The following is a 55,221-nucleotide window of genomic DNA, read 5'->3' on the forward strand; positions in this document are numbered from 1 at the left end:
TGTTCGCTGACACCGTCGGCGGCGCCAACGCGAGCGCCAACCTCTACTCGTTGATCGAGACGGCCAAGGCCAACAACATCGAGCCCTACCGGTACCTCGTCGCCCTGTTCAAGAAGCTGCCCCTGGCGCAGACGGCTGACGACTACGAGGCGCTGCTGCCCTGGAACATCGAGCTCGGCGCGCTGTAGACCGCCCTGCGCACATCGGTTCCGACACCACGCGCAAGGGCGTGGTTCATTGACGGCTTACTACGTACATGTAGCCGACGTTCGAATATTGCCAACCGACTCCAGGCCCATAGCGCAGCCTCGTGGCATCGAGGCGTTGCAGCATTTCATCCGCCGGCCAGGGCGCTTCGCCGCGAGCAACGGCAGCGTGGTATTCGGCAAGCTCACCATAGTCCGCCAGCCCGGCCTCATGTCTCAGCAGCTGACGCGGCGTGAACGGGCCTTCAAGGACCGTGTCATCGAGCCGGACCAACCCGTCACGCTCGAGGCCAATCCTCTGAGCCAACGGAGGCCCGGTCTTGGGTTGCGAACGAACGTGCAGCACAGCACGACGCCCACGACACGCTTCGGGTTTGCCGCGGCCAACGAGATGGCGGGTGAACTGAGCGACGCTGCCCAACAGCCGCTTCTGGCCGGTCGCTGCCTCCGGAGCTTTGGGCCCTAAGCCGTTGTCCAGACCTTCAAAGTTCTCGCGTGAACTTGCCGCAACAGCATGTGGCTTCGCACGCGCGCTTCGCCGCGGCTCAGGCGGCCTGCCGCTTTCGCCGTACGGACCTTGGCGCTTCGCTTCGCGCCAGCCACAGTCCGCTCGCAACGATCAGCGCTCCGCCGCCCAGCGTCCATGCATCGGGCGCGGCCTGCCAGAACAACCAGTCCAGCACAAGCGCCCAGGCGAGGGCGCTGTATTCGAAAGGGGCGATGGCGGCGGCTTGGCCGTGGCGGAAGGCCTCGGCGATGGCCATCTGGCCCAGAAAGCCGCTGATGGCCAAACCCGCAAGCACCCACGTGTGCTGGGCCTGGATTGGCACCCATTGCGGCGCCGATAACAGGCTACCGCCCACAGCCATGCCGGCCGTAGTCCAGAAGACCAGCGCGGCGCTCGATTCGGTGCGGCTGATAAGTCGGCCCAGCATGTTCGACAGCGCATAGCAGACCGCGGCCATCAGCACCGCCAGAGCGCCCATCGAGAGGAAGGCACCTTGCTCGGGCCGCAGTGCGATCACGACACCGACGAAGCCCAGCCCGATGGCGATCCAGTGCCGCGGCTGGACCGACTCGCCCAGCATCGGCACGGCGATGAGCACCATCAGCAGCGGAGCGATAAAACTGAGTGTGTAGGCCTCGGCCAAGCCCAGGGTCTTCAGGCCATAGACGAAGAGCACGAGCATCGTCATGTTCAGCGTGGTGCGCAGCAGGTGCAGGCGCCAGCGCAGCCGGCGGTTGAAAACGCCGGCGGCCTCGCGCCGCCAGGCGATGTACAGACACACCAAGGGCAGGGCGGTGAGACCGCGCAGTGCCATCACCTGCACCGGCGGGTAGTGCCCGGCCAGGTTCTTGAGCAGCGCGTCCATGCAGGCGAAGAAGGCGCAAGCCAACAGCATCGCGGCGATGCCGCGCAGGGTTCCGGTCGAGTGCATGGGCGGGTTGTCTCGCGGCAGTGGCCGGGGGAAGGGCATTGTTCTTGACCGCCTAGCATAGGCGTTACGAACGTCTGGTCTGGGGCCGACTGTAGCCGGTCGCTCCCGGCGACGCCGACGGCTGGAATGAATCCGCGCTGCGGGCTGTCCACAGTCTCAAACCGCAGCAGGTCTAAACTGCCGGGCGCCACACTCCGCGGTGCGCGAACAAGAAGGATTGACGAATGAAAACCCTTGTCCCTCTTATCCTGGTTGCCGCTTGCGGCGGCTTTTCCATGACGGCCGGTGCGCAGTTCGCCAAGACCGAAGATGCCATCAAGTACCGCCAGAGCGCGATGTTCATCCAGAGCCAGCACGTCGCCCGCCTGGGTGCCATGGCCAGCAGCAGGGCGCCCTACGACGCGACGGCCGCGGTGGCCAACGCGGAAGTTGTCGCCGAGATATCGAAGCTTCCCTGGGCCGGATTCGGGCCCGGCACGGAAGGCGGCAAGGCCAAGCCGGAGATCTGGCAGGAGCAGGCCAAATTCAAGGAGCTGAACGAGAGGTTGATGTCCGACACCCAGAAGCTCTTGGTCGCCGCGAAAGCCGGCAATCTCGACGCACTGAAAGCCGCCATGGGCCCGTTGGGCGAGACCTGCAAGACCTGCCACGACACCTTCAGGAAGAAGTAGCTCGCCCCCAGGTTGCCCGCACTTCGTGTCGGGCGCCCACCCCCTACCGGGGGCAACGCGCGGTGCGGGTGAACGAATGCAGCGTGACGCGCGGCCAGGCACCGCCGGGCTTGAACGCCTGTCCGAAGGAATAGCCGGTACCCTCGGCCACATAACGCAGGCTCTTGGCGTTTGCAGCGCCCAGCAACCGCAGCTGCGCCCAGGCGCTCCAGACTCTTGGCGAAATTCCGGCCGAACATCCTTGCGGTCTTGATGTCTCCTGGCGCAAAGGAATCCGCAGGTGCCGAGTGCCCCGCCTGCGCCATGAGGCCCGACCATGAGCCCAGGCGATTGGCCGCTTCCTCGTACGCAACACCCGCGTGTTGCTCCGGCAGGATGGGATTTCCGACCCACAGCATCCCGTGCTGCATGCTGAACGTGAACATCGCGCCCAAGGTCGATTGCTTGTCGCCGGCCGGAAGCGACGAGACGGTGAAGCCGGCAGCAAGCCTGCCCTTGAGTTGCTGGGTCCGCCACAGGCGTCCCGTCGCGTCCATGAAGGTCTTAAAGGGACCCGACACACCGCCCAGGTAGGTGGGCGAACCGAAGATGTAGCCGTCGAACTCCAAAAGCTCGTCCGGCACGCGCGCCAGGTCCTCGGCCTTCAGGAGGCGCGCTTCGGTGTTGTCGACGGTTGTGGCCCCGCCCAGCACGTGCTTGGCGATGTGCTCGGTGTGCCCATGGACACTGTGATAGATGACGGCAAGCTTGTTCATTGCGTTGTCCTGTTTGATGGAGTGGGTGTCGATGGATGGAATGCCCTGCTATCGCGAAAACCGGGCGAACGCAGTGGCAGAAAGGAAGAGGCCAGCGCCGAACACGGTGTGGTTGGCGAGGCTTCGCAGGCAGTTGATGGCCGGCGTCGGCGTCTTGGACGCCGCGAAGCCGGCTCCCATGGCGGGCTGCATCACAAACAGCGGAGCAAGGACCGTTGCGATGCCGAAGATCACTGCGGGGAGCAGAGTCGGCCGATCCAGCCATGGCATGCCGACGATGGCCACCAGCAAGCAGGCGTACGCGAGGCCGGTCGCGTAGTGCGTCAGCCACCCCAGCGCAAGCTCGCCCGGGATTGGCTGGGCCTTGCCGATCGCCTTGTGCGTGAACTGGCCGCGCCTGAAGTGACCCACCCACCGGCCAATGAGCGCAAAGCTTCCGGTGGGCACGCCGATGCGCTTCAGCATCCAGAGCCAGAGGTCCATGACGGCGGTGGCGCCGATTCCGAGTGCCACGGTGGTGGCGGCCATTTCTACGGTTCGCATGGGTTGGCTTCCTTCCGATTGATTTGCTTGTGCCGTGGGCGCACTATGCAAGTTCAAGTTAAGTTGAAGTCAAGTAACCAATGGATATTTCTGAAGTTGCCAAGCGCTCGGGGGTTCCGGCGTCCACCCTGCGCTATTACGGGGATAAGGGACTCATTGCCCCGCTCGGTGAACAGGGCACGCGTCGGCGCTACGCCCCGGAAGTGCTGAACCAGCTCGCGCTGATCGCCTTGGGCCAGTCCGCCGGCTTCACCCTCGATGACATTCGATTGATGTTTCTGCCCAGCGGCGAAGCGAACATCGACCGGCAGATGCTGGCGAGCAAGGCCGATGAGATTGACCGCACGGTGGTTCGGCTCCGAGCCATGAGTCGCAGCCTGCGCCACGCTGCGGTTTGCCCTGCACCCAAGCACGCCGAGTGCCCGTCTTTTCAAAAGCTGCTCAAGGCGGCAGCGTCGGGAGCGAAAGAGACGCGGCGAAACGCGCTGTCGCGCAGCTAGGTACGCGCCCTGTCCAGGGCTCCAACTTCAGCAGGCGACCCAGTCTGCGTTCGTGCCGAAGGTCCAGAACCCCATGTGATTTTCCCTTTTCTGCGCCTGTACTGGAACGACGAACGTCTGCACAATCATCAGAAGCAGGACGAGGCGCAGCACATTCATCAAGCTCTCCACATCTTGAATGTTCCACCGAATGCAGCCACGCACGGCACTTGCTCTATGTCCCATAAATCGGGAAATTGAGCCGACGACGCGAAGGTCTGGTTCTGGCCCGATTTGCGTCAGTCGCGTTCGGTCCGACTCTATTGCCATTTGTCTCTCGAATAATCGTGGCGCAGCAGTGAGAGTTGCACGAGATCGCGATGCTCGCCGTGCCAGAAGCCCGCCTGGCGCAGAAGTCCTTCCTCAACGACTTGTGGCTGCGTCTGCAGCAGACCATCCGCCTCTATTGCAAGATCCGGCAGGTGCCAAATTCGCAGCGAATGGCCAGCACTTCTCCGCCGTTGCAAGCGACCTTGTACGCCTCGAAACCTGCGCCCTTTTCCACCAATGAGGCGCTGGGCGTGGTGCACGCTTGCGACTTGGCAGTGAGCTCCGCGTTGTATGTGTCGACACCCGCGGCCTTCGGTGTGGATGCCCGCTCAGACGGCGAAGTCGTCGAGGCGCCGGACGGAGGCATTTCGCCTGCAGCGTTGGCTGGCTGGTGATTCGACCCAGCCGTGGCTCGTCCAAGCGCAATTGAAACAACCGGCGGATAGTCATATGCGGCGCCGGTAGCCACGTCCACACCGACGCCGATGACGCCGCCGAACAGGATGTTGCCGAATGCCATGGCCTTTGTGGTCGACTTGATCGCAACGGTACGCTCCTCATGCTCCTGCTTCGTGCAAGTGACTCCGAGGTCCTCGAAGCTGCGTTGGACAGTGGTCGATCCCGGTGTGGTCACGTACCACGTTCCCTTGTTGTTGGTTAGTCTGCAGGAAGCCCCGACCACCGATCCACCATCATTTTTTGTTTCTACGGAGATGCTCTGATTGGAGCCACTGACGATCGAGGCGCAGCCGACAATCTGGGTCAAGGCGGCAACGACGATGAGAACGCGAAGATTCATGGCTAAGAGATCGAGCATGGCAAGAACGCCGATTCGAGCGTAATGTAATAGAACGTTACTTTTCATAGGGGTCTGCACGGAAAGCAAGAAACCTCATCAAAACTGTGGAGGTGGCGGCTCAAGTTCGGGCTGCGATGCACCAATGGGCAGTTCCGCCGCATTCGGTTTTCGTTTAGCTTGGTGGCATTTCAAACAACAAGAATGCGCTGAGTCCGGGCGACCGGGTTGCCCGGCTGCCAGCACGGCCGTTGAGGTGGAAGAGGTGAGCCAGGCCACTGTATTCGTCGTTGACGACGACGCTGCTTGTCGCGACTCCGTCCGCGAACTCGTCAGCGCAGCCGGACTCGCGGTCGCGGTCTTCGGTTCGGCGTTCGAGTTCCTGACTGCCTTCGACCCTGCTTGGCAGGGTTGCCTGGTCCTCGACCTGCGCATGCCCCGCATGGATGGGCGCGCGCTGCAGGAGCGCCTGCTCGAGTTGGGCATCCACATGCCGATTGTGTTCATCAGCGGTAGCGTCGACATTCCGACAGCTGTCCAGGCCATCAGAGACGGTGCCGTGGACTTCTTGCAGAAGCCCTATCCCCAGAACAAGTTGCTCGACGCCATCTATAAGGCGCTAGGCCAGAACGCCTCCTGAAGGCCGAGCCATCGGCTCAAGTTGATTCACGGCGAGGGCGCAGAAAGAAGCGTCGCTGTGACGTGTTCGTCAGTCGGTTTCGCAAAACCGGGAGGCGGGGTCGAACGTCCGGTCCTGAGGGTTTTTCCGAAAAGGTAACGAAACGAAAAAGAACTTATGATCGATATTCAAAATAGCGAGGAGAAAAAATCTTGTCGGCTTTCGTTCGTTTCGCGCCGATMCTGCGGCGCGTGTCCATCTCGGCGCTTGCGGGGTTGACCATCGCGCTCACCGGTTGCGCGACTCACTATGTCGACGGAGTGACCAAGGAAATCGCTGCGAGCAGCTTCCGCAAACCTAGCGCCGCACAACCGGTCCAGGTGCTTTTCGAGTTCCAGACAAAGGGCGTGGCGAACACGGCCGCCACTTCTGCGCTGAAGAACCAGGTGGTGCAGAAGGTGAAGGACAGCGGACTGTTCTCCGATGTGGAAGAGGGCCCAGTCAAGGGCGGTGGGCTCTTGAGCGTGAAGCTGAACAACGTGCCGATCGGCGATGACGCGTTCAGCAAGGGATTCGTCACCGGCCTGACCTTTGGGCTGGCGGGCTCACAGGTTTCCGATGGCTATATCTGCACCGTGAGTTACCTTGCCGACGGGCAGTCGACCCCGGTCACGAAGAGTGCACGCCATGCGATTCACACCACAATCGGCGCTGCCCCCAGTCCTGGGGCAGCCAAGAAAGCGAACTCGATCACCGACGCTGTGACCCAGATGACCAGCCAGATCCTGAGCACCGCACTCAACGATCTTTCGCAGGATTCCGCGTTCGCGGTCCGCTGACTTTCGACGGGAACTTGAGCATGAACTTGAAGAACGTGCGCTGTCTGGCGGTTTGGCTGATGTGTCTGGGTGCCGCGCTACTGGTGGGTTGTGCGAATGTGAAACTGGCGGAGCCGTCCGCCGCTGTCGAGAACGTGCAGAAGGCCAAGACAGCTGGCATAGCGCCGGTTGCGGTCGGCACCTTCAAGCTGGCGCCCGGCAAGGATGCCTCGCTGGATCAGGTCGTCAGCATCCGGAGTAACAGGTTCTATTCGCCCTACGACAGCTCTTTCTCGAAGTACCTCGCGCAAACGCTGACTGTCGACTTGCGCGCCGCCGGGCTCCTCGCGACGGATTCGCGCAGGTCGATTCACGGCGAACTCACGCAAAGCACCGTCGATGCGTCCATCGGACAGGGTAAGGGCAGCCTTGCGGGTCGGTTCTCAGTGCTGGACGATGGCAGGAAAACTTACGACAAGGAGTTGAAGGTCGAAGCGACGTGGGATTCGCCTTTCGTTGGTGCGGTTGCGGTTCCTGCAGCAATCAATGAGTACATGGCGCTGTACCACAAGATCATCGCCCAGTTGCTCGACGATCCGGAGTTCCGCAAGGCAGTCTCTCCCTGACCGTCGTCATCGTTGAAGTGGCATCAGGGCACCCGCTGGCGGAAAACCGAAGGGGAGTGCAGAACTTCCGGTCTTGGCCGACTGTAGCCTGTCGCTGGCACGGAGCCTTGGGCCCGTTCCAGTCCTTCCGACTTTCCCGCCAGGCCGCAAGCCACTCTCAGGAGGAAGCCGTGTCCAGAATATCCCGCATCGACCTGCCTATTCCGCAGGTTCTGCGGGATACCTTACGTTAGGGTTCGCAATTCGTTTCATCCATCTATGCATATCGAAGAACGCATCCACATCGCAGTCCCGCCCACGGTCATCGACCACGTTTGGAGCGAGGTCGACCGATGGCATCTTTGGGACCCAGACACAAAGCAAGCCCGACTCAATGGGCCATTCGCAGTTGGAACAAGGGGCCGGATTTCTCCCAGCAGGGGCATGGGCGTGCCGATGGCTGTCACAGAGCGTACCGAGGGCCGATCGTTCACCGTAGAGGCTTACATCCCTCTATTTCGCATGCACTTCGAGCACACGGTGTCTCCAGTAGCCGGCGGGTCCGAAGTGGCTCACCGCGTGTGGTTTACTGGTGCCCTTGCCTTTCTGTTCGGGCCAGGCGTTGCCAAGCAGGTTCGCGAGGGGCTTCCTCGAACCATGCAGTCACTGAAAGCATATGCCGAGCAACGCCACAAGCCTCTCGACAGCGACGTCTAACCCCTCGCTCTCTGGCCGAGTTCAGGTTTGGCTTGCCATGAAGGCGTCGGGCACTATTGCAGGACGAAGTCGGAAATAGCTTGAACCGCCGGGGCATCCAGTCCGCCGAAGCCATGCGTTCCTTGGTGCGCACACAGATCGCCGGTAGGCTTCCCTCCGGTCAGTTCGACCGCTTTCTTCCGTGAGGGGCCGGTCAATCGATCCACTACGAGTGGCAGATCTTTGGGCGCTGTCACCGAGCAGCCGTCTTCATGCTGGGCCAGCACGAGCACCGGCAGTTGCAGCTTCTCCAAGTCGAAATGAGGCACAGCGTGCCCCTTAGCAAATGCCGATTCGCTGGATCTAAGCCCCGCAAGGCCCGAGCGTCTGTCGGATGGTGCATCGATGATGACGACCGCGATGCCTTGCTGAGCCAAGAGCCCTCGATTGCGAACGAGAAAGCCTTGGTCTCCCCAGTGTCCAGGGCGGCGGTCAGTCTCTGGAACTCCTGCAGGTGCGCAGAAAACGTGCAAGACTCGGAGGCGAGGTGGCAGAAGGGAGACCGGAGCGTGTAGCATGCATGCAATGGAAGACCCTCTGTGGCCTGCCAGCTTGGCCAGGAGCAACGCAATGGAAAATGCATTCGGTCTCACCATCCCGCGCACGCTCGACGATGTCTGCAATCCCAGGGACATGGCGCTGCTCGTGTACGACATGCAAGTCGGGATCGTCAGCCAGGTGTCGGATGGCGCCGCTCTCACTGCGCGCGTGCATGACGTGTTGACCATCGCGCGCGAAGCCGGGATGCGCGTGTGCTTCACGCGGCACCTGTCCTTGCCGCGCGAGTTTATGGGTTCGTTCCAGTATCGGATGGCGATGAGCTGGCAACGTCTCGACAGCCCCGATGACGTGCAGCCATGGTTCCTGCGCGACTCGCCAGGGTTCCAGATCGTCCCTGAGCTCGCGCCGCTTCAAAGCGAGCCCATCTTCGACAAGATTGCGATGTCCGCGTTCGAAGGAACGCCGTTGTCCTTTGCGCTGCGTGACTGTGGCATCCGCGCGATCGCGATCGTCGGCCTTGCCATGGAAATCGGCATCGAGCCTACCGCCCGACACGCTGCAGATCTCGGCTTCATTCCCGTGATCGTCACCGATGCGTGCGGGCACGGGAACGAGGACGCCGCGCGTGGCTCTGTCAAGCTGTTGGAGTTCGCCGGGGACGCGATCCTCACCGAGGCGAATATCTTGCGACGCTCCCTCGCTCTACGCCGCTGATCGTGCGCTTCTGTGAGTGACACCGAAGAGCACATCAGCCGGGCCGAATAGCAGCCGTTCGCGGTGAGCAGCTTGTGGCCCGAATCAGGTCTCAGGAAACGACTCTGAAAGGCTCTTCTGCGAACTCGGGTCGATGTTTCGATTTCGTTTTATGGCGCGATGGGTGGAGAATGCGAGATGACTCCCCCATCCTCTGCTCTCCTCACCCCGGACCATCTCGCCGTTCTGCGCGCAGTTGCCCGCATGGACCTCTCTCTCGGCATCGCCATCGGCCAGAGCCTGGGCCGACCGGTTGCCGAAGAATTGGCGGCACTGCGTACACAGGGCTACGTCCGGGAAGTTTCCAGCCCCCGACACGACGGGACTCCAAGCCTTCTACACACGATCACGGTCAAGGGGAGCGAGGCGCTGCAAGGGCAAGACGAGCAGCGCATATCCGCTGCGGTGCCAACGATCGGACCCAGGCCCCCCATGCACCGCGAAACGTACAACGGCAGCGAGATGCGCCCTTACACGGGACGAGCAGGATCGATGGACGCGCTGAGGTACCCGAGCCGAGTCGGCAACCAACTGCGCTATCGCGACGATGGCAGCGAACCTGCCCGCAAGGACGCGCGGCCGCCGCGCAAGACGTAACCCAAGTCCGAGCGACCGGTTGTGGCCGCTCTCTGCCTCTAAGGCCGAGCGACCTCTTCCGAGCACAGTCCGCACGCGGACAAGCCACAATCCGCCCGCATGAAAATCCCACGCCACTCTCCGTTGTCTCTGGCTCTTCTGATCGCCGTATCCGCTGTCCCCGCCCACGCCGCAAAGCAGGTCGCGCTGCGATCGCCAGCGCCGCGCGTCCTCTGCGACCGCTACGTGTGTGCCGATGGCAAAGGAATTTCGCTCGAGCTCACCCAAAAGTACCTCGGCAAAAAGGCCGCGACCAAGCTGGCCTCACAGGGGGACTTCGACCGAACCGAGTTCACCTTTGCCAACGGCGTGTTCTGCGACGTCAAAGAGCGCCTATGCCGCGCAGATCGGTACTACGGTGCCGATGGCAAACGCCGCGCGGCCGTGAACAAGAAGTACACCGAGTTGCTGTTTGGGACCTTTTGACTTGACGCAGACCCCGGTCTTGCCAATCGGCATGGCCTCGCTGCTGTCATCGAACTCGGTGAGCGCAAATTGCAAGGATGTCGCGATGCGCCTGGCGGCCGTCGCGACCGGCGACCCCCACCCCCTTCTCTGGGGCAGGGCCGCACGCACCTCGCTCGCGCGCAGCGCCCGACCGGCGCAATCCGCGCGCTGGCGCCGCGTGCGAGCGCTACATCGACGGACTACAGCCCGTCGACAATTAGGCTCTCTGTAGGAAAGTGACGAGCCGAGCTGAAGGTCGGCTGGGCTGATAGCCGCAGATGGCGCCAGAGGCGGCGTTCGACTATTCCATATATGCGATCTGACGCTAATTGATGAACCGCGCCACGATGTCCTCGAAGGACGGCAGGTCCATCTGCGTGTGGCCGCCCGGATACGCCATGACGCTCAGCTGCAGTTCTTTGTAGTTGCGCGTTGCGATCTGGGCGTACATCGCCGAGATCTCCGGTCCGCCTCCGTTGTTTGAGCCATAGCCCAGCAGCAAGGTCACTGGAATGGCTCGTGTGCTGCTGCTCGCGTACATCTGGCTTTCGAGTAGATTGATCTGGGCGCGCGCTGGTCCATTGAAAGGTGTTTCAGAAGAGAAGAAATACTGAAAGGTGAACTGGCTCGCACCTTCAATGAWGAAGGCACACGCAACAAAGACCCCGCCGTTCGAGAGGCCCGAAAGCATGCGCTTGCCCGGATCAACCCGATAGTTTGACTCCACATAGGGCAACAGTTCACGAGTGAGGAAGTCGTGATATGCTGGCGCCCGGCGGCAGGTAGTCTGTGTTGCGGCGCGCTGTGCCGCCAACGCCGACAACGATCGCCTTCTTACCGGCTTTCTCAAAAATGTCCGTGAAGTTCTTGAAACGCGTGACGCCCAGGTTGTAAACGGCGTCCCCGTCAGTGATGTAAATCGTTGGATAGGTCGATGCGCCGTCGTCGTAGCCAGGCGGCAGATAGAACTGGATGGGATAGGTCGCACCTGTGGCTTTTGAATTCTGCGCCGTGCTGACCACCCGACTGCCAGATGTGGCCGCAGCTGGAGGCGCGCCTGCACCGGTGGGAGCCACGGGCAATATTGCAGTGCCGCCACCTGCGCCTCCGCCTCCGCAGCCTGAAAGCCCAAACAGAAGGGCGGCACAGGCGGCGGCAAACACGAATCTGCGAACAACTACCTTCGTCTGCATACGGAATTCCTTGATTTTGTGAATGCCGGGCTGATCAACCGTGGTCACCAAATGAGCTTTACTTGCTTGCAAACAGGTTGAATCGCGCCACGGGCTCGTCCGTCCGCTCCTGGCCGCCGAGTACGGTCATCTTCACGCGTTAGTTCGCAATGTGGCCCTGCATCTGCGTTTTCAGTCCAAGATTGTTTTGAATGCTCACGCTCACCGAGTTGCCCTCGAAGCGCAGGGTGTACGCCGCGTCCTCTCCCTCGCTGATTGACCGCGAATTGATTCGGAAGGTCTGCGGGTCAATCCAAGCGCCTTTAAGCCCCACGGGCTTGTCAGCAACCTGCGCTGTAACAAGGAAATAGCCGTCCAGACTCAGGAGTCCAACGATCGGCTTGCTCGGCGCCTCTGGGCGTCCGTTGTCATAGAGGACCTCGTAGGTGGAAGGCGAGGCTGTGAGGTTGAGCACCAAGCGCTTCACGCCAAGGGTGTTTCGTTCGAATTCCCAAGCCTTCCCCGAAATGGTTGCGGCGAGTGGAGGTGCGGTCGCCACGGGGCTTGCTTTCTCAACGGCGACCTGACGGATGCTCTCGGCCAACTGCTGCTGCCCCGCGCTGTCAGAAGGCAGAGGCTCGACCGAACGAGCTGACGCGGTGATCATGTCAACGAGCGTGGCGATTGGATAGTGGCGTCGTCCGGTCACCACGGCGACCACGTCCACGTCGGGCAAAACGATGATGAGTTGGCGATTGAAGCCAGCCGTCATGTAGGCGTGCTTGGACGGAATGGTCCACCATCCATTCGCGTAGTGATAAGCAGGGTTGCTGCCAAGCCCCATGACAACGGATGCATTGAACACCTGCTCAACCCACGCAACGGGCAGCAACTGCTGACCGTCCCACCGACCCTTGCGCAAGTAGAGATATCCGATCTTGGCCATGTCTCGGGGGTGGAGGTAGATTCCCCAGCCTCCGATCTCGACGCCCTGCGGATCCTTGCTCCAGCGCACGTCCTTGATGCCAAGGGGTGCGAAAAGTCGTCTTTGTGCATAGGCCGCGGTGCTGCCACCTGTCCTCTTCGCAAGGATGGAGGACATGAGGTGCGCGTTGCCGCTGTTGTAGTTGAAGGTCTGGCCAGGTGCCGCCGCCATGGGGCGATCGAGAACGAAGCCCTGCCAATCACGGCTACGACCCATCTGCAGCATCGTCTCTGGTACAGAGCCGTCCAGTCGTTCCTTCCAATCGAGGCCTGAAGTCATGTCGACCAGATTGCCTATCGTCATCGACTTCTTTGATGCATCGAGATTCGCTGTGCTGTGATCCGGGAAGAAATCGAGAACAGGCACATCGCGTGAAGCAAGCAGCCCATCCTGGATCGCCATGCCGGTGAGCGTGCCTATGACGCCCTTGGTGGTCGAATTCACCGCGTGCTTGAGGCCTGCCCGAAAGGGCGCGTAGTAGGCCTCAGCAACCAATCTTCCGTGTCGCGTGATGAGAACGCTGTCCATCGCATTCACACCGCCAAAGTCGACGATGCTGGCGATGGCCGCAGAACTCATGCCTTGCGCTTCCGGGCTGCTCTCCGCCCAGGCTGCGGTCGGCCAGACGGTGGGCTCATTGGCCAGCGCGCTTTCCATCAAGAGGGCTGCGAACACGAGCGCACTCGCAAATCGCGGCATCCAAAATGCGTGAAATCGCAAGCGCATCGCCAACCTCAGAGTTTCTGACCGGCAGATGGTAGCCGCGAAGGGTCGGCGCGCGCCTCAGCGCATTCCCGCCTTCTCGTACTCGCTCGGCACGACCGCGAGTGGGACGGCATGCGCCGCGAGACCAAGCCCACGAAGAGAATCCTGAACTGAGCGGGCTGTCTTTGGCCCCATCCTGTCACTGCATCCGCCGTGACCCCACTTGGCCCACACCCGTCTCACATTGCCGCGGCTGAAATCTCCTCAAAGTTGTGGAGGCGGCCGATTTTCTCTTCATCGCTGAGGGTCGGCCATCGGGCGAATTGGGCCCGGCAGCCGAATGATCGGTTGAATTCGCAGCCGACTGTAGCCGGTCGCGCCTGGGTGCGCTTCGGCACAGCGGTCCTAGGCCACACGAGATTGAGCGCCGGAAACCTGACGGTCGTGCTGTCGAGCCGCTGTCGGCAAGTTTTGACTCCGTAGCCGTAGCCGCCCTTCGCCTCTCTACATTCGACGCTGGAGAACCCGTCGCCCAGGGTTCCCCGCTCGATGATTCGAACATCGTGTCGTTCGCACAGCGGCTCACTCGCGCCGTGCGCCGATCCTCATCAGCCCATCTTGGCTATGCCAGTGCGTGAACGGGCGACAAAGTCGGATATCTCGATGATGTCCGGATCGCCCGGAAATTCTGTGGCCAGTGAGTCTAGGGCGTCCTGCAGTTGCGCTTGGCGCCTTGAACAGGTGCCGGATCACGTCCTTGATATGACGGATTCGCTCGGGTGCGAAACCTTTGCGCTCAAGGCCGATGGTATTGACGACCCTGATGCTAGACGGGTTGCCCTCGGCGATCATGAAGGGCAGGATGTCCTTTGTGACCTTGGTGGTCGCGCCGATGAATGAGTACCTGCCCAGTCGGACGAATTGGATGATGCCAGTCATGCCGTTGACAGTCGCGTAGTCACCGATCTCAACATGCCCAGCGAGCTTGGAGCCGCAGCCGAGCACGATGTTGCTCCCGATAATGCAGTCGTGGCCGACGTGGCTGTCTGACAGGAAAACACTGCCGTCGGCGATCCTAGTGGTCGCGCCGTCTGCCGCTCGCGAGCGGCAGGTAGTGGCCGAACTCGGAAGTTTGTCTACCGTCCAAGATTGGAACCGCAGTGTGGACAGAACTTGATTTTGATGCCTCCGCCGCCAGCGCTCGGAGCAAGTGGAATGAACCAGGCCTTCTGCTTCGGCCACCATTCGTATCGCAGGTCAAAGTAGCACGTCTTCGTGTGCTGGTCGAAGCTGTCGCAGCAAGACACGAAAGGGCGCGGCACGTTCCTTGTGCCTTCCGGGCAGGTCGAGCCGTCTTCGTGCGTCGTTCTTTTAGTCATAGTGGGTTCAAAAGGTCAACGACCGCTTCTGGCCGTTCTCAGGCTTTGGCCGCATTCTGCCTTGAGCCGGGCGTGCTCGTCAGTCGTTTGAGGCGCCGTCCCTCGCCACAATGGCCGGCGCCCGAACGTAGTAGTTGTCCCACTCAGTCTCTTCGACCAGCTCAAAACCATGTCGCGCATAGAAGCGATTGGAGTCGCTCTCCCGCAACGCGCCGACCCGAACGGACATCCCTTGCGCATCTGCATCGGCGAACACGACTGCRAGGGCTGCGGCACCGATGCCCTGGCCTTGATGCGCGGGGGCCACGTAGAGATGGTCAAGAAGMAAATGCCCAGCTTCGGGGCGAACAACAACGAAGCCCACCCTCCGCGCYCCGACTACCAGGTGCCGGGTACACGCTGGCGTGAAGCTGGCCAAAAATCGGTCCCTCGCGCGTCGCAGGTCAAAGCGGCCGAGCCGCTCAAGGCTTGGGCGCATGGCGACGATTCGGAGGGCGACAAGGTCCTCGGCGTCTTCCGACGAGGCAGGTTCAAAGTTGACGGATTTGCCGTTCACAGGGTCGATGGGTCGAATGTCGGGTTCTGGCCCGCATTCTGCCGCGTATGACGGTATTCGCCCGCGTTGGGACGTTCTGGACAACCGTCATCATCTTTGGTGGGGATGACCGGTGAAGCTATCGAACCTAGGCTGGCCAACGAACCTAGCGGGGTTGGAAATGGCCAATCAACCAAGGAAACCTCTTCGTGTGGCTATCGCTGTCATCTCTGGAGCTTTACTTGCTCATGCGGAAGACCTCGATCCCCTCGCGCCGCCCGTCCCTTGGGCGCCCAAGAGTACTAGCCTCTAGCCAGGACGGGTCGGTGCGTGCTCCCGGGATGGTCTGGGTGTCACGTCTAGTGCTGGCACGCACAAGGAGAAGAAGATGAAGAAGTCCTTAGCAATCATCCTCCCCGTGATCCTTTGCCTACCGCTTGCGGCGGCTGCAGACCCTCCAAAAAGATGCAGTGTTGCCACGCTGAAGGGCCTGTACGTCTTCAGTGCCACGGGCTTTCAGCGGCCGCAAGACAGTCCGCCTGGCACTCCCTGGGTTCCGAAGGCGATTGTGTCAACCAATCAGTTCAACGGAGATGGCTCGGTGTCCACGCCCATGATCGCCATTGCGAATCCTCCCTTCCCCCCCTTCGATTCCGGCGGCATATTTTCTCCGCCAGCAGGCTCCGACGGAACGTACACGGTCAACGATGACTGCAGCGGAACGCTCCAGACCGGCAATGGCGTGGCATTCAAATTCTTTGTCGATCCCGGCGGTGACACGACCTGGTCGATTCAAATCAGCCCGCCCGGCAACGTGTTCCAGGGTAAATCCGAGCGCGTGAGTCGATAAGGCCGGACACATGGGAGCCGTTGCACGCTGGTAGCCACGGTAAACGTCTCAACCGATGGCATCGTCGCGCCCTTTTGGGTGGAGCGCCCCGAAGCAGACGCTGACCAATGTCGGGTGATAGCCCGCATTGTGACTTGGCCAGGCCAGCACGCGCAGCACCCTGAGAGCTTCCTCGCACCCCAACGAGACAAAAGCGGGCAAGCCTCTGCGGGAGCTTCCGGCGGCGCCGCGGCTGCTCGGGGCTTCGCGCCGGTGCGCAGCCGAAGCCCTTGTATGGCGAAATGAGCCGCTGGTATCCGTCAATGGCAGCTAGCGCAAAGGTCTTCATGTGCCTCGTTGGACGTCCGTGCTGAATGCATGGTCCTGGCCCGCATGCTGCCCTAGCTCGCCCGGCAAGATGTGGGGCAGGACTGCGTATGCGATGCGCCACCGAAGGTCAGACGCGCCGCCTTGGGAAAACTTGGTCGCCAACAGGGGCGTTCGCCGGTCTATGCTTCCATCCATGTCCATCCGCTCTGCCACCCCCGCTCTCGCTGCCGCTCTACTCTTTGGCGCCAGCACGCCACTGGCCAAGCTTCTCGTGGGCGACATTCAGCCGCTCCTGCTCGCGGGGCTCCTGTACCTTGGTAGCGGGCTCGGACTCAGTGCCCTCTTGATGCTACGGCGGTTGAAGCAGCGGACGGGCGACCAGCCGGCCACTTCCTTGCGCATTCCGCGCAAGGAACTACCATGGCTTTTCGGCGCCATCTTCTTCGGCGGGATGCTTGGACCGGCGCTGCTCATGCTGGGGCTGACGCAGGCCAGCGGAGCGTCGGCTTCGCTCCTCCTGAACGTCGAGGGTGTCCTGACCGCCGTCATCGCCTGGCTGGTGTTCAAGGAGAATGCCGACCGTCAAATCGTTCTGGGAATGGTCGCCATCGTCGCCGGCCGCGTGCTGCTGTCGTGGGAGCCGGGCGGTGCGGCGTTTTCGCCAGGCGCATTGCTCATCGTCGGCGCCTGCCTGTGTTGGTCCATCGACAACAACCTTACCCGGAAGGTCTCGACCAATGACGCCATGCTCGTCGCGTGCCTCAAGGGATTGCTGGCGGGTGCCGGCAACACCGCTTTGGCGTGGGTCAACGGCAATGCGCTGCCGACTCTGCCGGCGATGGGCTACAGCTTGCTGGTGGGATTCTTTGGCTACGGTCTCAGCCTGACGCTCTTCGTGGTTGGGCTTCGGACGCTTGGCACTGCAAGAACCGGCGCCTACTTCTCGGTCGCACCGCTCTTTGGCGTCGTCATTTCGCTGGCGCTATGGCCCGGGTTGCCGGGCCCCTTCTTCTGGGCCGCCGCTGCACTGATGGCCATTGGGGTATGGCTACACGTGCGGGAACGACACGAGCACGAACACACCCACCTTCCGCAGGTACACGCTCATAGTCACAGGCATGACGAGCACCACCAGCACGAGCACGCTTTCGGATGGGACGGGACAGAACCTCACACGCATCCGCACCAGCATGAGGTGCAGACCCATCGACATCCCCACTATCCCGACATCCATCACCGCCACGTGCATTCGCACCCGCACTGAAGGCCGAATCCTGCCTGTTGCGATGGGGCGTCGTCCCGAAGAACCTTGTACGTTGTATAAACTTGGACGACGTTCATATTCGGATTCCACCTTGCCAGCCTCCAATCCTCCTGGCCGCCGCGAGCGGCGGCGCGCGCAGATTCTCGACCAGATCGCGACGACCGCAATGCAGCTCTTCGAGGCGCACGGCTACGACGCGACCACCATGGAGCAGATCGCGCTGCAGGCCGATGTGGCGAAGGGCACCCTCTACAACCACTTCGAAGCCAAGGAGGCGGTCCTTGCGCACTGGGTGCAAATGGAACTGGCGGCCGACACGGAGCGCCTGCGCGGCGTGATCGAGAGGCCTGGAGATTTCGAGTCGCGGCTTGGCCGTTTGCTCGAAGCGTCGGTCGAATGGTCGGAGCGCTACCGAGCCTACCTGCTCGCCTATTTCCGATTTCGATTTCTCAACATCGAGAGCGAACTCGAGGGCTGCAATGCCGAAGGGCGGCCGCGCGATCTGGCCGGGCTCTTCGCTCTGCTGATTGAACGCGCACAGCGCGACGGCACGCTGCGCACCGACGTGCCAGCCGAGCACCTGGCATCGCTTCTGCACCACTTGTACTTTGGTGCGCTGATGCGCTGGCTGACCCTGCCCGGATTGGTGCTGGCCGACGAGATCAGGGTGATCGTCCAGATCTTTGTCGACGGTGCCCGCGCCGCCGGCAAACCGCAGGGGAGCAAGCGCGCATGAGGATCGCAGTGGTGACCTACGGCACCGAGGGCGACGCACGTCCGCTCGCCGCGCTTTGCCGTGCACTCGATGATGCAGGCCATTCTTCGGTGTTTCTGGCGGACGCGTCGACGCTCGGCACCGCTCGGAAGCTCGGCGTGCGCTCGCAGGCGCTCGACGGCGACATCCGCGGCGCAGTGGGAACGGGTGGGGCGATCGCCAACGTGGTGGCGAGCAACCGGCCAGGCGCGGCCGCCCAGGCCCTCGCCGACATCGCCAACGCCAGCGCCACGGCATGGCTGCGCCAGATCGTCGAGACGGCGCGCGGTTGCGATGCCATCGTGTGTTCCGGATTGGCCGCCTTCGTGGGGCTTTCGGCCGCCGAAGCGCTCCGGGTGCCGGTCATCGGCGCGGGGATGTTTCCGCTCACGCCAACCCGCTGCTTTGCGTCGCCGTTCCTGCCGCCTGCGCAGGTACCGCGCTTGCTGCGCCGCGTGAGCCATCACCTCGTCAATGCGATGCTGTGGCGCGCGTTCCGGGCGGCGGTGAACGCGGCGCGCGCCGAGGTGTGCGGCCTGCCGCCGCGTCGGCGGATGTGGACCACGCACCCGATGGTCTATGGTTTCTCGCCGAGCCTGGTGCCGAGGCCGCTCGACTGGCCCGCGAATGCCATGGTCTGCGGTCAATGGATTCCGCCTGCGCCCGACTGGCAGCCACCGCCCGCATTGAGCGCATTTCTGGCAGCAGGCGAGCCACCGCTCTACATCGGCTTCGGCAGCATGACCGGCTTCGACGCCGGTCGCCTGCGCCAGACGGTGATCGATGGCGTGGCGGGCCGGCGCGCGGTGCTCCAACCTGGCTGGAGCGAGATCGACGTGCAGGGGTTGCCGGCCAACTTCCATGTGCTGGGTGATGCGCCGCACGACTGGCTGTTTCCCCGCATGGCGCTGGTGGTGCATCACGGCGGATCGGGAACCACGCATTCGGCGGCGCGTTCGGGGGTGCCCTCGGTGGTGGTGCCGTTCGCGGGCGACCAGTTCTTCTGGGCGCACCGATTGGCGCAGGCTGGCGTGGCGCCAGATGCGGTGGCGGGCAATCGCCTCCGCGCGGACGATCTGGCGCGCGGGATCGCGTTTGCCGGGCGTTCGGCGGTTCGGACGACAGCGCAGGCGCTGGGCGAGCAGATGCGCGCGGAAGACGGCTTGGCGCAGGGCGTGAAAGCGATCGACCGGATTCTGAGGGCGGGCGCAGCTTGACTGCGGCGTCAACCATCCGTTCAAACACCATCATTGATCGCAGCTTGTTCACGACACTTCGAAGCGGAACGGAAACTGGCCCAGGATCTTGCGAGCAATGCCCACAGTGGCGCTACGCGTCACCGTGGCCTCGACCTGAACGCCGAGGCGCGGGTCATTGATGACCTCGAGCCGAGAAGTCGGTGCGCCCGCCTCGTCCAGCGCCGTTCGCAGCGCGCCCATGATCTCGCGCTGCCTGAGCTCAGGCTTGAAGATCTTGCCGACGCCGGTCAGCGGCATGGACGTCACCAACCTGATCGCCTTCGGCATTGCTGCGCGTTCGGTGATCTGGTCCCTGGCGAAGGACAGCAGCTCTTCCTCGGTCGTTCGAAAGCCGGGCCTGAGTTGCACGTAGGCGACCGGCAGCTCGCCCGCGTGCACGTCGGGGCGGCCGATCGCAGCGACGAGTTGCACGGACGGATGTCGGTGCAGCGGCTCCTCGATGCTCGCGGGGTCTATGTTGTGGCCGCCGCGGATGATGAGCTCCTTCTTTCGTCCGGTCAGGTAGAAGTAGCCTTCAGCGTCCTGTCGGCCCAGGTCGCCGGTGTTCATCCATCGCCGGCCGTCGCCCAGATCCAGCCAGAGCCCTTTGGCCTGATCGGGGTCGCGATAGCCGGCAAATGCATTGGGACCGCTGATCGCGAGCACGCCTGCCTCGCCGACCGCGCAGTCGCGCACGTAAACCCCCGCGTCGTCCAGCATGACGGCTTTCATGGCCTGCAAGGGCACGCGCAGGCCGATCGACCCGGCGCGCCGCTCGCCCAGCGGAGGATTGCAGGTGCTGACGCAGGTTCCCTCGGTCAGGCCGTAACCCTCGAGGATCTTCAGCCCCGTGAATTCCTGGAAGGCGCGCATCAGTTCCACCGGCATCGGTGCGGCCCCGCAGAGCCCGTATTCCAGCGAACTGAGGTCGCGATCCTGCGTCGGCTGCTGCATCAGTGCCGCATAGACCGTCGGAACACCACTGAAGAAGTTGATCTGGTGGTGCTCGACCAGCTCCCAGAAGTGCTTGATGACGCCGTCGCCGCGATAGCCCGAGGGTGTGCCGATGATCACGTGTGCGCCGCGTGAGAAGGGCAGCAAGCCAGTGACCAGGACACCATTGACATGGAAGAGGGGCAGGCCACAGAAAAGGGTTTTCCCCGCCGAGATGCCATCGCCGAGGAACTGGCCGGTGCTCCACGCGTTGGCGACCTCGTTCCCGTGGGTGCGCATCGCGATCTTGGGCGCGCCGGTGGTGCCGCCGGTGCAGAAATAGGACGACCGGTCGCCGGGGCGGATCACACGCCCGCTGACGAGGCGGTCCACCGGCTGTGAGCGCAGCCCTTGCGCGAAGTCGCGCACGCTGAAGCGACCCCTTGTCTCGCTCGGAGCCACGCCCGCGACCTCGGGGACCTGACCGGCCAGGTCGACCAGCACGACGTGTTCGAGGCTGCTGACACGGCCGAGCAGCGGCTGCAGCCTCGACCACAGGTCCATGCCGGCAACGGGTGCCAGCGTGATCAGCACCTTCGCTTGGCCAGCGGCGAGCAGCTCGACGATGGCCGCGGGCTCCAGCATGGGATTGATGGCGAACGCAATGCCGGCCGCCTGGCCGCCCCAGATCGCAAGATGGGTCTGCGGCAGATTGGGCAACGCGAAGGCGACCACATCGTCGGCACCGACGCCCAGTTCGTGGAGGAAGTTGGCCGTGGCCGTGATGCGAGAGAACAGCGTCTCGTAGTTCCAGACTTCTGGCCGCGCATGATCTTCGACGCGCGGGAAGAACGACAGCGCCGGCGCGTCGGGGTGGGCGCGCGCTGCGGCGCCGATCATCTCGTAGGTGCTGTTCGGCAGCAGGCCGTCGTGCTCGCTTTCGAGAGCGAGCAGGTCTGCGATGGAGGCGATTCCGTTCATGCTTTTCACCAAATTGACATTGGCGTCACGGCAGGAGAACCGCTCGGCCGGGAAGGCCTGCCGACACGTGGTCGAACGCGGCGCTGGCGTTGTCGAAGGGCACGGCGATGCCGATCGGCAGCGCGATCCTTCGGGCTCGAACGCCCTTGGCGAGCGCCTCGAGGGCATCGCGGTCGGGCTTGAAGATGGTCCAGGCGTAGCTGGCTTTTGGCGCGCGTGAAGCGACGATAGCGCGGACCTGGTTCCTGTCGCGGCGACTCGCCCACGCCCCGCCCAGCCATCCCAGCCGGTCGAAGTTCGCAAGCAAGGGGTGCACCGTGGTCGCCTGGCCCATGGCCCCCGCGCCGAGCCGGGACGCGAGGCGAGCATCGTCGTCCCAGTTCGCGAAGTTCAGCACCACGTCGAAATCCGAGGGCAGCGACTCGATGCAAGCCGGGCCATGCTCGACGGCCACCTGGGCACCGAGGTCCAGGCCGGCCTGGCTTTGGCCTCTCCCGCAGATCGCTGTGATCTCGCTACCCCAGTGGCGAAGTACCTGAATGGCCAGCCGTCCGAGGCCACCGCTGGCGCCGTTGATCAGCACGCGGGCTCCGCGCGCGTTGCCAGCGCTGATCCCGCTCGAGCGCAGCGCGAGCCACATTGTCGTGAACGAATAGGGCAGCACCGCGAGCGCGGTCGGATCCGCGTCGTGCGGCGCGGGCAGCAAGAGGTCCTGCGGCACCGCGACGTGTGATGCATGCGCGCCGCCCGCCCGGCCGGTGGCGAGCAGACCGAACACGCGTTGCCCGCGGGCGAAGCGCGTCACACCGGTGCCCACGGCTTCGATGATGCCGGCGACGTCGTTGCCCAGCACGAGCGGAAAGCGCGAAGCGCCCTTGAGCCCCAGCAGGCGGCTGCCATAGCCGGCCGCGCGCTTGACATCGATCGGGTTTACCGAGGTGGCGTGAACTCGCACCAGAACGTCACCAGCGCCGGGATGGGGCGGTTCGACACTGCGCACGGCCAGGTGCGGTGGCGAAGCCGCCACTGTGCATACCAGTTCACGCCGCATGGTGGGCGCCCTCCATGTCATGGGCCGGAGTTGGCGATGTCGCCCCAGGCGGCGCGACGAGCTCAAGCGCTCGCCGCAGCATTGCCTCGCAGTCGGCTACCGGGCCTTCCGCCAGCACGCAGCGGTCAGGCCTGACGATCGCGACCCAGCCAAGTGGTACCCGGCGTGGTAGAAGGGCCTCATCGAGCGCCTCCAGCCGCTGCGCAGGCGGTGCGAGATGCTGCGCCTGCGATCGCTGGCACCACTGCCACACCCGTCCGCCTGAAGCTTGCCAGCGCTGCAGCAACTCGGCCGGAATCTTGGCTGAGGCATCTACGCCAAAGCCGATCAGCGCCCATTGCAGTCCCAGAGCGTCGTCGCTGAGGATCGGCACGCCATTGACGGCTGGCCGAACCCAGCCTTGCGGCAGCATGGCCCCGGCACGCAGCCGCTCGCTGCCGCGCACGCGCCAGAACAAGCCTCGGGCGAAGGTGTTTTGCGGCTTGATCTTCATGTCCTCGAATATCGCGCGGCCGGCCGGCAGCAGGCGCAGCAGGCTCATCAGACCGTGCACAGCGAACGCGGCAGCGCGGTGTTGCGGCATCACGATCGCGCCGAGCATGCGCGCCAGGCGGATGATCTTCATGGCATGGGGCCTTCGCTCGGTGTCGTAGCTGTCGAGCACCCGCTCGTTCGCCCGTCCCTGCACGACCCAGGCGAGCTTCCAGGCCAGATTGGCCGCGTCGCGCAATCCGGCGACCAGGCCCTGGCCGGCGAAAGGCGGTGTGATGTGCGCAGCATCGCCCACGAGGAAGGCCCGGCCCTTGGAGAAGCGCTTCGCCGCGCGCGCATGGAAGCGATAGACCGCCGTGCGCTCGATACGGATGCGCTCGCTGTCGCACCATGGCGCGAGCAATCGCCGCACCGACTCCGGTCTCTCCATCTCTTCTGGCCGCTCGCCGCGACGAAGCATGAACTCCCACCGCTGCCGACCGCCGGGAGCCGCCATGCGCGGGGTGGGGCGCCGCGGGTCGCAGATGAACTCGACGTGGTCGATCGGGGCCGGCACATCGAGCGCATCGACGATCAGCCAGTCCTGGTAGAAACTGCGGCCTTCGAAGTCCAGATCCAGCGTGCGCCGTACCAGCGAGCCTGCGCCGTCGGCCCCGATGAGGTACCGCGCGCGCACATAGGTCTCATGGCCGACGGCGTCCTCCAGCCGCGCACGGATGAACCGGCCATCGTCCACGAAGGCGGCGAGCTCGCTGCCGAGCCGCACCTCGATGCCCGGATACTGCGCAAGCTTCTCGCGCAGCAGCCGTTCGAGCTCCGGCTGGTAGAAGGTGACGAGCGCAGGGTGCCCGTCGATGATGCCGGCGCTGTTGATGCAGGCGAAGCGGCCGAACAGCGGGGAGTGGTACTGCACTTGCGGGATGGCGACGGTCTCGAACTCGCCATCGCGCACGCCGGCCATTTGAAGTATGCGCAGCGCCTCGTTGTCCAGCGCGATCGCGCGCGGCTTTTCGAAGATGGCGGTCGCCTTGTCGATGGCGATCACGCGCACGCCGTAGCGGCCGAGCAGATTGGCCAGCGCGGCGCCGACTGGACCGAGTCCGACCAGCAGGATGTCAGTGTCGAGCCGCGGCACAGTGAGCTTGGGGAGTGGCGCGTTCATGGTGGGGTGATCGAAGTCGTCTGTTCTCCGAGGTCGATAGCACCGTCGTCGGTGCGAATCGACGCGCTGATGCAGTCGCCCGGCCGCAGGTAGGCCGGACTGGTGCGCCCCTTGCTCACGAACATACGCCACTTGCCGGCGTCGCTGAGCAGGTGTTTGGCGATGAACATCGCGGCCTTTCCCGGCGCGCGCGCGGCGCAGCCCGCGGGCGTTCCGGTGGCAATCAGGTCGCCGGGATGAAGATCGTGCAGCGCCGAGAGTTCGGTGAGCGTGGCCGCGGGGCCATGGATCATCTCAGCGCAGTAGGCGTCCTGCCGCGTCTGGCCATTGACGCCCAGGCGCAGATGCAACTCGGGCCAGCGTGCCCACTCCGGCGGCGTGAGCAGAACCAGGACGGGACCGACCGGGCCGAAGCCCCTGTAGCTCTTGCCCTTGTAGAACTGGCCTTGCGGCAACTGGACGTCGCGTGCGGACAGGTCATTGACGATCGTCACCCCGGCCAGCCACTGCGGCAGCCCGTCGCTGGTCACCTGCGTGCCGGCGGGCAACTGCCTACGCAACACGATGCCGAGCTCGATCTCATAGTCGAGCAGGTGAACATGAGCGGGGCGGGTCACCGGCGCATCCGCCGCCGTGATGCACGAAGGCGCCTTGGTGAAGATCGTGTTGAAGGGGAAGTCCTCGGCGCGCAGGCCCGATTCGGCGATGTGGCTGCGGTAATTCACGCCTTGGCAGATGAACTGCTGATGATGTGTCACCGGCGGCAGAAGCTGGACGTTTTCGATCGGCACCACGGCCTGCGCCGCCTGGGTGGCCCAGAGCAGACTCCAGTGGCCGGAAAGAAGCTCGCCGGTGCTGGACGCATTGACTTGCAAGGGGGCAATAAGGCGCCCGAATTTGACGCCCCATCGAGGCATGCCGTCTTCGGCGTATCGAATGATCGTGCAGGACATGGTGTGTGTTGAGGGAGAGTTAGAGCCAAGGGCGAGCGGGCGCACCGAGTGCCGCGCTCATGAGCTTGAGACGCTGCGGCGTGATGTCCCCGCGGAGAACGAGCTTCAGCACCTGCAGGAGGGTGCGCAGGTTCTTTTTGGGCTTCATCGATGCGGGCGCGTCGGCGCCCCAGGACCAGATGCCGCCGAATTCGAGTGGTGAGTAGACAGTCTCCACATCTGCGGTGAAGACGTCGCCGTCCGTGTAGTGCTCGTACTCGAAGCCGTCGGGATCGAACCAGTAGTCGAAGAGCTGACTGCCGAGCAAGTGTCGGCCAATGCCCCACATGTGCCGGTGACCCTGGGCGCGAAGCACCTGCTGTCCCTGTCCAAGCGCATCCAGATCGATGACCTCGTAGGCGCTGTGCTCGATCTTTTCCTCGATGCCGCCGACGATCACCAGTGTGTGGTGATCAGCGGGTTGAGCACCGAGATCGAGCCGGCAGAACGCGAGACTAGGGCTGCCGTCGGAAAGGTACTGCACATCCGTGGGAATCAGCCCGAGTGCATGCATGTACCACTCAGCCATGCGCGCGAAGTCCACCGTCTGCAGGACCAAATGCCCGAGTCGGACGACGCGCGCCGGTTCGATGGGCGTGCGCACGGCGCGATTGACGCGGGGGGTGTGCTGAGCTGTGTTGGTGGCCGGCGGGACGGCCTCGCGCATCGGCAGTGACGCGACCCGCCGTTGATCCTGCAGCAGCCATACGCTACGACCGCCTGGGTCAAGCAGCTCAACGCCGCGCCCGCCCGCCGGCAGGATTTCGAGGGGCAGCCAATGCGCCCCCATCTGCTCCACGTAGCGGTGCAGATCGGTTTCGTCCGACATGACAAACGCGGGGCCGACGAAGCGATCCTGAAGTGCGGCTTCGGCGATTGCAATACACGGCGCAGTCCCGGTTCCTCGCGCCACAAGACGCTGAGGCGTGGAGCTGACGATACGAAAGCCGAAGTCGCGCCAGAAGCGCTCAGTGGGCGCCAGCCGGCGTTTTTGCCAGCGCAGGAAGGCCAACTCGACCGCGCGACCAAGGGCTGGTGGTCGTGGCAGTCGCTGGACATCAGTGGGGAGCCGGCCTTCGGGGTACGACTCGGGCTGCCGAAGTACTGCGGTGGAGCCTCTCACAGGTGGGCCTCGCTTCAAAAAATGTAATGAAAGCCGAGCCGGAACCATTGAACCTTTGCTCGACGAAGAAGTGCCGCCGCTGCCCGCAGGTGGCGTCGACACATTCATAATAACAACATTGTCATCATGACAAACTTGTCGTTTATACTTAGTCGTCCACTAGGCACAATTCACCCATGCAAACGCAAGACCACCGCCAGCGCGTCGCGGCCGAGCGACGAGAACGCATGAGGGCCCGACTGCTCGCAAGTGCGATGAGGCTCGTCGCGGAGAAGGGGCCGACGGCGACATCGATCGACGATGTGATTTCCGCCGCCGAGGTGTCGCGCGGCACGTTCTACAAGTACTTTCCGTCGCCAGACGCATTGGTCCGGGAACTGGCCATCGAGATCGCCAACGAGCTGATCGGGATGGCCGAGCCCGTGGTACGCAGCTACGACGATCCGGCTGAACGGGTGTCGAGTGGTATTCGACTCGTGGCCAGGTTGGCTATCGACCACCCGCTGGCCGCCGCATTCCTGGTCCGCCTCGGATGGCCGGACGCGCGAGGCCCCAACATGCTGCTCGACTTCGTGCGGAGGGATCTGACCGAAGGCATTCGGCAGGGTCGCTTCTTGCGCATGCCGATCGCGCTGGCCCTCAACATCGTGGCGGGTGCAGTCCTCGGCGCGACGCATCGCATGCTCGAGCCAGGTTGCGAGAGCGACTTTGCGGAACTGAGTGCCGCGGCCGCGTTGCGCGGGCTGGGTCTGGACCCGGAGAGCGCACAGGAAATTGCGAACAGCCCGTTGAAGCCGGTGGAAATCCTTGCAGCGGGTTTGCTCACCGAGACCTCGGACATCCCGGCGCCAGCGGTTGCCAAGCCGATTCGGCAAGTCGTCGAGCGTCGTGAAGTCGTTTGAGGCTGGCTGCCGCTGCCGCACCGACATGACTTGATTCCCAGGTGCGCCGATAATTCGTGGCTGTCCTCTCACAAGTCGCGCGCGTGACGCACTCGCAGTCCAACTCGCCTCCCGTTCGGATCAGCTTTGAGGAGTTCGATCTCGACGAGGCGAACGCCTGCCTGCTGCGCAACGGAAAGGCCGTCGCGCTCGCGCCCACACCCTTCAATTTGTTGTGTGCGCTCGCACGCCAGCCCGGCTCGCTGCTGACCAAGGATGCGCTGCTCGATTCGGTATGGGGCCACCAGTTCGTCAGCGAATCGGTGCTCAAGACGGCGATCAGCGATCTGCGCACGGTGCTCGGCGACAACCCGCGCGAGCCGCGCGTGATAGAGACGGTGTCGCGCCGCGGCTATCGCTTCATCGCGGTGCCGGCCGCCGCGCACCTGGCACCGCCTCTCGCTGCGACGGTGGCGGCGGACCTGTGGCCTTCGCAGCCGTTCGTCGGCCGCGCGGACGCTATCGCCCGGCTGCAGCAGGGGTGGGAGCAGGCCTGCGGCGGGAAGCGTGCGGTGGTCTGGGTCGCCGGCGAACCGGGTATCGGCAAGACCACGCTGATCGAACACTTCGTCGCCGGCCTCGGCGACATCGCCTGCGCGCGAGGGCAGTGCGTGGAGCACTACGGCACGGCCGAGCCATACTTGCCGGTGCTGGAAGCGCTGGCCGAGCTGTGTCGCGGCGACCGCTCGCTGCCGGCCCTGCTGCGCACCGTGGCGCCGACCTGGCTGCTGCAGCTCCCGTGGCTGAGCACGACGGAGGAACGCGACGCGCTGCGCCGAGAACTCGCCGGTGTCGGCCCGGACCGCATGTTGCGCGAGATGGCCGAGCTTTTGGATCGCTACACCGAGCAGCGTCCGCTGCTGCTGGTCACGGAGGACCTGCACTGGAGCGACCGGGCGACCATCCAGCTGATCGACTACGTCGCGCGGCGGCGCGGGCGCGCGCGTCTGATGTGGCTGTCCAGCTTTCGCCTTGCCGAAGTGATCGCGCTGGACCACCCGCTCAACCCGCTGCGGCGCGAGCTGCGTCCACACCGCCTATGCGACGAAGTCGTGCTGGACCCGTTCTCGGAAACCGAGGTCGCAGACTACATCGCGCAACGCTCGGCCTCGCTGGCGCGCGACGAGGCATTCGTGCGCGCGCTGCACGAGCGCACGGACGGTGTGCCTCTTTTTGTCTCTTCGGTCATTACCGAGGTGATGGATCGCACGACGGACGACGCGGCGGTGGAGGCGCGGCTCGCGGCTGCAGTGGTACCGGAGAATCTGGCAGCCATCATCGACCACTACATCGCCAAGTTGAGTAGCGAGCCGCGGGCCCTGCTTGCGGCGGCGGGCGTGTGTGGGGTGGAGTTTCGCGTCCATACGGTGGCACTCGCCCTGGAGCGCGACGTCGCATCGGTGGCCCATGCCTGCGAGGAGTTGGTTCGCGAGCACGTGTGGCTCACGGCGCCGCGCTCAGGCGAGGGCGACGAGACGGCCGAACCGCCCTACGCGTTCCGGCATGCGCTATTCCGCCAAGTGCTGTACGACCGCACGGCGCTGTCCGCCCGCACGCAACTGCACCTGAAGGTCGGGGCGGCCCTGGAACGCGAGCGCGCGGCCGGTGTGCCGGTCGCCGCCGCGGAATTGGCCATGCACTTCGACCGCGGGCGCCGGTCGATGATCGCACTGCAGTACTACGCCGAGGCGGCGGAAGCAGCGCTTCTGCACTTCAGCCCAGCGTCCTGCATCAGCCTCACCGAGCGGGCCTCGGCCCTGCTTCAAAAGGCGCCGGAAACAGAAGAGCGCGATGCACTCGAGATCGTGATCGCTACCCTGCACGGCGTGGCGGCCTTCCAATCGCTCGGCGTTGGCAGCGAGACGAGAAACGCTTTCGAACGCGCGTACGCGCTGCTGCGGGGCCAGTCAGAGCACGCGATGCGCGGGCTGTTGCTGCACGGCTTTGGCTACGTGCTGAGCCTGCGCGGCGAGTATGCGCAAGCGCTGGCGGTGGCGCAGCGCGCCGAGGCGCTCGCATCCGGATCCAACGATCCGGCGCTGATGCTGGCCGCGTGCATCGTGAACGGCGAGGTGCACCAGCTCCAGGGCCGGCCGCAGGCGGCGCTCGCATGGATCGAGCGCGGGCTCGCAGCCGCCGAGTCGCTCGACTTCGTGGCCAGGGAGATATTCGTCGCCGATCCGCAGGTGACGCTGCTTGGCATGCTGGCCATCGAGTTCGTGCACCGGGGCCTCGTCGAGCAGGCCCGGGCGCATGTGCAACGCTCGCACGACCGCGCGCGCGAGTTGCGACAGCCGATGACGCAGCTCGTCGCCACTTGGCACGAGGCGCTGCTCGAGGTGCGCCTGGGCAACGCCGAGCGGGTTGCGGCCCTTGCCGAGGAAATGCAGGCGCTGGTCGACGAGTTCTCCCTGGCGCAGGGCCGGACGGCATGTCGCTGGTACCGCGGTTGGGCAGAGGCCTGGAACGGTGCGCCGCTCGAGGGCCACCGCCTGATTCGAGAGGCCTGCGAAGAGAACGCCCGGCTCGGCATGCGCTCCGGCGCTAGCGAAGTATTGGGCTATGCGGCACAGGCGCTTCTGCTGGCTGGCGACCTTGACGCTGCGCAAGTCCAACTCCAGGAAGCCCTGCAGGTTGCGGACGAGTTGGCCGAGCGGGTGTACTTGCCGCAGCTGTGGCTGCTGGAAGCATCGATCGCCCGCGCGCAAGGCCGGGCCGACGCCGGTGCCGCCTCGGTCCGACGCGCGATCGAGGAGGCGCAGGCCCAGCAGGCGCCCTGGCTCGAACTGCTCGCGCTCGTCGACCTGTGCGAGCATCACGAAGCGTCGACCCCGGAGCGCCGTGCTCTCGCCGCGCTCGTCAGCCAGCTGCCCGAAGCCCGCGACACCGTGCCGGTGCGTCGCGCGCAGTCAATCCCGTGTGCGTGAAGCCCGCCTGACAACGCGCCCGCCGTCAGCGCGTCAACGCCGGGGCTCGCGCACCCGCTGCTCCCACAGTTCCCAAGCCAGGGTCAGCACCACCGGGCCGATCACCACCCCAGTCAGGCCCAGCACGCCCAAGCCGCCGATGCAGCCCATCAACACCCAGACGAACGGCAACCGCATCCCGCCGCTGGCCACCATCGGCCGCACCAGCTTGTCGCCTGTGATCAACACCGCGCATCCCAGTAGAAGCGACATCAGTGCCGTCGTTGGACCGCCCTTCAGCGCGAGTTGCACCGTCATTGCGGCCACTGCCCCATAGCCAAGGAAAGGCACGGCGGCCAGCGAACCTGTGATCGCGGCCCAGAGCAGCGCGCGCGGTGCGCCGGCGAGTGTGTACGCCAGCGCTGTCGCGAGGCCGTCGAACAACGCCACGACCAGCATGCTGTTCACGGAGGCCCGCACGGCGCGCGTGGCGATGTCGATATAGCGTTCGGCTCGGTCACCGACGGCCTCACGCAGCCCGCGGCTCAGTTCGAACTTCAGCGACGCGCCTTCTCGGTAGAGGAAAGCCAGGAGCAGGATCGCGAACCCGACGATCAGCACATGCCGGGCGGTGAACTGTCCGAGCGCCTGCGCCCAGCCGAGAAGTGAGGAGGGGGCGGTGTGTTGCGTCAGCAGCTGCAGCGCCCCTGGGTTGACGAGTTGGCTTTGCCAGCGCGCAGCCAGCCAGGGCCCCATGACGGGGGCGTTCGCCAGCCATTCGGGCACGCCGAGCCCGCGGCTGTCGGCGGCCGCGAGGTCCAACAGCAACGCGTGCGCCTCGCTCAGTAGCGCCCCGCAGGCGAAGAACATGGGAGCCAGCACGAACGTCGTGATCGCGCCAGTGAACAACGCGGCGCCTGCGCTCTTGCCGATGCGGCTCGGCAAGCGGTCCCTGAATGCGGCATAGAGCGGCCAGCTCGCGATCGCGGTCACGCAGGCCGCCAGCAGGGCCTCGATGAAGTCGTGAACGATCCAGATGGACAGGACGACGATGGCGGCGGCAAGCAGCCGTCCGGGTGTGAGCTTGAGGTTCATGTGCCGGGGCCCGGCGGGGGCGGGCGGTAGTGATGGGCCGTGATGCTAGAGACGCCAGCCGCCCGCGTCGTCAGCAACAGGTCGGGATTCCGTCGCGCTTGCATGCGAGCCCGATTTCGACCGTTCGTCGACCTTTCGCTGACGACCCGACTCGGGGACGGGCCTACGCTGACGCCGAACTTCTCTCATCCACAAGCTGCCATGGTGCTGAACCCTGAATCCAAATACCCGAACCGTCGGGCCTACGTGCTGAAACTGCGCAGCGACGCCACTCCCGAGGCTTTCGCGGGCCGACTTGAAAACCTGGTCACCGGGCGCCAGCGCGAATTTGCGACTGCCCACGAGTTGCTGCAATCCATTGCCAGCGACCTGGAGGCAGGGGCGGCGGACCGCCCGCAGGACGACCCGGCCGCATGAGCGCGCCGGGCCGTCCGGAGGCCCGCCTCGCATACCGACCGAACGCCGACGCAACGCTGACGACTCCGAGCGCATCGCGCCCTACGCTCAAACCCCTCGAATCCACACGAGTCCACTCCGATGCCACTTCCATCCGCCCTTTCGCCGTCCCACAAGGCCAGGCAGAAGCCCCCCCCACCGGCCCATCAGCCAGCCGGTCTCTTCGTCGTGGCAGCACTGGCCGCAGCGATCGCCCTGGTGTCCACCGGCTGTTCCACGCCGGCCGCCCATCCGGCGATCGACGTGCCGGCGCAGTTCGCCGCGAGCACGCCCTCCGACGTCGAGCCCGAGGCCGCCTGGTGGGAAACTTTCCACGACCCGGTGTTGACCGACCTGGTGCGCCGTGCCGAGCGCGAGAACCGCGACGTCAAGATTGCCGCCGAGCGCTTGCGGGCAGCGCGTTCCGGCGTGACGGTCAGCCGGTCCTTCCTGATGCCCAGCGTCAGCGCCGTCGGCTCGGGCAGCGATCGCAGCAGCGGCTACGGTGACGCCGTGAAGAAGTTGCAGCCGGACACCAAGACCGGCAGCGCTGGCCTCGATGTCGCGTGGGAGATCGACCTGAGCGGTCGCCTGCGTGCAGGCGCGGCCGCAGCTGCAGCGGACGCGCTGGCGGTGGAAGACGGCTTGCGCGGCGTGCGCCTGCTGGTGATGACCGACGTCGCCACCAACTACTTCACGCTGGTGGGCGCGATCCGCCAGCTCGACACCCTGCGCGCGATCTCGGCCGCCCGTGACGAGACCCTGCGCCTGGTGCAGGCGCGCCAGCGCGCCGGCCTCGCGACGGCGTTCGACGTCGAGCGCGCGCAGACCGAGGCCGAATCGGCGCACGCACAGATCCCGCCGCTGGAGACGGTTGCGGCGGTCTCTCGGCATCGCATCGCGGTGCTGATCGGCGATCAGGCCTTCAATGCCGCGCAAGTCGCGCCCTGGCGCGGCAACCTGGTCGTGCCCCAGGCCCAGCCGGGACAACCTGCCGCGCTGCTGCAACGCCGGCCCGATGTGCTCGCCCTGATGGCGCAGCTCGATGCGGCCAACGCGCGCCGCCAGCAGGCTGCAGCCGAGTGGTTCCCTCGGCTATTTCTCGACGCGTCGTTCGGCCGCCAGAATGTGGAGCTGAACGGCATCGGCCTGGGTTCCGCCCGCTACACCAACGTGGCGGCCCTGCTCGCGATGCCGATCTTCAACGCCGGTCGCACGCGGGCGATCAATGACATCGCCGAGAGCGGCCAGCGCGAAGCGCTGCTGCGCGCCGAGGATGGCATGGTGCGCGCGCTGGAGGACGTGGAGAACGCTCTGGTCGCGCTCTCCTCGGAACGGCAGCGCTCGAAGTCGCTGCAGAGCGCCGCCGCGTCCGCGGAGGCGGCCCTCGGCCGCGCCCAATCGCTCTACGACCGCGGCCAGATCGACCTGCTGCCGCTGCTGGATGCGCAGCGCTCGCGTTTGGCAGTGGGACTGAGCGCCAACGAAAGCAACACCCAGCTGCTGCTCGACAGCGTGCAGCTCTACAAGGCGCTGGGCGGGGGCTGGCAGGTGTTCGAGCCTGCCGCCCAACCCACCGCGCAATCCACTTCCGTCGGCGCTACCCCCGCGTCGCATTCCTGAAACCCGTCGCTTTCCACGAGGTACTGTCTTGAAGAACTCTCTTTCCGTGGCCGGCGCTTTGGCCGTCGCCGCTCTACTCTCCGCGTGCAGCCCTGACAAGCCGCACACCGAAGCGCCCCGGCCGGTGCGCATTGCCGATGTCCGATATGACGCCGCCCGCGAAGCCAACCGCTATGCGGGTACCGTGCAGTCCCGCTACGAAGTCGACCAGGCCTTCCGCGTGGGCGGCAAGGTCGCTCAGCGCAAGGTCGATGTCGGCCAGATCGTGCATGAAGGCGACATCCTCGCGGTGCTGGACGACAGCGACTACCGATTGGCCGAGGAGGCCGCGGGCCAGCAATGGTCGGCTGCCGTCACACAGTCCCGCCAGGCCGCATCGGACCGCAAGCGCCTGGGTTCGCTGAAAGCCGACGGCTCGGTCAGCGTGGCCGACGACGAGCATTCCCACAGCGGAGCGGAAACGGCGCAGGCGGCCGAAGGGGCGCAGGCGCGTCAGCTCGAACTCGCCCGCAATCGCCTGAAGTACACGGTGCTGCGCGCCTCGCGCAGCGGCGTGGTCACCGCGGTGCGCATCGAGGTGGGCCAGGTGGTCGCCGAAGGGCTGCCGGTGGTCGCGATCGCCGACCCTGGCACGCCGGAAGTCGTCGTCGATGTGCCTGAGGACCAGGTCGCGGATTTCAAGTCGGCGCACTTCAAGGCGTCGCTGGCGAGCGCGCCCGCCGACTTCTTCGAGGTTTCGCTGCGCGAGATTTCGCCGCAGGCCGCCGCGCAGACACGCACCTACCGCGCCCGGTTGAAGCCGGTGGGTGCCCGGCCGTTGCCGCTGGGCGCGACGGCCACGCTGGTGACCGACCGGGTGGTCTCGGACGTGCAGGCTGCCGCGATTCCCGCCACCGCGCTCACCCAGGCGAATGGCCGTCCGGCGGTCTGGGTGGTCAGGCGCGCCGGCAAGGAGCCGGTGGGCAGCGTCAACCTGATGCCTGTGGCAGTGATCGGCTACCGCAACGACCTCGCGCTGGTCTCCGGCCTGCCGGCCGGCGGGCAGGTCGTCACCGCGGGAGTGCAGAAGATGGCGCCCGGATTGAAGGTCGCGCTGCCCGATGCGACGCTCGCTGAAGCAGACAGCACGAAGCAGGCCGCCCAATGAACAACTTCAACCTCACCGAATGGGCGCTCGGGCATCGCGCCGTGGTGCTCTTCCTGATCATCGTGGTTGCCATCGCGGGCGTCTTCAGCTTCTCGAAGCTCGGCCAGCTCGAGGACCCCAAGTTCTCCGTGCCGTCGATGACGGCGACAGTGATCTGGCCCGGCGCCAGCGCGCAGCAGATCCAGGACGAACTCCTGAACCGCATCGAGAAGAAGTTCGAGCAGCTCGACCACTTCGAGAAGGTCGTCACCTTTGCGCGCCAGGGCTACGGCGGCATGACGATCACCGTGAAGGGCGGCACCTCGCACAAGGACCAGCAGGAAGCCTGGTACCAGGCGCGCAAGAAGTTCTCCGACCTCAAGCTCGAACTGCCCGACGGCGTCGTCGGCCCGATCTTCAACGACGAGTTCGGCGACGTCTACTCCCTGCTCTACGCCGTCAAGGGTGACGGCATCGGGCACGCGGAGCTGTCGGACATCTCCGAGGACATCAAGCGCCGCCTGCTCAAGGCGCCCTACGTGAAGAAGGTCGACCTCCTGGGCAAGCAGGACCCGAAGGTGTACGTGGAGTTCTCCAACCAGCGCCTGGCCACGCTCGGCATCACGCCGCTCGCGATCGCCGAGAGCCTGAAGAGCCAGAACGCCATGATGCCCGGCGGCTCCATCGACACGAAGGACGACCGCGTGTTCATGCGCGTGAGCGGCCAGTTCACGAATCTGGACGACATCCGCAACGTGCCGGTCTCCGCGGGGGGCCGGACGATCAAGCTCGGCGACATCGCGACAGTGACGCGCGGCTTCCAGGACCCGCCGACCTACACCATCCGCCACAACGGCCAGGACGTGCTGATGGTCGGCATCGTGATGACCGACGACGGCAACGTCGTCGAGCTCGGCAAGGCCGTGGAAGACGCGGTCGCCAAGGTGCAATCCGAACTGCCGCACGGCGTGGAGCTGGAGCGCGTCGCCGACCAGCCCACCACCGTGAAGGATTCCGTGTGGGAATTCGAGCGCTCGCTGATGGAAGCCCTCGTGATCGTGATGGCGGTGAGCCTGCTGAGCCTGGGCTTCCGCACCGGCCTCATCGTCGCCATCTCGGTGCCGCTGGTGCTCGGCGTGGTCGCCATGGTGATGCTCGCGATGGGCTGGAACCTGGAGCGCATATCGCTCGGCTCGCTCATCATCGCGCTCGGTCTGCTGGTGGACGACGCGATCATCGCGATCGAGATGATGGTGGTGAAGATGGAAGGAGGGTGGGACCGCGCGAAGGCGGCCGCCTTCTCCTATTCCGCCACCGCCATGCCCCGCCTTTCGGGCGCCCTCATCACGGTCGCGGGCTTCATGCCGATCGGCTTCGCGCACTCCACCACCGCCGAATACGCGGGCGGCATCTTCTGGATCGTGGGCGTTGCCGTGGTGTTCTCGTGGCTCTGCTCGGGCATGATCGTGCCCTACCTCGCGGTGAAGATGCTGCCGAAGGACTTCGGCAAAAACCACCACGGCGACCCCTACGACACCCCCTTCTACCGCAAGCTGCGCGGCTGGATCGACTTCGCGCTGGACAAGCGCTGGCTGATCATCGCCGTGACGGGGGGCGCCCTGGTGCTCGCGCTGGCCGGCATGAAGTTCGTCCCGCAGCAGTTCTTCCCGAACAGCGAGCGCCCCGAACTGATCCTCGACCTGCGCTTGAAGGAAGGCTCGTCGTTCCAGGCAGCGACCGAACAGGTCAAGCGCATGGAAGCGGTGCTGAAGAAGGACGAGGAAGTGCGCTTCTTCACCGCCTACACAGGCGCAGGCGCGCCGCGCTTCTACCTCGCGCTGTCGCCCGAGCTGCCCAACCCCGGCTACGCCCAGTTCATCGTGATGACGAAGGACATGGAAGCGCGCGAACGTGTGCGCTTGCGGGTGATGGCCACGGTCGACAAGGAATTCCCTCAAGCCTGGGTTCGTGTCACGCGTCTGGAGATGGGCCCCGCGGTGGGCTACCCGGTGCAGTTCCGCGTGGTCGGCCCCGACACGCAGAAGGTGCGCGAGATCGCCCGCCAGGTCGAACAGGTCATGTCCTCGAGCCCGAAGGTGCGTGACGTGCAGTTCGACTGGAACGACCCGGTCCGCACGCTCAAGGTCGACCTCGACCAGGACAAGGCCCGTGCGCTGGGTCTTACGCCCGCCGACGTGAATCTCGTCACCCAGAGCGTGATGAACGGCGCGACCCTGTCGCAGCTGCGCGAGCACGAGAACCTGGTGGACATCGTTGCGCGTGCCGTGCCGAAGGAGCGCCTGGACCTGGACACGCTGAAGGACGTGAACATCTACACGCGCAACGGCACCGTCGTGCCGCTGTCCGCAGTGGCGAAGGTGAAGTACGAGCTCGAAGAGCCCGTGCTGTGGCGGCGCAATCGCGACATGGCCATTACCGTGCGTGCCGACGTCAAGGACGGCGAGCAGCCCGTGTCCGTGACGAAGGAAATCGAGCCGCTGCTCAAGGACATCGAGGCGAAGCTGCCAGCCGGCTACCGCGTCGACACCGGCGGCGCCGTGGAAGAAAGCGAAAAGGCAAACCAGGCCCTCGCCGCCGTGGCGCCGGTGATGGTGCTCACCATCCTGCTGATCCTCATGCTCCAGCTGCAGGACTTCTCGAAGATGGCGATGGTGTTCCTCACCGCCCCGCTCGGCCTGATCGGCGTGGTCGCAGCCCTGCTGGCGTTCCGCGCCCCGCTCGGCTTCGTGGCGATCCTGGGCATCATCGCGCTCGGCGGCATGATCATGCGCAACTCGGTGATCCTGATCGACCAGGTGCGCATCGAGATGGAGGAAGGCCGCGACGCCTGGAATGCCATCGTCGATGCCGCCCTGCACCGGACGCGCCCCGTGGTGCTGACCGCCGCCGCCACCGTGCTTGCGATGCTCCCGCTCACGCGCAGCGTGTTCTGGGGCCCGATGGCTCTCGCGATCATGGGCGGCCTGACCATCGCCACGGTGCTGACCATCTTCTTCGTGCCCGCCCTGTACGCGGCGTGGTTCAAGGTCCGCCGCGCGCCGGCCGGCAGCGCCGACGCGGCTCCCGGTCACGTGGTGCTGGCTTCCTGAGATCACGGCCATGGCGCGGCGCCCCATCCTCACCGACGAAGACCGGCCGGGTCTTCCACATCGACTCCCAAACGAACTGACCTCCAACGAAGGAACGACCCTATGAAAAATCCAGCGAAACAGCTTGTCGAGAGCCAGGAGATCTCCAAAGAGGTGGCCAAGGCGTTCGAACACCGGACCACGGTGGCCGCGAAGCACTTGGCCGAACGCGTGCGGCAGGCAGGCGATCGGCAGCTGGCGGCCTTGGTGAAGAAACCGCTGCTGCCCTGGCAGGCCGGGGTGGACGCCGCGCAATACGGCGTCGACTTCGCCCAGCGCGCGGTGCTGCTCTGGGACGGGCTGCGCCAGCGCGGCAACAACTTCATCGAGCACGAGCGGCAAGGCCTGCCGCCGATGCTGCACTTCGCGCACGAGATGGTCATGGACGGGCGCACGATGGAGCGTCCGGTCAATTACGCGCTGCTGCGCATCGTGCCGCCGGATGGCATGAAGGTGGATGCGCGCCGCCGTCCCTACCTGATCATCGATCCGCGGGGCGGCCACGGTCCTGGCATCGGCGGCTTCAAGGAGGACTCGGAAGTGGGCGTCGCCCTGGCCGCCGGCCACCCGGTGTACTTCGTCATCTTCTTCCGCGATCCCGAGCCCGGCCAGACGCTGCTGGACGTGTGCAACGCCGAGCGCGAGTTCGTGCGGTGCGTTCGCGCGCTCCATTCCGATGCGCCGAAGCCCGCGATCGTCGGCAACTGCCAGGGCGGCTGGGCCGCGATGATGCTGGCCGCGGCCAATCCCGACGACACCGGCCCGCTCGTCGTCGTGGGCGCACCGATGTCCTACTGGGGCGGCGCCTGGAGCGAAGGCGCGGGCGACAACCCGATGCGCTATGCGGGCGGGCTGCTCGGCGGCAGCTGGCTTGCCTCGCTCACCTCCGATCTCGGCGCGGGCAAGTTCGACGGCGCCTGGCTGGTGCAGAACTTCGAGAACCTGAACCCGGCCAACACCTTCTGGGACAAGTACTACCACGTCTTCGCCAACGCGGACACGGAGCCCGCGCGCTTTCTCGAGTTCGAACGCTGGTGGGGCGGCTACTTCCTGCTGAACCGCGAGGAGATCGAATGGATCACGCAAAACCTGTTCGTCGGCAACAGGCTCTGGGCGGGCGAGCACTCCGGCGCCGGCATGGGATTCGACTTGCGCGACGTCAAGGTGCCGGTCGTGCTGTTCGCCTCGCTGGGCGACAACATCACGCCGCCGCAGCAGGCCTTCAACTGGGTTGCCGACGTGTACGGCAGCACCGAGGAGATCAAGGCGCGCGGCCAGGTGATCGTCGGCCTGATGCACCAGGACATCGGCCACCTGGGCATCTTCGTGTCCGGGCGGGTGGCGAAGAAGGAGCACGCCCAGATCGTGTCGGCCCTGCAGTCCATCGAGGCGCTGCCGCCTGGCCTGTACGGAATGGAGATCGCGGAGCAGACGGATGACGCCGGCAAGACCCTCTATGACGTGAGCTTCGTTGAAATCCGGCTCGAAGACGTCGTTGCGCGACTGAACCACTACCGCCGCGAGGACGAGAAGCCGTTCCAGGCCATGAAGGCTGTCTCGGAATTCAACCAGCGCGCCTACGAGCTGTTCGGCCGCCCCGTGGCGCAGGCGCTGTCCAGCGAGGCCGGTGCGGCCCTGGGGCGCGCGTTCCACCCGCTGCGCTTCCAGCGCTGGGCGCTGTCCGACCTGAACCCGTTCACCTGGTGGCTGGCGCCGGCGGCGCAGCAGGTGAAGGCCGCGCGCCAGGCGGTCGCGCCGGACCATCCCCTGCGGCAGCTTGAGTCGACCGGTTCGGAACTCATCAGTGCCTCGCTCGACGGCTGGCGCGCCCTGCGCGACGCGATGGGGGAAGCTGCCTTCTTCCAGGTCTACGGCAACATGTTTGCCCTTTATGGCGGCGATCAGGGCATCGGCGACGAGCCGCAGGCGCAGCCGTTGAACCCCCGCGATCTGCCCTTCGTGAAGCGGGCGCTCGCCGCCATCGACCAGGGCGGGTATGCCGAGGCGCTGGCGCGTGTCGCTTTCCTGATGGCGCATGAGGACACGCCGCTGCCGCTGTCGCGGCTGCACCTCGCCCACGAACTGATCGAGGACTACGGCGACCTGCTGCCCCAGCTGCCGCTCGACGAAATACGCCGCATCGGCGGCGAGCAGGACATCATCGCCCGCTACGAACCACAGCAGGCGCTGGCCACGCTGCCCGTCTTGCTGGCGCGCCCGCAGGACCGCAAGCGGCTGCTGACGCTGCTGGAGCGCGTGCTGGCGGACCGGCGGGTACAGCGTATCGTGCCTTCGGCCGAGCAGACGTCGATGCTCGCGCACATCCGCAGCCTCCTGGTCCCGGTCGTGCCGGCGATCGCCGCGCCCGCGACGCCTTCTGCACCGTCGACGCGTGTGCGGCGCCGGACCGCGGCAGCCAGGAGAGCCTGACATGGACGTCCAATCCCAATCGCTGCTCGCCGGCCGCAAGGGCCTCGTGGTTGGCATCGCCAACGAGCACAGCATTGCCTACGGCTGCGCGCGCGTGTTCCGCGCGTGCGGCGCCGATCTCGCCGTGACCTGGCTGAACGATAAGGCCCGCCCGCACGTCGAGCCGCTGGCGCAGGAACTCTCCGCCGCCATTTCCATGCCGCTGGACGTGGAGCAACCGGGTGCGATGGAAGCCGTCTTCGATGCCGTCCGGCAGCGCTGGGGGCGCCTCGACTTCGTGCTGCACTCGATCGCCTTCGCCCCCTCCGCCGACTTGCACGGGCGGGTGGCCGACAGCTCCCCCGAGGGCTTCGCCCGCGCGATGGACATCTCGTGCCACTCGTTCGTGCGGATGGCGCGTCTGGCCGAACCGCTGATGCACGAGGGAGGTGCGCTGCTGACCATGAGCTACCTGGGCGCGGCCGAAGTCGTGCCGCACTATGGCGTGATGGGGCCGGTGAAGGCCGCGCTCGAAGCTTCGGTCCGCTACCTCGCCACCGAGATGGGCCCGCGCGGCATCCGCATCAACGCGGTGTCGCCGGGGCCGATCCGCACGCGTGCGGCCTCCGGCATCCCCGGCTTCGACGACCTGATCGAAGACGCACGCTGCCGGGCGCCCCTGCCGCGCGAGGTCGAGATCGACGACGTGGGCTCGCTGTGCGCGTTCCTCGTGAGCGGTGCGGCTCAGGCGATCACCGGCGACGTCCATTACGTGGACGGCGGCTTCCACATCCTTGCATGACCAACGACCCCAAGGCGAAAGAATCGTGTCCTCTACTTCCCATTCCCATGAACTGGCGGTGCTGCGCAACCGCACCTTTGACGAAATCGCCGTGGGCGATCGCGCCACCATCGAGCACACGTTGAGTGCTGCCGACATCCAGCTGTATGCGGCGATCACGGGCGACATCAACCCGCAGCACACCGACGCCGAGTTCGCCGCCTCCACGCCTTACCAGGGCGTCATCGCCCACGGTATGTGGGGTGCATCCCTGATCTCGACGCTGATAGGCACCTGTCTGCCCGGGCCGGGAACGGTCTACCGCGCCCAGACGCTCGAATTTCGGGCCCCGGTGCGGGTGGGCGACACCCTGTCCGTCACGGTGACGATCACCGCGCGAGACGAGACGAACCACAGCGTGGTCCTCGACTGCGCTTGCGTCAACCAGCACGGCCAGCAGGTGATCACCGGCGTCGCGACGGTGAGCGCGCCGACGGAACGCTTCGAGCGCCCGCGCGGCAGCCTGCCGCAGGTGGGCATTGCGTCATCGCACGAAGATGAACTGACGCGGCTGATCGAGCGCGTGCGGCCGTTGGGGCGGCTGCGCATGGCGGTGGTGTACCCCTGCGATGCCGTGAGCCTTTCCGCCTCGCTCGATGCCCACGCGGCCGGCCTCATCGACCCGGTGCTGGTCGCGCCGCGCGAGCGCCTGCAGGCCATCGCCCGAGAGGCCAGCCTGGATATCCGTGGCCTGCCCATCGAGGACGTCGCGGACAGCCACGTCGCGGCCGCGCGCGCCGTGGAGATGGCGCTCCAGGGCCAGGTGGACGCCCTCATGAAGGGCAGCCTGCACACCGACGATCTGATGTCCGCCGTGGTGGCCAGCAAGCTGCGCACCGGTCGCCGCATGAGCCATTGCTTTGTCATGCAGACGCCCGCCTACCCGCGGCCGTTCATCATCACGGACGCCGCGATCAACATCGCGCCGACGCTTCTGGACAAGCTCGACATCGTGCGCAACGCGGTGGACCTCGCGCATGCCTTCGGGGTCGCACGGCCGCGCGTCGCCGTCCTCGCCGCAGTCGAGACGGTCAATCCCAACATGGCCGCCACACTGGACGCCGCGGCGCTGTGCAAGATGGCCGACCGGGGCCAGATCGAGGGCGCTTTGGTGGACGGGCCTTTGGCCTTCGACAACGCCGTGTCGGCTGCCGCCGCGCGCGTCAAGGGCATCGTGTCCGAGGTCGCGGGCGCCGCCGACATCCTGGTCGTCCCGGATCTGGAAAGCGGCAACATGCTCGCCAAGCAGCTGGAGCAATTCGGCGGCGCGGCCAGCGCCGGCATCGTGCTCGGCGCGCGCGTCCCGATTGTGCTCACCAGTCGGGCCGACCCGCGCGAGTCCCGCATCGCATCCTGCGCCGTGGCCCTCGTCGCCGCGCGCGGTGCTGCGCAAGGTGCGGGCGCCGCGCGGCAGCCTCCCCAGTCGGCGGCCGCCCGGGCGGTGGCGCCCGCCGCTGCCGCAGCCAACCTGGAGCCGCAGCCGTGAGCGCCGCCATGCTGCAGCCCGCTGCGCGGGAAGGCGCCGTCGGCCTTCTCGTCCGGGAAGCTCCCGAACCGTTCCCCGGCTCCGCGTTGACGGGCGATCCCATCCTGGTCCTGAACTGCGGCTCTTCGAGCATCAAGTTCGCCCTTTTCGACACCGGCGCCACGCCGCTGCCGCGACGCCCGCTCTGGGCCGGCCGAGTCGAAGGCATCGGCGGCACGCAGGCGCACCTGATCGACGCAGACGGCGCGTCCGTGGCTCTGGAGCTCGATCCCGAGCGGCCCTACCACGCCGCCCTGCAGCACGTCCGTGCCTGCATCGAACGGCGCACGGGTGGCCGGCCGCCGGCCGCCGTGGTTCACCGGGTCGTGCACGGCGGCAGCAAGTACACGGCCCCGGTGCGCCTGGACCGCGTGGTGCTGGAAGAACTGCGCAGCTTCATCCCCCTCGCGCCACTGCATCAGCCCTATGCCCTGGAGGCGATCGAGGTGCTGCTGGGCGAGGCGCCACATCTGCCGCAGGTGGCCTGCTTCGACACGGCCTTCCACCGGACGCTGCCGCAAGTGGAGCAGATGCTGCCGCTGCCCCATGCCTTGTGGGAACGCGGGGTGCGCCGCTACGGCTTCCACGGCCTGTCCTACGAGTACCTGGCCATCGCCCTGGCCGAACGCCATGGACCCGCGGCGCGCAGGCGCACGATCGTGGCGCATCTCGGCAGCGGCGCCAGCCTCTGCGCGATGGAGGGGCTGAGCAGCGTCGCCACCACCATGGGCTTTTCCGCGCTGGATGGATTGATGATGGGCACGCGCTGCGGGGCGATGGACCCCGGCGTGCTGCTGCACCTGCTTCAAGTCGACAAGATGGGTGTGCAGGAGCTCGAACAACTGCTGTACCGCGAGTCCGGACTGCTCGGTGTCTCGGGGCTTTCGCCGAGCCCGCAGGTCCTGCTGGCGGCCGAGGACACGAATCCCCGGGCGCGCATGGCGCTGGACCTCTACGTTCGGCGCATCGTGCGCGAGATCGGCGCCCTGACAGCGGTGCTCGGCGGCTTGGACCTGCTCGCGTTCACCGCCGGCGTCGGCGAGCACAGCGCGGTGCTGCGCGAGCGCATCTGCCTCGGTCTGCAATGGCTGGGAGTGGAGTTGGATCAAGACGCCAACCGCGCCCACGCACCCACGATCTCCAGCGGGCGCGGCCGGGTGCGCGTGGCGGTGGAGCCCACCAACGAGGAATGGGTCGCGGCTTTCCACGCCCTCGACGTGCTGCGCGAAGGCGTTTCTCCCATCGGCGGACGCAACCCCCATTTGACGGAGGCAAGACCATGAACATGAGGCTGGATGACTATCGCGTCGCTGCGAATCTCGAGGACATCGATCGCGAAATCGCGCGGATGGCGCTGCTGTGCCGGGCCAAGCTGCTCCAGTCGGGCGTGATCGAGCGCGTCCTGAAGCGCGATGCGTCGGTATGCGGGACCGACAATCCGATCGCGTTCGGCAAGCTGCACGACATGCTGGTCCTGCACTTCGCGGTGCGCGAGAAATCGGCCGAGGTCCGGGGCCAGATCCCGACCGCCGCGATCGAATCGTACGTGGTCGAGCGCCTGCGCAAGCGTTTCCCAGACCTCGCGGCGGACTGGCGGCGTGCTTGAACTGCGGTCACGGGCGGCCCCATGACGGACATCAGCGTCGGTGCCCTCGCAGGCGTGCTGGGGTCGGTGGCCGGCAGCTCGGCCACGATCGCGATCGCGTGGATCACCCAGAAGACGCACGGCCGGCGCGAATTGATCGGGATGGAGATTCGCAAGCACGAAGCCCTCTACGGTGAATTCATCGCCGAGTGCGGCAAGCTCCTTGTGGATGCGCTGACGCATACGCTCGAGCAGCCGGAGACGCTCCTCCCGGCGTACGCGCTGCTCAATCGCATCCGGCTCACCGCCTCGGCCGAGGTGCTCGCCGAGGCCGAGCGCCTGTTGCGGCGGATCGCGGACCAGTACTTCGCCACCAACCTGACGACGAAAGACGTGGGCCGCATTGCGCATTCGGAGGACCCCGACCCGCTGAAGGTTTTCGGCGAGGCCTGCCGCAGGGAGCTCGAGGCAATCCGCGCCGGACTCTAGGTGGGGCCGGGGCCGCTACACGTGATCCCGATCCCGCTCGACGTGCCTGTGCACGCTCGGCAAGGCCAGTTCGCGACCGATCATCGCCCGCGCGTACAGGTAGTTGTTGCGCGTTCGCTCGCTCATGCCATCCATGTCGACGCTACCTCGCGGGTCGCAGGCGAACGCGAACGCCTGGCCATTGCGCAGTAGGGACCGAAACAGCAGGATGAAGGAGTCGGGCTCCGCTTGCGACGCGGCTGCGGCCGCCCCGCTGAAGGACGAAGAGAGCGCCTGGCGCATGGTGAAACCTCCGGTCGTGAGCGGCGGCGCCGTGATCAGCGCGTGTACTCGAAGGCCGGCATGGCCTTGATCGCCTCGCGCGTGGCGCCACGCAGCACCGGGCGGTCCCCCGAAACGTTGAACAGCCCCACCGGGATCGCTACGTCGTGCCTGCGCACGCCCAGGAAACCGCCAGCGCCCACGATGGCGTAGGAGACGGACGCGTTCGGCGCGACGATGACGTCGGTGATGCGGCCCACGGTTTCGCCGTTCTCGTTGACGACCTCTTGCCCGAGGATCTGCTTCTTGGCGCTCAATCCGTTGGCGATCTCGCGCACCTCCGTGACGCCGATGCTGAGCAGCGTGGAGCCTGCAACCTGCGCCTGGGCGCTTGCTGCCCCTGTCACGAGGACGAGTGCCGCCAGCGCGCCTGTGAATGTGTTTCTCATATCTTTTCTCCTGAATGACGTGGGAGGTGGAAGGGTTACGGCGCCGGATTCGCCCGGGTGGAGCCGATGCCAGAAGCGTAGGCCGTGCCTCTTGCGAAGTCGTGGATGAATCGTCTGACTTCGGTCCGGATTCGGTGTGCGCATGTCTGACCAAACACGCACCGAAATGCGACCGCAAGGAGACGACTTCGCGCGGCCGAGGTTCTATCTTCTGGCCTGCGGATTCAAGCCGCACAAGGAAGCTCGATGAATCTGTTTGTCCCAAATGTGGCGCGCCGGCTCGCGCGCAACGCATCGGTCTGCGCCCTGGGCCTGCTGCTCGGCGCATGCTCCACGGTGCGTCCCTGGACCAACGAGCCGATCACGCCGGAGGCGACGATCCAGCCGATGGTGCGTCCGGTGGTCGCCGTCGACGGGCAGGTCACAGCACACCCGGTGATCGCGGCGGTCACTCTTTCCGGTGGCGGTGCGCGCGCGGCGGCATTCGGACTGGGCGTGCTGCAGGAGCTCAAGGCCACGCGCTTCGAGACGCAACGCGGCGAGACCACGCTGCTGGACGAAGTAGGGCTGGTCAGTGCGGTCTCCGGCGGCAGCATTCTCGCGGCCTACTACGCGGCTTTCGGCGATGAGGTTTTCACCCGCTTCGAACACGACTTCCTGCTGGTGAATTTCCAGTCGGGGCTGATCCGGCAGGCCCTGTCTCCGGTCTCGACGTACCAGCTCACTTCGCCTTGGTGGGGCCGCACCCAGGTCCTCGCCAGTCGGCTCGAGACCGTGTTCCGTGGCACGACCTTCGGCGACCTGCGCCAGCGCCGTCCCTGGCCGCGCCTGCTGGTCACGGCCACCGATCTCACCACCGGAGTGCCCTTCGAGTTCACGCCGGAGCAGTTCGGGCTGATTTGCTCCGACCTGGAGTCCGTGCCCCTGTCCTTCGCCGTGGCGGCGTCTTCCGCTGTGCCCCTCCTGCTGAGCCCGGTGACGGTGCGCAACTATGCCGATACCTGCACGCAGGCCCAGGGGCTGGAGACGGCCATGGCACCCGAACGGAACCTCTCGGCCCGCGTCCTGCACCGGATCGCGGAGAGCTACCGGAACGCGAAGGAGCGTCCGTACATCCATCTTGTCGACGGGGGAGTGGCGGACAACCTCGGCGTGCGCGGCCTCATGGATCACACCATCGCCAGCGGCTCACTCCTGGACACGTTCCGCACCATGCCGCCGGGTTCGGTGCACAAGATCGTGCTCGTGACCGTGAACTCCGAGCGCGGCCTCGCCACGGCCATCGACGATTCCGACCGGGTGCCCGGCGCGAGCCAGGTGGTGCAGACGCTGGTTTTCGGGGCTGGCTCCCGCTTCAGCGGGGAGACCACGGAGATGGTGAAAGACGCAATGCAGCGCCTCGAAGGGGAACTGCGCGAAGCAAGAGGCCGCGCAGGCAGCCCGTTCGCTGCGGACGCGGAAGTCTATCTGATCAACGCGAGCCTGAGCGACCTCAAGAACTCGGGCAAGCGGAGACTGCTGATGGGCGTCCCCACGGCCTTCGAAATTCTCCCTGCGCACGCTCACGACCTGCAGGCGGCGGGCCGGCAGGTGTTGCGCGAGAACCCGGAATTCCAGCGCCTGCGGCGCAGCTTGGGCGCGCAGTCGATGGCCACGGGCCCCGCGCCGTCGGGCGCGGAAAAGCCATGAGGACGGTTGCGCCATGTCCTCGCTGAATAACCTGCAGGTTTACTGGTCCGGCAGCTTCATCGAAGCCAACGCGCTGATCGGCGTGAACCTGCTGGGCGCGCTCCTGCTGGGAATGCTGATGGGCTACGAGCGCTCGTACAGCGGCCGTGCCTCCGGGATGCGCACCTATGGGCTCGTGTGCATGGCGTCGACGGCGCTGACCGTCTTCGTGGGTTATGCGCCGCTCTGGTACGGCGGCGCGGCCGCACAGGTGGCGCCGGATGCGACGCGCATCGTGCAGGGTGTCGTCACGGGCGTGGGTTTTGTTTGCGCCGGGGTCATCGTCAAGGACGGACTCAACGTCAGAGGGCTGACCACGGCCGCATCCATCTGGGCGGCGTCCGCCGTCGGTGTGCTGTTAGGGGTCGGCTTGTACGCGGCGGCCCTGGTGATGGCCGTGCTCTGTTTGCTTTCGATGTCGCTCGTCCACGAGGTGGAGCGCAAGCTGCCCGGACGCGCCGTCTTCGACGTGTCCCTCAGCTTCTGCCGCGACACGGCACCGGAGCTCGAGCAACTGGCCCAGGTGGCGCTGACGCATGGCTATCGCCTGGTGCACCACAGCCTCAGCATCAGCTACGCGGACACCGTGCCGGTCTGGCGCTTCTGCGTGATTGCCCCGGACAGATCGCGCTCCACTTCTCCTGCGCGCCTGGCGCACGAGCTCTCTCGATCGGATGAAGTGGTCCGGTTCAGCATCGTCCCGTTGAAGAACTGATTCCGACATCGACCACGTGTCTATTCGCAGTCTGCAAAAACGCCACCCACCTCACACCCCCACGATCCATGAGCCGACATTCCGCGACCCTCGAGCGCTCCGACACGACTGCCACTACAGCGCCGATGCTTGTCTTTCGCGTCGTGCAGGTGCCGGCGATGCTGCGAAGTCGCCGGTTCTTGGTTGCGATCGCTGTTCTGGGCTGCGCCGCCGCAGCCCCGGCTTTCGCCGAAGAGCGCTTCGCTTCCATGCTGTTCCAGAACGACGTCTTCTTCGGGCGCGATGGTGGCGGCTACACCAATGGCGTCTTTGCTTCAGTCGTGCGGGTGACCTCGCCAGGCGAAAGCAGCGTGGAGCCTTCTCTGTTGATGAAGCCGATCGCCGGCTGGCTTGGCCTGCCGCAGGCGACGCTCGCTTCCTCGGCACTGGGCCAAATCATGGTGACCCCGCGCGACCTCACGATGCGCAGACCGGACCCCAAGGACGCGCCTTATGTCGGGGCTCTGATGTTTCGCTCTACGCAGGTGTTCGTCCACGATGACATCGCTGACATGGCGGCGGTCAACATGGGCGTAATTGGCCCGGCCGCCGGCGCCGAGCAGACGCAACGCCTCATTCATCGCATCGTGGGCGCGGACCGCCCGGAGGGCTGGGACAGCCAGGTTTCCAACAAGGCACTGGTGGGCATTGAGCGCTATCGGGCCTGGCGCTTTCCGCTGGGTGCCGCGGAAGCCGGCAAGGCCAACGGCGACTTCGTCGCGCTCGCCGGTGGCGCCCTTGGCAACCTCGAAACCTCCCTCGGCGGCACCGTGATGCTGCGCTACGGCGTGGGATTGGAGCGCAGCTTTCCGACCGTCCCGCGGGTCATGACGCACAGCGCCGATCCCTTCGTGATCGGCCGCGGCTGGTTTACCTATGCCGGACTCTCCGCCGATCACCTCTTCAACCATGTGGGCATCAGCGACGACGTTCCCTCCGGCGCAACGGCGCAGCTGCGCAAGTCGCGTTTCGTCGCGGTGGCGGGCATCGCATACGGCTGGCAGCATTCGTCGCTGAGCTTCTCGCTGCAGAGCGCGAATCCACTGGTCCAGTCCAACCATCAACAGCAATCCTACGGGTCAGTGACCTATAGCTGGAATATGCGTTGAAGCGCGCGCTGCAGACCATTTTCCGCGCCACCTCTGAAGTTCTGCATCGACGGTCGGTCTCAAGGTATTGCGAAAACAGCTCGCCGCCTGGGCCGCCGCGACGAAATTGCTTGATCAGCAACTGAGGTGCCATCCGGGCCGAAGGCCATCGAATGTCAGCTTCTCACGGACCGACATGGCGATTTGGGCCCGGATGTCCGCGCGCCCGCTCTGCGCACAACCTGTCAGATCCAGGACCGACATTGCAGGCCCACTGGCTTGCGCATCTCAGCGGCGGACTCTGGCTTCGAGCAGGTCACCCATGCCGATGCGCTTCGCGAAGGCGATGCGCACGCGCTCGGACACCTCGAACACCTCGGTGGCGCCGTCGTCCACGAAGTCGATCAGCGAGCGCATCGGCCGCGTGCCGGCCGGCAGGCCCACGATCCGGACGATCTCGTCGGCCACGGCCTGCGGGTCGGCATCGTCGGGTGTCAGGGCCGAGAGGCGCTCGCTGATCTGGTCCATCACGCCGTCATAGCGGCTGTAGGCGGCGGCGGTCGCCGCATCGGCGGGCTTGCCCGCGCTCTGGAAGTGGTCGGTGCCCCGGGTGAACGCCCCCGGCACGACGATCGAGGTCTCGATACCGAAGCGCGCGATCTCGTAGGCCAGCGTCACGGCCAGCGAATCCATCGCAGCCTTGGCCGCGCCGTAGGGGCCCATGAACGGCGGGAAGCCGCCCCTGGTGGTCGTGCTGCTGATCCACACCATCAGCCCCGACTCCTGCCGGCGCAGGTAGGGCAGCACGGCGCGGTTCACGCGCTGGGCGCCGAGCACGTTGGTGTCGAACACTGTCGTGATCTCCTCGGGGGTGAAGGCCTCGCTCGGCCCGACCACGAGATGGCCCGCGTTCTGCATCACCACGTCGAGATGTCCCTGCTCGCGAACGATGGTCGCGGCGGCGGCATCGGCGGATGCCTGCGAGAGCACGTCGAGTTCGAGTGGGTGCAGCTCAAGCCCCCTGGCTGTGGCCAAGGTGCGCAGCTCGGTGGCGCGGCCGTTGTTGCGCCCCGCGATGTCGCGCATCGATGCATAGACGATGTGGCCCGCTTCGGCGAGGGATTGGGCGGTGAGCTTGCCGATACCGGTGCCGGCGCCAGTGACGAGGATGACGGATTGCATGATGGAGCTCCTGGAATGGATGTGAGTGGACGGGAAGGAAACTGGAAGGAAATCGCCTGGCCTCAACGCACGCGGCGCTGCAGCGCATGGGCCGCCCATGCCGCTGCAGATCCGAGCGCGGCCGCGCCGGCCAGCGTGGCGAACAGCGACAGCGAAGGCGGCTGGTGGACCGCAAAGAACGCGATCAGCCCGAGGAAGTAGCACAGCAGGTTGTTGATGCGCGGCACGCTGCGCATCGACACCACGATGAGCGCGACGACCAGCACCACCGCCGGCAGCGCCGCGGCGCCCACGACCGGTGCCAGTGCACCGATGGCCACGGCTGCGCCCTTGCCGATCAGCACGCCCAGGCTCACGCAGACGAGGTTGAACACGCCGTCGCGCGCTGTGACGCCACGGGTATAGAAGGCCACCCAGCCGACGAACATCGCCCAGACGGGCAGTTCGAGGACCATGGCCATCGCCGACGCGGCGGCGGCGACCACGGCAGCGGCCGCCGTGAAAGACGAATAGGAGAGACTGAAGAAGCGCGGGGCGGCCGCGTCGGACGAAGGCTGTCGCATGGTGGTTGCTCCTTGGGAATCGCGTGGGAGCACTCAGGCCACGCCGCCGTTGGCGCGCAGGATCTGGCCGTTGACCCAGCCTGCATCCGGGCCGGCGAGGAACGAGACCACCGAGGCGATGTCCTCGGGCTGGCCCAGGCGCTGCAGCGGCGGCATCTTCGCGAACGCTTGGACCTGCTCTTCGGTCTTGCCGTCGAGGAACAGCGAGGTGGCGATCGGGCCGGGTGCCACGGCATTCACCGTGATGTTGCGGCCGCGCAGCTCCTTGGCCATCACGTGCGTGAAGGCCTCGACCGCCGCCTTGGTGGCGTTGTAGATCGCGTAGCCGGGCATGTTCAGCGCGAGCGTGGTGCTCGAGAAGTTGACGATGCGCCCGCCTTCATTGAGCCGGGTGGCGGCTTCGCGCAGCGTGTTGAAGGTGCCGCGCACGTTGACATCGAAGGTCTGGTCGTAGAGCGCATCGGTGTGCTCGGCCAGCGGCACGGTCTTGAGCACGCCGGCGTTGTTGACCAGCACGTCGATCCGGCCGAGTTGCGCTTCTACGGCGTCGAACATGCGGCGCACCTCCTCGGCATGGGCCACGTCGGCCTGGACCGCGATCGCCCTCGCGCCGGCGGCCTGCAATTCGGCGATCAGCGCCTCGGCCGGCCCGGCCCCCGAAGCGTAGTTGACGGCGACGGCAAAGCCGTCCCGGGCGAGGCGTTGCGCGACGGCAGCGCCGATGCCGCGCGATGCGCCGGTGACGAGAGCGACGCGGGTGTTGCGGGGGGTGTTCATGGTGCGGTTCCTTTCAGGGGTTGGTTGGTGAAACGAATGTTCTTTCATTCCAACGCAAAGATAATCAGCCTAATATCGTCAATACAATTCCATATGCGTAAACAATAAAGCCGAGGACCGACCCCATGGATCGCTTCCAGGAAATGCAGGCCTTCGTGCGCATCGCCGAACGCCAGAGCTTCACCCAGGCCTCGGACGACCTGCGGATTCCACGTGCCACCGTCACCACCCTGATCAAGCGCATGGAAGCACGCATCGGCACGCGACTGCTGGAGCGGACCACCCGCACCGTGCGTCTCACGCAGGACGGCGAGGCTTACTACCGGCGCTGCGTGCGGCTGCTGGCGGACGTGGAAGAGGCCGAAGGTGCGTTCAGGAATGCGGCGCCCAAGGGCCAGCTGCGAGTGAACCTGCAGGGCACGCTGGCCCGGCACTTCGTGGTACCGGCGCTGCCCGGCTTTCTGGCGCGCTATCCGGAGCTACAACTGCACATCGGCGAGGACGACCGGCTGGTCGATCTCGTACGCGAAGGTGTCGACTGCGTGCTGCGCGCAGGCCAACTGCAGGACTCGTCGATGGTCGGGCGGCGCGTGGCGCTGCTGCCGCAAGTCACGGTCGCGAGTCCCGACTATCTGGCGCGGCATGGCGAGCCTGGCAGCCTGGAGGCATTGGTCTCGCACCGTGCCGTCAACTACATCTCCGGCGGCACAGGCAAGGTGGTGCCGCTCGAGTTCACCGTCGATGGCCGGGTGACGGTCGTGGACCTGCCCGCCACCGTCTCGGTGACCGGCGCCGACATCTACACGGGGTCGTCCATTGCCGGTCTCGGCCTGGTGCAGGTGCCGCGCTACCGCGTGGCGGGCGAGCTGGCGGACGGCCGCCTGAAGGTGGTGCTGCCGGGCTTCGCGCCGCCGCCGATGCCGGTCTCGGTGCTCTACCCGCAGAACCGTCAGCTGTCGTCGCGCGTACGCGTTTTCGCGCAGTGGCTGCGGGACATCTTCGAGGCTGTGGACCCACCTGCGTCTTGACGCGCGATGCTCAGGGGAATCCGGCACCGATGGTCGGCACGATGCGGGCGCCCCATCATGAACGTCAGACCTTGAGCGCCCCTCTGAATCCACGGGCGGCGTAGTACGACTGCGCCCCGTTGTGATAGACGAAGACACTGTCGTAACGCCGGTCGCAAAAGAGCGCTCCGCCGAGCTTTCTGACCTCAGGGGGCGTCGCCACCCAGCTGGAGGTCTTGATGTCGAACTCGCCGACCTCCTGAAGCTGGCGATAATGCGCCTGCGTCAACAGCGAGATGCCCATCGCCTTGGCCATGTCGATGACGTTGCCCTCGGGCTTGTTCTCCTTACGCGAACGCAAGGCCTCCGCGTCGTAGCAGAGGCTTCTGCGTCCCTGCGGACTTTCAGCGGCGCAATCGCAGAAAAGGAAGGCGCCGCCGTCATCCACCGCGCCGATGACATCGGGCTCCCCGCCGGTCCGCTCCATCTCGTGGAGCGACCTGAGCTTGTCGGGGCGGCCTTGCAGGCGACCCTGCACCGCAGCCCAGTCGACCGCTGGATGTCGATGCATGTTCTGGGCGAATCGCAGCTTCAGTACATCGACGAAGCCTTCGAGTTGTTCCACCTTCATGTCACGTTCCCCTGCTGTTTGGCTGTCATGAACCCGTGCTCCCGGCAAGCCACTCGACGTGTGTCGGCTTCTGACTGCGGGTTCGAGCTGGAGCGTCTCACTCGCGCCTGCTGAAGGCACTACTTCCGGTCCAAGGCCAGCCGCCTCTGCGCGGCCTGGAAGACGGGCCCTCGCGCGAGCTGCAGCGCCTGGCCGCGCTGCGCGCTATCCGGCGATACCGCGGAGGTCATGGCGACGACCAGGCCAAGCGGCGAATGAACCCAGATGAGCTGGCCAGCGTAGCCGCTGGCGAAGTAAGTCGAGCCGGAAGCCGCCCACCAGAAAAGCCCATAGGGCAAGCCAACCGGCGGCCCGCCGGAACTTTGAGGTTTGACCATTTGCGCCACGAACCCGACTGGAAGCACCGGCTGGCCCGCCCATCGGCCATCCTGCAGCAGCAGATAACCCAACTTCGCCATGTCCATGGTCCTCATCCACGCAATGCCGCGAGGGTATGCAGGTTCCCGCATGGCAAGAGGCGTCACGAGTTGGTCGCGCACCAGGTCGGCGATGGGGCGCCCAGTGACCCGTTCAAGGATGGCCTGAACCATCGTGGGCCCGCTGTTGTCATAGGCGAACCGTTGGCCTGGTTCTGCTCGAATTGGCCTCGCCCAAGCTGCAGCTGGAGCGAGGGACGCGGCAGTTCCGGTGCTGTCGTTCACCTCGAACCCGGTTGTCATGGCGAGCAGGTGCCTGAGCGTGATGGCCTGCGCACGGGGGTCCGGATTGAGCGGTCGCCACTCGGGCATGAGGTCGACGACCGGCAGTTCCAGAGAGGCGAGTTGCTTTCGCTGCAAGGCAGTACCCACCAGGAGGGCCAAGCCGCTCTTGGTGACCGACTGGGTGTTTCGCAAGGCGTCCGGGTTGCCATCGCGGTAGTACTCGTACACCGTGCGGCCTTGGAGGACAACAACCACGCTCTGAACATCGCCCAGCTCCTTGGCGATACCTTTGTCGACGCTCTCGAACGCGGCGACGTCGAGGCGCTGCTCTTCGTGTGTCGACGTTCGCCAAGGAGGCATCCCCTCGGCAAATGCGGTGGTCGCAACGATCAAGCAAAGCCAGACGATGACTTTCCGCAACTTAGCCCCCGTGTTGTTTGTGAGCAGCAGCCTATCGCCGGGCTCGTGGCTGCATTGTGCCCGCGCAGCGCAAGGCGAAAAATGGCGACAGGGCGCGCACCGGAAACGCCAGTGCCAAACTCACAGATCCCCGCAGAAAACCTCTCGGTTCAGATCCGCGGGGCTCGTTCGGACGACCAGCGCATGAGGCGAACCGGTCAGCTGAGACAGCGTTGCTGGCGCCGTATTGGTCAAGCGAAAGGGCCCGCTGGCAGGGGACAGCGACGTAGGGTTGTTGATCTCGGTCACCAGAACGACCTTGTTCAATGCGTACTTCGGGTTTGGCGCAAGGTTTCCACATCGACCTTCAAACACAGCCATATACAACTGCACAGGCGCCGTCGTCGCAACGCTGAGGCCTGAGACTTCGATCGTCACCACGGTGGCATCCGCCTGTGGGCGCAGGAATGCCTTGCCAACTTGCCCCGCGTTCATCCTCGTTGCCGAAAGCTGTACTGTCTTCGTGCTCGCCTCGGCCGCACGGTTGCTTGTCGTGCATCCCCACATCAAATGAAGCCCTGCGATCGTCGTGACCATCAGAATGGATCTCAGCGCTTGACCTTGCACGCGGGCGTGCTTGTGCATCTGACGCCCTTCGATGTATCGCTCCATGGGCCACCTTGCTCAAAAACGGGTTTGAATCAATATAGGCGAGGGGCCCATGTTTTCATAGCACACGTCGGCATCACGGTCGTAGAAGAACCCAACCTGTCGGCGCAGAACCTCGTCGTAGACGCCTGTCGCCGGGCCTCAGGGCGGCGGCAGCGGGCGCGACCACAGCCAGGCCAGCACCGTGGCCATGCAGCCGATGGCCAGCGCGGCGAGCCATGGCTTGTGGGCCGTCAGCGACACGATCACGGCGCAGATCGCCATGGTGGCGGTGGCGCTCCATTTGGCGCTGCGGCTCACGCAGCGGCCGTTCTGCCAGTTGCGCAGCAGGGAACCGAACAGGCGGTGATCGAGCAGCCAGCCGTGCAGCCGCGGCGAGCTGCGCGCAGCCGCCCAGGCGGCCAGGAGGATGAACACCGTCGTCGGCATTCCGGGCAGGACCACGCCGATCAGCCCGAGGATCAGGCACAGCACGGCGAAGGCGTACAGCAGGCCGCGCACGAGTGGCGAAGTCCGTCCGGGGCCGGGGTTCAACGCCGCCACCTCGGCGCGATCGCGCCATCGGCGGCCCGCTTCAGGCTGTCTTGCAATGCGCGCCACTGGAGAGTC

General features: G+C 65.6%; 56 protein-coding genes and 1 pseudogene. 30 read left to right on the forward strand and 27 right to left on the reverse strand.

From position 1 onward, the window contains the following. Positions 1-188, forward strand: a 188-nt coding sequence (locus AC1D2O_RS04120; protein ID WP_478156266.1) for a transposase domain-containing protein, incomplete at its 5' end; no start/stop codon positions are given. Between the two features lie 46 nt (positions 189-234). Here the strand turns inward: AC1D2O_RS04120 and AC1D2O_RS04125 are convergent. Beyond that, positions 235-627, reverse strand: coding sequence for a serine hydrolase (locus AC1D2O_RS04125; protein WP_477650495.1), 393 nt, complete (start codon positions 625-627; stop codon positions 235-237). A 124-nt stretch (positions 628-751) separates the two neighbouring features. Continuing rightward, positions 752-1,645 (reverse strand): DMT family transporter, encoded by an 894-nt coding sequence (locus AC1D2O_RS04130; protein ID WP_478156268.1) that lies wholly within the window; start codon positions 1,643-1,645, stop codon positions 752-754. 224 nt (positions 1,646-1,869) lie between these two features. On the opposite strand from AC1D2O_RS04130, the gene AC1D2O_RS04135 reads away from it, so the two are divergent. Then, the gene (locus AC1D2O_RS04135) at positions 1,870-2,316 is read left to right on the forward strand and encodes a c-type cytochrome (protein WP_477650493.1); all 447 of its coding nucleotides are present in this window, start codon (positions 1,870-1,872) and stop codon (positions 2,314-2,316) included. A 392-nt stretch (positions 2,317-2,708) separates the two neighbouring features. Here the strand turns inward: AC1D2O_RS04135 and AC1D2O_RS04140 are convergent. Further along, positions 2,709-3,071 (reverse strand): annotated as a pseudogene (locus AC1D2O_RS04140) (flavodoxin family protein); the annotation flags it as partial. 48 nt (positions 3,072-3,119) lie between these two features. After that, positions 3,120-3,614, reverse strand: a complete 495-nt coding sequence (locus AC1D2O_RS04145; protein WP_478156271.1) for a DUF2938 domain-containing protein — start codon at positions 3,612-3,614, stop codon at positions 3,120-3,122. 80 nt (positions 3,615-3,694) lie between these two features. On the opposite strand from AC1D2O_RS04145, the gene AC1D2O_RS04150 reads away from it, so the two are divergent. Next, the gene (locus tag AC1D2O_RS04150) at positions 3,695-4,114 is read left to right on the forward strand and encodes a helix-turn-helix domain-containing protein (protein ID WP_477650746.1); all 420 of its coding nucleotides are present in this window, start codon (positions 3,695-3,697) and stop codon (positions 4,112-4,114) included. A gap of 27 nt (positions 4,115-4,141) precedes the next feature. Here the strand turns inward: AC1D2O_RS04150 and AC1D2O_RS04155 are convergent, their stop codons facing one another. Together AC1D2O_RS04155 and AC1D2O_RS04160 are read right to left on the reverse strand one after the other, a co-directional pair. Further along, positions 4,142-4,273, reverse strand: a complete 132-nt coding sequence (locus AC1D2O_RS04155; protein ID WP_477650747.1) for a hypothetical protein — start codon at positions 4,271-4,273, stop codon at positions 4,142-4,144. A gap of 283 nt (positions 4,274-4,556) precedes the next feature. Continuing rightward, complete coding sequence (locus tag AC1D2O_RS04160; protein WP_477650748.1) at positions 4,557-5,288, reverse strand: hypothetical protein; 732 nt, start codon at positions 5,286-5,288, stop codon at positions 4,557-4,559. Between the two features lie 76 nt (positions 5,289-5,364). Between AC1D2O_RS04160 and AC1D2O_RS04165 the strand changes: the two genes are divergently transcribed. The 4 genes from AC1D2O_RS04165 (at position 5,365) to AC1D2O_RS04180 (ending at position 7,978) form a co-directional block, all read left to right on the forward strand. Then, positions 5,365-5,859, forward strand: coding sequence for a response regulator transcription factor (locus AC1D2O_RS04165; protein WP_478156274.1), 495 nt, complete (start codon positions 5,365-5,367; stop codon positions 5,857-5,859). Between the two features lie 191 nt (positions 5,860-6,050). Beyond that, complete coding sequence (locus tag AC1D2O_RS04170; RefSeq protein ID WP_477650761.1) at positions 6,051-6,677, forward strand: hypothetical protein; 627 nt, start codon at positions 6,051-6,053, stop codon at positions 6,675-6,677. 20 nt (positions 6,678-6,697) lie between these two features. Next, complete coding sequence (locus AC1D2O_RS04175; RefSeq protein WP_478156276.1) at positions 6,698-7,282, forward strand: hypothetical protein; 585 nt, start codon at positions 6,698-6,700, stop codon at positions 7,280-7,282. A gap of 258 nt (positions 7,283-7,540) precedes the next feature. After that, on the forward strand, positions 7,541-7,978 hold the full coding sequence (locus AC1D2O_RS04180) for an SRPBCC family protein (RefSeq protein ID WP_477650605.1): 438 nt from the start codon (positions 7,541-7,543) through the stop codon (positions 7,976-7,978). A 53-nt stretch (positions 7,979-8,031) separates the two neighbouring features. Here AC1D2O_RS04180 and AC1D2O_RS04185 read toward each other — a convergent pair whose 3' ends face one another. Beyond that, the gene (locus AC1D2O_RS04185) at positions 8,032-8,394 is read right to left on the reverse strand and encodes a hypothetical protein (RefSeq protein WP_478156278.1); all 363 of its coding nucleotides are present in this window, start codon (positions 8,392-8,394) and stop codon (positions 8,032-8,034) included. A gap of 193 nt (positions 8,395-8,587) precedes the next feature. Here AC1D2O_RS04185 and AC1D2O_RS04190 point away from each other — a divergent pair, with 193 nt between their 5' ends. The 3 genes from AC1D2O_RS04190 (at position 8,588) to AC1D2O_RS04200 (ending at position 10,333) form a co-directional block, all read left to right on the forward strand. After that, positions 8,588-9,232: a cysteine hydrolase family protein gene (locus AC1D2O_RS04190; RefSeq protein ID WP_477650607.1), complete on the forward strand. Its 645-nt coding sequence runs from the start codon at positions 8,588-8,590 to the stop codon at positions 9,230-9,232. A 243-nt stretch (positions 9,233-9,475) separates the two neighbouring features. Beyond that, positions 9,476-9,868 (forward strand): hypothetical protein, encoded by a 393-nt coding sequence (locus AC1D2O_RS04195; protein ID WP_478156280.1) that lies wholly within the window; start codon positions 9,476-9,478, stop codon positions 9,866-9,868. Between the two features lie 99 nt (positions 9,869-9,967). Continuing rightward, positions 9,968-10,333 (forward strand): YcgJ family protein, encoded by a 366-nt coding sequence (locus tag AC1D2O_RS04200; RefSeq protein ID WP_478094902.1) that lies wholly within the window; start codon positions 9,968-9,970, stop codon positions 10,331-10,333. Between the two features lie 346 nt (positions 10,334-10,679). Here the strand turns inward: AC1D2O_RS04200 and AC1D2O_RS04205 are convergent, their stop codons facing one another. The 5 genes from AC1D2O_RS04205 to AC1D2O_RS04225 all read right to left on the reverse strand — a co-directional run bounded on the left by AC1D2O_RS04205 (position 10,680) and on the right by AC1D2O_RS04225 (position 15,151). Beyond that, the gene (locus AC1D2O_RS04205; protein ID WP_478156282.1) at positions 10,680-11,204 is read right to left on the reverse strand and encodes an alpha/beta hydrolase-fold protein; all 525 of its coding nucleotides are present in this window, start codon (positions 11,202-11,204) and stop codon (positions 10,680-10,682) included. Further along, on the reverse strand, positions 11,095-11,595 hold the full coding sequence (locus AC1D2O_RS04210; RefSeq protein WP_478156284.1) for an alpha/beta hydrolase-fold protein: 501 nt from the start codon (positions 11,593-11,595) through the stop codon (positions 11,095-11,097). Before AC1D2O_RS04210 ends, AC1D2O_RS04205 begins: the two co-directional genes overlap by 110 nt. Positions 11,596-11,686: 91 nt before the next feature. Further along, on the reverse strand, positions 11,687-13,186 hold the full coding sequence (locus AC1D2O_RS04215) for a serine hydrolase domain-containing protein (RefSeq protein WP_478156286.1): 1,500 nt from the start codon (positions 13,184-13,186) through the stop codon (positions 11,687-11,689). Positions 13,187-13,798: 612 nt separating this feature from the next. Continuing rightward, entirely contained in the window at positions 13,799-14,221 is a 423-nt protein-coding gene (locus tag AC1D2O_RS04220) for a hypothetical protein (RefSeq protein WP_478156288.1), read from the reverse strand. A 453-nt stretch (positions 14,222-14,674) separates the two neighbouring features. Then, positions 14,675-15,151 carry a GNAT family N-acetyltransferase gene (locus tag AC1D2O_RS04225; protein ID WP_478156290.1) on the reverse strand — a complete coding sequence of 159 codons (477 nt, stop codon included), beginning with the start codon at positions 15,149-15,151 and terminating at the stop codon, positions 14,675-14,677. Between the two features lie 367 nt (positions 15,152-15,518). On the opposite strand from AC1D2O_RS04225, the gene AC1D2O_RS04230 reads away from it, so the two are divergent. From AC1D2O_RS04230 to AC1D2O_RS04245, 4 genes are all read left to right on the forward strand, one after another. Continuing rightward, entirely contained in the window at positions 15,519-15,980 is a 462-nt protein-coding gene (locus AC1D2O_RS04230; RefSeq protein ID WP_478085511.1) for a hypothetical protein, read from the forward strand. A 502-nt stretch (positions 15,981-16,482) separates the two neighbouring features. Then, complete coding sequence (locus tag AC1D2O_RS04235) at positions 16,483-17,553, forward strand: DMT family transporter (RefSeq protein WP_478085512.1); 1,071 nt, start codon at positions 16,483-16,485, stop codon at positions 17,551-17,553. A gap of 22 nt (positions 17,554-17,575) precedes the next feature. Further along, on the forward strand, positions 17,576-18,289 hold the full coding sequence (locus AC1D2O_RS04240) for a TetR/AcrR family transcriptional regulator (RefSeq protein WP_478085514.1): 714 nt from the start codon (positions 17,576-17,578) through the stop codon (positions 18,287-18,289). Beyond that, complete coding sequence (locus AC1D2O_RS04245; RefSeq protein WP_478085515.1) at positions 18,286-19,524, forward strand: glycosyltransferase; 1,239 nt, start codon at positions 18,286-18,288, stop codon at positions 19,522-19,524. Before AC1D2O_RS04240 ends, AC1D2O_RS04245 begins: the two co-directional genes overlap by 4 nt. Positions 19,525-19,572: 48 nt before the next feature. On the opposite strand, the gene AC1D2O_RS04250 is transcribed toward AC1D2O_RS04245, so the two are convergent. The 5 genes from AC1D2O_RS04250 to AC1D2O_RS04270 are packed head-to-tail and all read right to left on the reverse strand — an operon-like array spanning position 19,573 to position 26,168. Next, on the reverse strand, positions 19,573-21,459 hold the full coding sequence (locus AC1D2O_RS04250; RefSeq protein ID WP_478085517.1) for an acyl-CoA synthetase: 1,887 nt from the start codon (positions 21,457-21,459) through the stop codon (positions 19,573-19,575). A 25-nt stretch (positions 21,460-21,484) separates the two neighbouring features. Continuing rightward, positions 21,485-22,510 (reverse strand): alcohol dehydrogenase catalytic domain-containing protein, encoded by a 1,026-nt coding sequence (locus AC1D2O_RS04255; protein WP_478085518.1) that lies wholly within the window; start codon positions 22,508-22,510, stop codon positions 21,485-21,487. Further along, complete coding sequence (locus AC1D2O_RS04260; RefSeq protein ID WP_478156292.1) at positions 22,500-24,137, reverse strand: bifunctional 3-(3-hydroxy-phenyl)propionate/3-hydroxycinnamic acid hydroxylase; 1,638 nt, start codon at positions 24,135-24,137, stop codon at positions 22,500-22,502. Before AC1D2O_RS04260 ends, AC1D2O_RS04255 begins: the two co-directional genes overlap by 11 nt. A gap of 23 nt (positions 24,138-24,160) precedes the next feature. Then, entirely contained in the window at positions 24,161-25,117 is a 957-nt protein-coding gene (locus AC1D2O_RS04265) for a fumarylacetoacetate hydrolase family protein (RefSeq protein ID WP_478085520.1), read from the reverse strand. 19 nt (positions 25,118-25,136) lie between these two features. Further along, positions 25,137-26,168: a VOC family protein gene (locus AC1D2O_RS04270; RefSeq protein ID WP_478085521.1), complete on the reverse strand. Its 1,032-nt coding sequence runs from the start codon at positions 26,166-26,168 to the stop codon at positions 25,137-25,139. Positions 26,169-26,455: 287 nt separating this feature from the next. Between AC1D2O_RS04270 and AC1D2O_RS04275 the strand changes: the two genes are divergently transcribed. Together AC1D2O_RS04275 and AC1D2O_RS04280 are read left to right on the forward strand one after the other, a co-directional pair. Continuing rightward, complete coding sequence (locus AC1D2O_RS04275) at positions 26,456-27,181, forward strand: TetR/AcrR family transcriptional regulator (protein ID WP_478085522.1); 726 nt, start codon at positions 26,456-26,458, stop codon at positions 27,179-27,181. Positions 27,182-27,264: 83 nt separating this feature from the next. Next, on the forward strand, positions 27,265-30,147 hold the full coding sequence (locus AC1D2O_RS04280; RefSeq protein WP_478156294.1) for an AAA family ATPase: 2,883 nt from the start codon (positions 27,265-27,267) through the stop codon (positions 30,145-30,147). Between the two features lie 33 nt (positions 30,148-30,180). Here the strand turns inward: AC1D2O_RS04280 and AC1D2O_RS04285 are convergent, their stop codons facing one another. Further along, positions 30,181-31,221, reverse strand: a complete 1,041-nt coding sequence (locus AC1D2O_RS04285) for an AI-2E family transporter (protein WP_478085525.1) — start codon at positions 31,219-31,221, stop codon at positions 30,181-30,183. Between the two features lie 201 nt (positions 31,222-31,422). Here AC1D2O_RS04285 and AC1D2O_RS04290 point away from each other — a divergent pair, with 201 nt between their 5' ends. From AC1D2O_RS04290 to AC1D2O_RS04335, 10 genes are all read left to right on the forward strand, one after another. Next, on the forward strand, positions 31,423-31,638 hold the full coding sequence (locus tag AC1D2O_RS04290) for a hypothetical protein (protein WP_478085526.1): 216 nt from the start codon (positions 31,423-31,425) through the stop codon (positions 31,636-31,638). A gap of 120 nt (positions 31,639-31,758) precedes the next feature. Beyond that, positions 31,759-33,279 carry an efflux transporter outer membrane subunit gene (locus tag AC1D2O_RS04295; RefSeq protein ID WP_478085527.1) on the forward strand — a complete coding sequence of 507 codons (1,521 nt, stop codon included), beginning with the start codon at positions 31,759-31,761 and terminating at the stop codon, positions 33,277-33,279. 28 nt (positions 33,280-33,307) lie between these two features. Then, positions 33,308-34,426: an efflux RND transporter periplasmic adaptor subunit gene (locus tag AC1D2O_RS04300; RefSeq protein ID WP_478085529.1), complete on the forward strand. Its 1,119-nt coding sequence runs from the start codon at positions 33,308-33,310 to the stop codon at positions 34,424-34,426. Next, positions 34,423-37,515, forward strand: coding sequence for an efflux RND transporter permease subunit (locus AC1D2O_RS04305; RefSeq protein WP_478085531.1), 3,093 nt, complete (start codon positions 34,423-34,425; stop codon positions 37,513-37,515). Before AC1D2O_RS04300 ends, AC1D2O_RS04305 begins: the two co-directional genes overlap by 4 nt. Positions 37,516-37,617: 102 nt before the next feature. Next, entirely contained in the window at positions 37,618-39,984 is a 2,367-nt protein-coding gene (locus AC1D2O_RS04310; protein ID WP_478156295.1) for a DUF3141 domain-containing protein, read from the forward strand. 1 nt (position 39,985) lies between these two features. Next, a complete protein-coding gene (gene fabI / locus AC1D2O_RS04315; protein ID WP_478085533.1) occupies positions 39,986-40,765 on the forward strand; it encodes an enoyl-ACP reductase FabI in 780 nt (259 codons plus the stop codon). Between the two features lie 25 nt (positions 40,766-40,790). Next, positions 40,791-42,290: a bifunctional enoyl-CoA hydratase/phosphate acetyltransferase gene (locus tag AC1D2O_RS04320; RefSeq protein ID WP_478085535.1), complete on the forward strand. Its 1,500-nt coding sequence runs from the start codon at positions 40,791-40,793 to the stop codon at positions 42,288-42,290. Then, positions 42,287-43,612: an acetate/propionate family kinase gene (locus AC1D2O_RS04325; protein WP_478156297.1), complete on the forward strand. Its 1,326-nt coding sequence runs from the start codon at positions 42,287-42,289 to the stop codon at positions 43,610-43,612. Before AC1D2O_RS04320 ends, AC1D2O_RS04325 begins: the two co-directional genes overlap by 4 nt. Next, a complete protein-coding gene (locus AC1D2O_RS04330; protein ID WP_478085539.1) occupies positions 43,609-43,935 on the forward strand; it encodes a hypothetical protein in 327 nt (108 codons plus the stop codon). The genes AC1D2O_RS04325 and AC1D2O_RS04330 overlap by 4 nt, the downstream gene beginning before the upstream one ends. 21 nt (positions 43,936-43,956) lie before the next feature. Then, positions 43,957-44,403 carry a hypothetical protein gene (locus tag AC1D2O_RS04335; RefSeq protein WP_478085541.1) on the forward strand — a complete coding sequence of 149 codons (447 nt, stop codon included), beginning with the start codon at positions 43,957-43,959 and terminating at the stop codon, positions 44,401-44,403. Between the two features lie 15 nt (positions 44,404-44,418). Here the strand turns inward: AC1D2O_RS04335 and AC1D2O_RS04340 are convergent, their stop codons facing one another. Both AC1D2O_RS04340 and AC1D2O_RS04345 read right to left on the reverse strand, forming a co-directional pair. Further along, positions 44,419-44,685, reverse strand: a complete 267-nt coding sequence (locus AC1D2O_RS04340; protein ID WP_478085542.1) for a hypothetical protein — start codon at positions 44,683-44,685, stop codon at positions 44,419-44,421. Between the two features lie 35 nt (positions 44,686-44,720). After that, complete coding sequence (locus AC1D2O_RS04345; RefSeq protein WP_478085544.1) at positions 44,721-45,113, reverse strand: PRC-barrel domain-containing protein; 393 nt, start codon at positions 45,111-45,113, stop codon at positions 44,721-44,723. Positions 45,114-45,359: 246 nt separating this feature from the next. Here AC1D2O_RS04345 and AC1D2O_RS04350 point away from each other — a divergent pair, with 246 nt between their 5' ends. The 3 genes from AC1D2O_RS04350 to AC1D2O_RS04360 all read left to right on the forward strand — a co-directional run bounded on the left by AC1D2O_RS04350 (position 45,360) and on the right by AC1D2O_RS04360 (position 48,704). Next, positions 45,360-46,802, forward strand: coding sequence for a patatin-like phospholipase family protein (locus tag AC1D2O_RS04350; RefSeq protein ID WP_478156298.1), 1,443 nt, complete (start codon positions 45,360-45,362; stop codon positions 46,800-46,802). A 13-nt stretch (positions 46,803-46,815) separates the two neighbouring features. After that, complete coding sequence (locus AC1D2O_RS04355; protein ID WP_478085548.1) at positions 46,816-47,556, forward strand: MgtC/SapB family protein; 741 nt, start codon at positions 46,816-46,818, stop codon at positions 47,554-47,556. A 68-nt stretch (positions 47,557-47,624) separates the two neighbouring features. Further along, the gene (locus AC1D2O_RS04360; RefSeq protein ID WP_478085550.1) at positions 47,625-48,704 is read left to right on the forward strand and encodes a lipid A deacylase LpxR family protein; all 1,080 of its coding nucleotides are present in this window, start codon (positions 47,625-47,627) and stop codon (positions 48,702-48,704) included. A 267-nt stretch (positions 48,705-48,971) separates the two neighbouring features. Here the strand turns inward: AC1D2O_RS04360 and AC1D2O_RS04365 are convergent, their stop codons facing one another. The 3 genes from AC1D2O_RS04365 to AC1D2O_RS04375 form a co-directional block, all read right to left on the reverse strand. Beyond that, complete coding sequence (locus AC1D2O_RS04365; protein WP_478156300.1) at positions 48,972-49,865, reverse strand: SDR family oxidoreductase; 894 nt, start codon at positions 49,863-49,865, stop codon at positions 48,972-48,974. 62 nt (positions 49,866-49,927) lie between these two features. Continuing rightward, on the reverse strand, positions 49,928-50,428 hold the full coding sequence (locus AC1D2O_RS04370) for a DUF1097 domain-containing protein (RefSeq protein ID WP_478085554.1): 501 nt from the start codon (positions 50,426-50,428) through the stop codon (positions 49,928-49,930). A gap of 33 nt (positions 50,429-50,461) precedes the next feature. Beyond that, positions 50,462-51,205, reverse strand: coding sequence for an SDR family oxidoreductase (locus AC1D2O_RS04375; protein ID WP_478085556.1), 744 nt, complete (start codon positions 51,203-51,205; stop codon positions 50,462-50,464). Positions 51,206-51,330: 125 nt separating this feature from the next. Between AC1D2O_RS04375 and AC1D2O_RS04380 the strand changes: the two genes are divergently transcribed. Continuing rightward, positions 51,331-52,233: a LysR family transcriptional regulator gene (locus tag AC1D2O_RS04380; RefSeq protein ID WP_478085557.1), complete on the forward strand. Its 903-nt coding sequence runs from the start codon at positions 51,331-51,333 to the stop codon at positions 52,231-52,233. A gap of 64 nt (positions 52,234-52,297) precedes the next feature. On the opposite strand, the gene AC1D2O_RS04385 is transcribed toward AC1D2O_RS04380, so the two are convergent. The 4 genes from AC1D2O_RS04385 to AC1D2O_RS04400 form a co-directional block, all read right to left on the reverse strand. Next, a complete protein-coding gene (locus AC1D2O_RS04385) occupies positions 52,298-52,843 on the reverse strand; it encodes a DUF4256 domain-containing protein (protein ID WP_478085558.1) in 546 nt (181 codons plus the stop codon). 119 nt (positions 52,844-52,962) lie between these two features. Continuing rightward, on the reverse strand, positions 52,963-53,964 hold the full coding sequence (locus AC1D2O_RS04390; protein ID WP_478085560.1) for a serine hydrolase domain-containing protein: 1,002 nt from the start codon (positions 53,962-53,964) through the stop codon (positions 52,963-52,965). Positions 53,965-54,084: 120 nt separating this feature from the next. Continuing rightward, entirely contained in the window at positions 54,085-54,615 is a 531-nt protein-coding gene (locus tag AC1D2O_RS04395) for a hypothetical protein (protein WP_478085561.1), read from the reverse strand. A 138-nt stretch (positions 54,616-54,753) separates the two neighbouring features. Beyond that, positions 54,754-55,146 carry a YbaN family protein gene (locus AC1D2O_RS04400; protein ID WP_478156302.1) on the reverse strand — a complete coding sequence of 131 codons (393 nt, stop codon included), beginning with the start codon at positions 55,144-55,146 and terminating at the stop codon, positions 54,754-54,756. Positions 55,147-55,221: the final 75 nt, after the last annotated feature.

It is taken from the genome of Variovorax sp. P1_G12 (assembly GCF_056405555.1).

What these genes read in the sequence shown, in the direction of transcription:
- AC1D2O_RS04235 (WP_478085512.1), top strand. Translation starts at nt 16,483, where the DNA reads ATGTCCATCCGCTCTGCCACCCCCGCTCTCGCTGCCGCTCTACTCTTT.
- AC1D2O_RS04130 (WP_478156268.1), bottom strand. Translation starts at nt 1,645, where the DNA reads ATGCACTCGACCGGAACCCTGCGCGGCATCGCCGCGATGCTGTTGGCT.
- AC1D2O_RS04385 (WP_478085558.1), bottom strand. Translation starts at nt 52,843, where the DNA reads ATGAAGGTGGAACAACTCGAAGGCTTCGTCGATGTACTGAAGCTGCGA.
- AC1D2O_RS04135 (WP_477650493.1), top strand. Translation starts at nt 1,870, where the DNA reads ATGAAAACCCTTGTCCCTCTTATCCTGGTTGCCGCTTGCGGCGGCTTT.
- AC1D2O_RS04155 (WP_477650747.1), bottom strand. Translation starts at nt 4,273, where the DNA reads ATGAATGTGCTGCGCCTCGTCCTGCTTCTGATGATTGTGCAGACGTTC.
- AC1D2O_RS04165 (WP_478156274.1), top strand. Translation starts at nt 5,365, where the DNA reads ATGGGCAGTTCCGCCGCATTCGGTTTTCGTTTAGCTTGGTGGCATTTC.
- AC1D2O_RS04275 (WP_478085522.1), top strand. Translation starts at nt 26,456, where the DNA reads ATGCAAACGCAAGACCACCGCCAGCGCGTCGCGGCCGAGCGACGAGAA.
- AC1D2O_RS04295 (WP_478085527.1), top strand. Translation starts at nt 31,759, where the DNA reads ATGCCACTTCCATCCGCCCTTTCGCCGTCCCACAAGGCCAGGCAGAAG.
- AC1D2O_RS04190 (WP_477650607.1), top strand. Translation starts at nt 8,588, where the DNA reads ATGGAAAATGCATTCGGTCTCACCATCCCGCGCACGCTCGACGATGTC.
- AC1D2O_RS04290 (WP_478085526.1), top strand. Translation starts at nt 31,423, where the DNA reads ATGGTGCTGAACCCTGAATCCAAATACCCGAACCGTCGGGCCTACGTG.
- AC1D2O_RS04230 (WP_478085511.1), top strand. Translation starts at nt 15,519, where the DNA reads ATGAAGAAGTCCTTAGCAATCATCCTCCCCGTGATCCTTTGCCTACCG.
- AC1D2O_RS04265 (WP_478085520.1), bottom strand. Translation starts at nt 25,117, where the DNA reads ATGTCCTGCACGATCATTCGATACGCCGAAGACGGCATGCCTCGATGG.
- fabI (WP_478085533.1), top strand. Translation starts at nt 39,986, where the DNA reads ATGGACGTCCAATCCCAATCGCTGCTCGCCGGCCGCAAGGGCCTCGTG.
- AC1D2O_RS04150 (WP_477650746.1), top strand. Translation starts at nt 3,695, where the DNA reads ATGGATATTTCTGAAGTTGCCAAGCGCTCGGGGGTTCCGGCGTCCACC.
- AC1D2O_RS04375 (WP_478085556.1), bottom strand. Translation starts at nt 51,205, where the DNA reads ATGAACACCCCCCGCAACACCCGCGTCGCTCTCGTCACCGGCGCATCG.
- AC1D2O_RS04395 (WP_478085561.1), bottom strand. Translation starts at nt 54,615, where the DNA reads ATGGAGCGATACATCGAAGGGCGTCAGATGCACAAGCACGCCCGCGTG.
- AC1D2O_RS04175 (WP_478156276.1), top strand. Translation starts at nt 6,698, where the DNA reads ATGAACTTGAAGAACGTGCGCTGTCTGGCGGTTTGGCTGATGTGTCTG.
- AC1D2O_RS04305 (WP_478085531.1), top strand. Translation starts at nt 34,423, where the DNA reads ATGAACAACTTCAACCTCACCGAATGGGCGCTCGGGCATCGCGCCGTG.
- AC1D2O_RS04360 (WP_478085550.1), top strand. Translation starts at nt 47,625, where the DNA reads ATGAGCCGACATTCCGCGACCCTCGAGCGCTCCGACACGACTGCCACT.
- AC1D2O_RS04180 (WP_477650605.1), top strand. Translation starts at nt 7,541, where the DNA reads ATGCATATCGAAGAACGCATCCACATCGCAGTCCCGCCCACGGTCATC.
- AC1D2O_RS04330 (WP_478085539.1), top strand. Translation starts at nt 43,609, where the DNA reads ATGAACATGAGGCTGGATGACTATCGCGTCGCTGCGAATCTCGAGGAC.
- AC1D2O_RS04355 (WP_478085548.1), top strand. Translation starts at nt 46,816, where the DNA reads ATGTCCTCGCTGAATAACCTGCAGGTTTACTGGTCCGGCAGCTTCATC.
- AC1D2O_RS04160 (WP_477650748.1), bottom strand. Translation starts at nt 5,288, where the DNA reads ATGAAAAGTAACGTTCTATTACATTACGCTCGAATCGGCGTTCTTGCC.
- AC1D2O_RS04285 (WP_478085525.1), bottom strand. Translation starts at nt 31,221, where the DNA reads ATGAACCTCAAGCTCACACCCGGACGGCTGCTTGCCGCCGCCATCGTC.
- AC1D2O_RS04255 (WP_478085518.1), bottom strand. Translation starts at nt 22,510, where the DNA reads ATGCGGCGTGAACTGGTATGCACAGTGGCGGCTTCGCCACCGCACCTG.
- AC1D2O_RS04240 (WP_478085514.1), top strand. Translation starts at nt 17,576, where the DNA reads ATGGGGCGTCGTCCCGAAGAACCTTGTACGTTGTATAAACTTGGACGA.
- AC1D2O_RS04195 (WP_478156280.1), top strand. Translation starts at nt 9,476, where the DNA reads ATGGACCTCTCTCTCGGCATCGCCATCGGCCAGAGCCTGGGCCGACCG.
- AC1D2O_RS04335 (WP_478085541.1), top strand. Translation starts at nt 43,957, where the DNA reads ATGACGGACATCAGCGTCGGTGCCCTCGCAGGCGTGCTGGGGTCGGTG.
- AC1D2O_RS04245 (WP_478085515.1), top strand. Translation starts at nt 18,286, where the DNA reads ATGAGGATCGCAGTGGTGACCTACGGCACCGAGGGCGACGCACGTCCG.
- AC1D2O_RS04250 (WP_478085517.1), bottom strand. Translation starts at nt 21,459, where the DNA reads ATGAACGGAATCGCCTCCATCGCAGACCTGCTCGCTCTCGAAAGCGAG.
- AC1D2O_RS04145 (WP_478156271.1), bottom strand. Translation starts at nt 3,614, where the DNA reads ATGCGAACCGTAGAAATGGCCGCCACCACCGTGGCACTCGGAATCGGC.
- AC1D2O_RS04345 (WP_478085544.1), bottom strand. Translation starts at nt 45,113, where the DNA reads ATGAGAAACACATTCACAGGCGCGCTGGCGGCACTCGTCCTCGTGACA.
- AC1D2O_RS04365 (WP_478156300.1), bottom strand. Translation starts at nt 49,865, where the DNA reads ATGCAATCCGTCATCCTCGTCACTGGCGCCGGCACCGGTATCGGCAAG.
- AC1D2O_RS04370 (WP_478085554.1), bottom strand. Translation starts at nt 50,428, where the DNA reads ATGCGACAGCCTTCGTCCGACGCGGCCGCCCCGCGCTTCTTCAGTCTC.
- AC1D2O_RS04380 (WP_478085557.1), top strand. Translation starts at nt 51,331, where the DNA reads ATGGATCGCTTCCAGGAAATGCAGGCCTTCGTGCGCATCGCCGAACGC.
- AC1D2O_RS04200 (WP_478094902.1), top strand. Translation starts at nt 9,968, where the DNA reads ATGAAAATCCCACGCCACTCTCCGTTGTCTCTGGCTCTTCTGATCGCC.
- AC1D2O_RS04350 (WP_478156298.1), top strand. Translation starts at nt 45,360, where the DNA reads ATGAATCTGTTTGTCCCAAATGTGGCGCGCCGGCTCGCGCGCAACGCA.
- AC1D2O_RS04310 (WP_478156295.1), top strand. Translation starts at nt 37,618, where the DNA reads ATGAAAAATCCAGCGAAACAGCTTGTCGAGAGCCAGGAGATCTCCAAA.
- AC1D2O_RS04340 (WP_478085542.1), bottom strand. Translation starts at nt 44,685, where the DNA reads ATGCGCCAGGCGCTCTCTTCGTCCTTCAGCGGGGCGGCCGCAGCCGCG.